The organism is Chryseobacterium sp. (genome assembly GCF_019236175.1).
Taxonomy (GTDB): Bacteria; Bacteroidota; Bacteroidia; order Flavobacteriales; family Weeksellaceae; genus Chryseobacterium.
The window spans coordinates 57,672-107,275 of record NZ_JAFAJM010000012.1 but is presented as its reverse complement, the minus strand read 5'-3'; the positions used below and the strand labels follow the sequence as shown (position 1 = coordinate 107,275).

General features: G+C 36.0%; 50 protein-coding genes and 1 pseudogene (1 of these 51 only partly in view). 20 read left to right on the top strand and 31 right to left on the bottom strand.

The window, feature by feature from the left end; all coding sequences use genetic code 11:
• Positions 1-603: 603 nt before the first annotated feature.
• Positions 604-843, bottom strand: a complete 240-nt coding sequence (locus JO178_RS10085) for a hypothetical protein (protein WP_291934969.1) — start codon at positions 841-843, stop codon at positions 604-606.
• 753 nt (positions 844-1,596) lie between these two features.
• On the opposite strand from JO178_RS10085, the gene JO178_RS10080 reads away from it, so the two are divergent.
• On the top strand, positions 1,597-2,193 hold the full coding sequence (locus tag JO178_RS10080) for a Crp/Fnr family transcriptional regulator (RefSeq protein WP_291934967.1): 597 nt from the start codon (positions 1,597-1,599) through the stop codon (positions 2,191-2,193).
• A gap of 180 nt (positions 2,194-2,373) precedes the next feature.
• Here JO178_RS10080 and JO178_RS10075 read toward each other — a convergent pair.
• A pseudogene (locus tag JO178_RS10075) lies at positions 2,374-2,643 on the bottom strand (low affinity iron permease family protein); the annotation flags it as partial.
• A gap of 463 nt (positions 2,644-3,106) precedes the next feature.
• Positions 3,107-4,093 carry an SDR family oxidoreductase gene (locus JO178_RS10070; protein WP_291934965.1) on the bottom strand — a complete coding sequence of 329 codons (987 nt, stop codon included), beginning with the start codon at positions 4,091-4,093 and terminating at the stop codon, positions 3,107-3,109.
• 308 nt (positions 4,094-4,401) lie between these two features.
• Here JO178_RS10070 and JO178_RS10065 point away from each other — a divergent pair, with 308 nt between their 5' ends.
• On the top strand, positions 4,402-4,890 hold the full coding sequence (locus JO178_RS10065; protein WP_291934963.1) for a Ku protein: 489 nt from the start codon (positions 4,402-4,404) through the stop codon (positions 4,888-4,890).
• 644 nt (positions 4,891-5,534) lie between these two features.
• Here the strand turns inward: JO178_RS10065 and JO178_RS10060 are convergent.
• The 3 genes from JO178_RS10060 to JO178_RS10050 form a co-directional block, all read right to left on the bottom strand.
• Positions 5,535-6,080 carry a peptidoglycan-binding protein LysM gene (locus tag JO178_RS10060; RefSeq protein WP_291934961.1) on the bottom strand — a complete coding sequence of 182 codons (546 nt, stop codon included), beginning with the start codon at positions 6,078-6,080 and terminating at the stop codon, positions 5,535-5,537.
• Positions 6,081-7,342: 1,262 nt separating this feature from the next.
• Entirely contained in the window at positions 7,343-7,885 is a 543-nt protein-coding gene (locus tag JO178_RS10055; protein ID WP_291934959.1) for a DUF4468 domain-containing protein, read from the bottom strand.
• A gap of 8 nt (positions 7,886-7,893) precedes the next feature.
• Positions 7,894-8,400: a hypothetical protein gene (locus JO178_RS10050; protein WP_291934957.1), complete on the bottom strand. Its 507-nt coding sequence runs from the start codon at positions 8,398-8,400 to the stop codon at positions 7,894-7,896.
• A 19-nt stretch (positions 8,401-8,419) separates the two neighbouring features.
• Between JO178_RS10050 and JO178_RS10045 the strand changes: the two genes are divergently transcribed.
• Complete coding sequence (locus JO178_RS10045) at positions 8,420-8,608, top strand: hypothetical protein (protein WP_291934954.1); 189 nt, start codon at positions 8,420-8,422, stop codon at positions 8,606-8,608.
• A gap of 55 nt (positions 8,609-8,663) precedes the next feature.
• On the opposite strand, the gene JO178_RS10040 is transcribed toward JO178_RS10045, so the two are convergent.
• Complete coding sequence (locus JO178_RS10040; RefSeq protein ID WP_291934953.1) at positions 8,664-9,275, bottom strand: DUF4142 domain-containing protein; 612 nt, start codon at positions 9,273-9,275, stop codon at positions 8,664-8,666.
• 318 nt (positions 9,276-9,593) lie between these two features.
• Here JO178_RS10040 and JO178_RS10035 point away from each other — a divergent pair, with 318 nt between their 5' ends.
• Genes JO178_RS10035 through JO178_RS10025 form a run of 3 tightly spaced genes read left to right on the top strand, consistent with a single transcriptional unit; the run spans position 9,594 to position 11,173 of the window.
• On the top strand, positions 9,594-10,652 hold the full coding sequence (locus tag JO178_RS10035) for a hypothetical protein (protein WP_291934951.1): 1,059 nt from the start codon (positions 9,594-9,596) through the stop codon (positions 10,650-10,652).
• Between the two features lie 22 nt (positions 10,653-10,674).
• Entirely contained in the window at positions 10,675-10,893 is a 219-nt protein-coding gene (locus tag JO178_RS10030) for a hypothetical protein (RefSeq protein WP_291934949.1), read from the top strand.
• 34 nt (positions 10,894-10,927) lie between these two features.
• Positions 10,928-11,173, top strand: a complete 246-nt coding sequence (locus tag JO178_RS10025; protein ID WP_291934947.1) for a hypothetical protein — start codon at positions 10,928-10,930, stop codon at positions 11,171-11,173.
• Here the strand turns inward: JO178_RS10025 and JO178_RS10020 are convergent.
• Positions 11,161-12,042: an AraC family transcriptional regulator gene (locus JO178_RS10020; RefSeq protein WP_291934944.1), complete on the bottom strand. Its 882-nt coding sequence runs from the start codon at positions 12,040-12,042 to the stop codon at positions 11,161-11,163. The two genes, JO178_RS10025 and JO178_RS10020, sit on opposite strands and share 13 nt — an antisense overlap.
• Positions 12,043-12,159: 117 nt before the next feature.
• Between JO178_RS10020 and JO178_RS10015 the strand changes: the two genes are divergently transcribed.
• Positions 12,160-12,744 carry an NAD(P)H-dependent oxidoreductase gene (locus tag JO178_RS10015; RefSeq protein ID WP_291934942.1) on the top strand — a complete coding sequence of 195 codons (585 nt, stop codon included), beginning with the start codon at positions 12,160-12,162 and terminating at the stop codon, positions 12,742-12,744.
• Positions 12,745-12,803: 59 nt separating this feature from the next.
• On the opposite strand, the gene JO178_RS10010 is transcribed toward JO178_RS10015, so the two are convergent.
• Complete coding sequence (locus JO178_RS10010) at positions 12,804-13,436, bottom strand: NAD(P)H-dependent oxidoreductase (protein ID WP_291934940.1); 633 nt, start codon at positions 13,434-13,436, stop codon at positions 12,804-12,806.
• A gap of 222 nt (positions 13,437-13,658) precedes the next feature.
• Between JO178_RS10010 and JO178_RS10005 the strand changes: the two genes are divergently transcribed.
• A complete protein-coding gene (locus JO178_RS10005; RefSeq protein ID WP_291934938.1) occupies positions 13,659-14,021 on the top strand; it encodes a helix-turn-helix domain-containing protein in 363 nt (120 codons plus the stop codon).
• A gap of 318 nt (positions 14,022-14,339) precedes the next feature.
• Here the strand turns inward: JO178_RS10005 and JO178_RS10000 are convergent, their stop codons facing one another.
• From JO178_RS10000 to JO178_RS09990, 3 genes are all read right to left on the bottom strand, one after another.
• The gene (locus tag JO178_RS10000; RefSeq protein ID WP_291934935.1) at positions 14,340-15,104 is read right to left on the bottom strand and encodes a hypothetical protein; all 765 of its coding nucleotides are present in this window, start codon (positions 15,102-15,104) and stop codon (positions 14,340-14,342) included.
• A gap of 2 nt (positions 15,105-15,106) precedes the next feature.
• Positions 15,107-15,595 (bottom strand): helix-turn-helix domain-containing protein, encoded by a 489-nt coding sequence (locus tag JO178_RS09995; RefSeq protein WP_291934933.1) that lies wholly within the window; start codon positions 15,593-15,595, stop codon positions 15,107-15,109.
• 97 nt (positions 15,596-15,692) lie between these two features.
• Positions 15,693-16,541 carry an AraC family transcriptional regulator gene (locus tag JO178_RS09990; RefSeq protein ID WP_291934931.1) on the bottom strand — a complete coding sequence of 283 codons (849 nt, stop codon included), beginning with the start codon at positions 16,539-16,541 and terminating at the stop codon, positions 15,693-15,695.
• Positions 16,542-16,612: 71 nt separating this feature from the next.
• Between JO178_RS09990 and JO178_RS09985 the strand changes: the two genes are divergently transcribed.
• Both JO178_RS09985 and JO178_RS09980 read left to right on the top strand, forming a co-directional pair.
• On the top strand, positions 16,613-17,989 hold the full coding sequence (locus JO178_RS09985; protein ID WP_291934929.1) for an MFS transporter: 1,377 nt from the start codon (positions 16,613-16,615) through the stop codon (positions 17,987-17,989).
• 27 nt (positions 17,990-18,016) lie between these two features.
• Positions 18,017-18,406: a hypothetical protein gene (locus JO178_RS09980; RefSeq protein WP_291934927.1), complete on the top strand. Its 390-nt coding sequence runs from the start codon at positions 18,017-18,019 to the stop codon at positions 18,404-18,406.
• Positions 18,407-18,527: 121 nt separating this feature from the next.
• On the opposite strand, the gene JO178_RS09975 is transcribed toward JO178_RS09980, so the two are convergent.
• On the bottom strand, positions 18,528-19,685 hold the full coding sequence (locus JO178_RS09975) for an MFS transporter (RefSeq protein WP_291934925.1): 1,158 nt from the start codon (positions 19,683-19,685) through the stop codon (positions 18,528-18,530).
• Positions 19,686-19,888: 203 nt separating this feature from the next.
• Between JO178_RS09975 and JO178_RS09970 the strand changes: the two genes are divergently transcribed.
• From JO178_RS09970 to JO178_RS09960, 3 genes are all read left to right on the top strand, one after another.
• Complete coding sequence (locus JO178_RS09970; protein WP_291934924.1) at positions 19,889-20,734, top strand: AraC family transcriptional regulator; 846 nt, start codon at positions 19,889-19,891, stop codon at positions 20,732-20,734.
• A gap of 176 nt (positions 20,735-20,910) precedes the next feature.
• On the top strand, positions 20,911-21,525 hold the full coding sequence (locus JO178_RS09965; protein WP_291934922.1) for a GNAT family protein: 615 nt from the start codon (positions 20,911-20,913) through the stop codon (positions 21,523-21,525).
• 30 nt (positions 21,526-21,555) lie between these two features.
• The gene (locus tag JO178_RS09960; RefSeq protein WP_291934920.1) at positions 21,556-22,008 is read left to right on the top strand and encodes a DUF1569 domain-containing protein; all 453 of its coding nucleotides are present in this window, start codon (positions 21,556-21,558) and stop codon (positions 22,006-22,008) included.
• A 75-nt stretch (positions 22,009-22,083) separates the two neighbouring features.
• Here the strand turns inward: JO178_RS09960 and JO178_RS09955 are convergent, their stop codons facing one another.
• Positions 22,084-22,998, bottom strand: coding sequence for a helix-turn-helix transcriptional regulator (locus tag JO178_RS09955; protein WP_291934918.1), 915 nt, complete (start codon positions 22,996-22,998; stop codon positions 22,084-22,086).
• Positions 22,999-23,070: 72 nt separating this feature from the next.
• Positions 23,071-23,868 carry an SDR family oxidoreductase gene (locus JO178_RS09950; RefSeq protein ID WP_291934917.1) on the bottom strand — a complete coding sequence of 266 codons (798 nt, stop codon included), beginning with the start codon at positions 23,866-23,868 and terminating at the stop codon, positions 23,071-23,073.
• Between the two features lie 144 nt (positions 23,869-24,012).
• Between JO178_RS09950 and JO178_RS09945 the strand changes: the two genes are divergently transcribed.
• Positions 24,013-27,345, top strand: coding sequence for an SNF2-related protein (locus tag JO178_RS09945; protein ID WP_291934915.1), 3,333 nt, complete (start codon positions 24,013-24,015; stop codon positions 27,343-27,345).
• 89 nt (positions 27,346-27,434) lie between these two features.
• Here JO178_RS09945 and JO178_RS09940 read toward each other — a convergent pair whose 3' ends face one another.
• The 4 genes from JO178_RS09940 to JO178_RS09925 form a co-directional block, all read right to left on the bottom strand.
• On the bottom strand, positions 27,435-28,730 hold the full coding sequence (locus JO178_RS09940) for a T9SS type A sorting domain-containing protein (RefSeq protein WP_291934913.1): 1,296 nt from the start codon (positions 28,728-28,730) through the stop codon (positions 27,435-27,437).
• Between the two features lie 195 nt (positions 28,731-28,925).
• Complete coding sequence (locus tag JO178_RS09935) at positions 28,926-30,101, bottom strand: acetyl-CoA C-acyltransferase (protein ID WP_291934910.1); 1,176 nt, start codon at positions 30,099-30,101, stop codon at positions 28,926-28,928.
• Between the two features lie 156 nt (positions 30,102-30,257).
• Positions 30,258-30,758 (bottom strand): endonuclease V, encoded by a 501-nt coding sequence (locus JO178_RS09930; protein WP_291934908.1) that lies wholly within the window; start codon positions 30,756-30,758, stop codon positions 30,258-30,260.
• A 52-nt stretch (positions 30,759-30,810) separates the two neighbouring features.
• A complete protein-coding gene (locus tag JO178_RS09925) occupies positions 30,811-31,845 on the bottom strand; it encodes a M28 family metallopeptidase (RefSeq protein ID WP_291934906.1) in 1,035 nt (344 codons plus the stop codon).
• Between the two features lie 203 nt (positions 31,846-32,048).
• Between JO178_RS09925 and JO178_RS09920 the strand changes: the two genes are divergently transcribed.
• A complete protein-coding gene (locus JO178_RS09920; RefSeq protein WP_291934905.1) occupies positions 32,049-33,188 on the top strand; it encodes an aminotransferase class I/II-fold pyridoxal phosphate-dependent enzyme in 1,140 nt (379 codons plus the stop codon).
• A gap of 77 nt (positions 33,189-33,265) precedes the next feature.
• On the opposite strand, the gene JO178_RS09915 is transcribed toward JO178_RS09920, so the two are convergent.
• The 11 genes from JO178_RS09915 to pdhA form a co-directional block, all read right to left on the bottom strand.
• On the bottom strand, positions 33,266-36,004 hold the full coding sequence (locus JO178_RS09915; RefSeq protein ID WP_291934903.1) for a sodium-translocating pyrophosphatase: 2,739 nt from the start codon (positions 36,002-36,004) through the stop codon (positions 33,266-33,268).
• Positions 36,005-36,239: 235 nt separating this feature from the next.
• Positions 36,240-36,851 (bottom strand): inorganic pyrophosphatase, encoded by a 612-nt coding sequence (locus tag JO178_RS09910; protein ID WP_291934901.1) that lies wholly within the window; start codon positions 36,849-36,851, stop codon positions 36,240-36,242.
• Positions 36,852-36,869: 18 nt separating this feature from the next.
• Positions 36,870-37,382, bottom strand: coding sequence for a hypothetical protein (locus JO178_RS09905; RefSeq protein ID WP_291934899.1), 513 nt, complete (start codon positions 37,380-37,382; stop codon positions 36,870-36,872).
• A gap of 36 nt (positions 37,383-37,418) precedes the next feature.
• Positions 37,419-38,315, bottom strand: coding sequence for a phytanoyl-CoA dioxygenase family protein (locus tag JO178_RS09900; RefSeq protein WP_291934897.1), 897 nt, complete (start codon positions 38,313-38,315; stop codon positions 37,419-37,421).
• A gap of 108 nt (positions 38,316-38,423) precedes the next feature.
• Entirely contained in the window at positions 38,424-39,290 is an 867-nt protein-coding gene (locus tag JO178_RS09895; RefSeq protein WP_291934895.1) for a hypothetical protein, read from the bottom strand.
• Positions 39,287-39,964, bottom strand: coding sequence for a DNA repair protein RadC (gene radC, locus JO178_RS09890; protein WP_291934893.1), 678 nt, complete (start codon positions 39,962-39,964; stop codon positions 39,287-39,289). The genes JO178_RS09895 and radC overlap by 4 nt, the downstream gene beginning before the upstream one ends.
• 15 nt (positions 39,965-39,979) lie before the next feature.
• Positions 39,980-40,558, bottom strand: a complete 579-nt coding sequence (locus JO178_RS09885; RefSeq protein WP_291934891.1) for a murein L,D-transpeptidase catalytic domain-containing protein — start codon at positions 40,556-40,558, stop codon at positions 39,980-39,982.
• A gap of 13 nt (positions 40,559-40,571) precedes the next feature.
• Entirely contained in the window at positions 40,572-41,240 is a 669-nt protein-coding gene (locus JO178_RS09880; protein WP_291934889.1) for an ABC transporter ATP-binding protein, read from the bottom strand.
• 109 nt (positions 41,241-41,349) lie between these two features.
• A complete protein-coding gene (locus tag JO178_RS09875; protein ID WP_291934887.1) occupies positions 41,350-42,171 on the bottom strand; it encodes a hypothetical protein in 822 nt (273 codons plus the stop codon).
• A 176-nt stretch (positions 42,172-42,347) separates the two neighbouring features.
• Positions 42,348-43,949: a 2-oxo acid dehydrogenase subunit E2 gene (locus tag JO178_RS09870; RefSeq protein WP_291934885.1), complete on the bottom strand. Its 1,602-nt coding sequence runs from the start codon at positions 43,947-43,949 to the stop codon at positions 42,348-42,350.
• An 83-nt stretch (positions 43,950-44,032) separates the two neighbouring features.
• On the bottom strand, positions 44,033-45,037 hold the full coding sequence (gene pdhA, locus JO178_RS09865; RefSeq protein ID WP_291934883.1) for a pyruvate dehydrogenase (acetyl-transferring) E1 component subunit alpha: 1,005 nt from the start codon (positions 45,035-45,037) through the stop codon (positions 44,033-44,035).
• A gap of 359 nt (positions 45,038-45,396) precedes the next feature.
• On the opposite strand from pdhA, the gene JO178_RS09860 reads away from it, so the two are divergent.
• Genes JO178_RS09860 through JO178_RS09850 form a run of 3 tightly spaced genes read left to right on the top strand, consistent with a single transcriptional unit; the run spans position 45,397 to position 48,293 of the window.
• Positions 45,397-45,999 carry an ABC transporter permease gene (locus tag JO178_RS09860; protein ID WP_291934881.1) on the top strand — a complete coding sequence of 201 codons (603 nt, stop codon included), beginning with the start codon at positions 45,397-45,399 and terminating at the stop codon, positions 45,997-45,999.
• An 8-nt stretch (positions 46,000-46,007) separates the two neighbouring features.
• Positions 46,008-46,493: a BlaI/MecI/CopY family transcriptional regulator gene (locus JO178_RS09855; RefSeq protein WP_291934879.1), complete on the top strand. Its 486-nt coding sequence runs from the start codon at positions 46,008-46,010 to the stop codon at positions 46,491-46,493.
• 12 nt (positions 46,494-46,505) lie between these two features.
• Positions 46,506-48,293 carry a DUF4153 domain-containing protein gene (locus tag JO178_RS09850; RefSeq protein ID WP_291934877.1) on the top strand — a complete coding sequence of 596 codons (1,788 nt, stop codon included), beginning with the start codon at positions 46,506-46,508 and terminating at the stop codon, positions 48,291-48,293.
• A 39-nt stretch (positions 48,294-48,332) separates the two neighbouring features.
• Here JO178_RS09850 and JO178_RS09845 read toward each other — a convergent pair whose 3' ends face one another.
• Positions 48,333-48,698: an RNA-binding protein gene (locus JO178_RS09845; RefSeq protein ID WP_291934875.1), complete on the bottom strand. Its 366-nt coding sequence runs from the start codon at positions 48,696-48,698 to the stop codon at positions 48,333-48,335.
• A gap of 301 nt (positions 48,699-48,999) precedes the next feature.
• Here JO178_RS09845 and JO178_RS09840 point away from each other — a divergent pair, with 301 nt between their 5' ends.
• Positions 49,000-49,203: a helix-turn-helix transcriptional regulator gene (locus JO178_RS09840; protein ID WP_291934873.1), complete on the top strand. Its 204-nt coding sequence runs from the start codon at positions 49,000-49,002 to the stop codon at positions 49,201-49,203.
• Between the two features lie 36 nt (positions 49,204-49,239).
• On the top strand, positions 49,240-49,604 hold the 5' portion of the coding sequence (locus tag JO178_RS09835) for a DUF6157 family protein (RefSeq protein ID WP_291934871.1). The gene runs 49 nt beyond the window's last position; only the first 365 of its 414 coding nucleotides appear in the window; the start codon lies at positions 49,240-49,242; the stop codon falls past the right edge of the window.

The following is a 49,604-nucleotide window of genomic DNA, read 5'->3' as shown; positions in this document are numbered from 1 at the left end:
ACCCGGCAGGAATGTAAAAGGATGCAAAAACCTATCAAAATAGGCCATAATAAATTTTTATTCATATAGTGTTATAATTTAAATAATTCTTTTACCGGTGATAAATATAAGAATATATTATAAATCTCTATTACGGGAATCCTTACAAATTAAGATATTTCAGTTGACTTACTTGTTGATAATCAAAACATTCATAATAAAAAAAGGGACTATTTAAAGTCCCTTGCTTTTTCTTTGACTGCTCAAAAATTTGTCAATTCATGTATCTGTGCATAGATTTCTGTAGTGATTGGCGTGGAATGCCCAAACTGTTTTTGAACAGCTTCAAGACTCACTCCATCTTCAATACTATCATTAGCTTTTTTGTGTTTGTTTAAATACATAAACTTTTTAATTCCTAATTTCTTTATAACTTCAAGTTTTCAAACATTCTTTGCAGTGTTTATTCCTAATATATTAGGGCTGCGCTTAAAATCATTTGGGGAAAAGCAATTGTATTTTCTTGTCCGTCCAAAAACATAATAGTCAGGATTACTTAAATCCATTTTTGCAAGATCTTTTCTTAAATCTTCTGGAATCGGGATGATTCTTTTTCGTTCTGTTTTAATTAATTCTTTCTGAAAGAACAAGCAAATCTTTATCTCCAACACCCAATATAACCATTGAGCACTTCATAAGCCTAAGTTCTTTAGGTCTCAATCCAGTATAGTACAATGTTTTTAGCCATACATTATAATTAGGGAGATAATTATTAAAATGATCGACAACCTTAGTTGGTTCTTCCGGAATTAATGGAATATACGGTCTCTTTTTATCTTTTTTAAGGGAACCCACATCTGTCATTATATTTTCCTTAACAAATTATTTCTTTTTAAGCATTCCAAACATGGAACTTAAAAATCATTCTTTTGAAATTATAGTAAGAATTTCCCCAGGATCCTTCTTTTTTAAGATTTTGTAGAACTGTTTATAAATGTACAGTCTTTAACTCAGAAATTGGCTCCATATGCCAATTAAGCCTTTTAAATTCTTCGTTAAAAATTCGAGCCGTAGTTTTGTAATTGTCTAGCGTAACAATTGTATTTGTGCTTGCAGGCTTTGAGAACTTAGATAGTTTTACTAACTTTTACTATTTATTTTATTTACTATTTTTAATAGTTTGATTTCCTAATGGTTATAAAATGCATTTACTCTTTGATATTTAATCTTGGAAAATCCATAAGTCCCATCATTAATATATTTTACATTTTACAATCAATTAACTTTATGACTAAAAAAAAGACAAAACATACCAGAGTATGATTCAAAGCATATCATTTATATATTGCTTGCATTATATTTGCTGCATATCAATTGCTAATGAATTATATTATCTCCTAACAAATTATGGAGCTTTAGCAACTTTTGTATGGAGAATCTTCTGGTAAATATTTATTAAAGGGAGTAATCCACTTTATGATTTTATGTCAATCCTAAGTTAGACTGTTGCTTTAAAAACATACTGTAACATGCAGCAAATTACGATACCCGTATTACGCTGATGATCCTACATTGGGAATTTACATCCACTTATCACTAACCACAAAAATTAAAAGTATGTTTTTTAAAGAAGAACTTCTACACTCCATCGGAGCTGTAGAACAAAATTATAAGCCGGGAGATTATATATTCCGCGAAGGCGGAAGTCCCAAATTTTATTTTCAGATTGTTAATGGTGATGTTAAACTAAATAACTATAATAGTTCAGGTAAAGAATTTATTCAAAATATACTAAGTTCAAAAGATCCCGTAGGAGATTATATGTTATATCTGGAGCAGACATATCCCGTAAATGCTGTAGCTCTTTCAAATTGTACTATTATTAAATTATGCGCAAGTACCTTCACACGTTATTTAGACCAGCATCCGAGCCATTATGTAGAGCTCTGCAAATCATTATCAAAGCACCTATACCGTAAATTTATTCTCATGCAGAAAATTTCTTCTCCGAGTGCCGTTGAAAGGATTAAGGAAGTATTGGAGCTCATGAAGCAGGAGCAAGAAAATAAAACGCCATTTACCTATGAAGTTCCCATCACAAGGCAACAATTAGCTTCTTTAACAGGATTATGCGTTGAAACGACTATCAGAGCTATAAAAAAGATGGAGCAAGAAAAAATAGTCCGAATTACAAACCGAAAAATTATGTATTAATCTTTACGTAGGCCTGATCATACAATGGGGACAATTATATTAAAGTTTAATACTATAGATAAAAGGAATGTTCTTTCGAGCATTCCTTCGTTATAATATATAATACATTATTCGTTTCTTTACAAAAAGAGAATCACTTTTGAGGTTCTTCATTTAAATTTAATCTACTTAAAATTCCAACTACTTTCTATTTTCATGATTTTTAGGGAACTTGCCAAACTTCTCATATAAATTGTGAAGCTCATCAAGTTCATCTTCTGTCAAATCTTCAATATAGACAATTCGATTGTTGGCTTTGTCATGAGCTGAAATCAATTCATTAAGCTTTATCTGTATGGCTTTAGAATCTTTATTCTGTGCTTTTTGTATTAGAAAAACCATAAGAAATGTAACGATGGTGGTTCCCGTGTTAATAACCATTTGCCATACTTCAGAAAATTTAAATATTGGCCCGGTAGCTGCTCAGATAATAATCAAAATACTTGCTCCGATAAAAGCACCTGGACTTCCTGCAAAACAGGCAGCCCAATCTGCAAATCTGTCAAAAAAATTCTTTTTCATTTTAATAAACTATAGGTAAAAATTATTACTAATATTGAAGTAATGACCGAACCTTAAGAGTTATGTAGTTAGATAAATAAAATTCTTACTGCCCAATCAAAGCTTTTTATATGAGTTGCCAATTTCGAAAAAATTGGTTCAGTTTAATATGATCAGGATCACTTCGATATCTACTTTTTATCGGAGATTTGTGTCGAATGTACAACAAAAGATGCATTTCTTCAGTGACATACAGATCAGTATGATTATAGTGTTGAAAAAGAAAATTCTCTAAAAATAATTAAAGTAATTATATATTTAGATCAATAGAAGATGCTCCTTTAAGCACCTTCCATTGAGTAAATACACTTTTTTATGGTTGCCCATTACCACCTGCTGCACCATATATATGTCCAGTTGTAAAACTGGCACTGGTATCAGCAAGCTGAACAAAGATCGAAGCAAGCTCAGCAGGCTGTCCCGGTCTGCCGAGTGGTGTATCTTCACCAAACTTTTCAATTTTTTCTTGTGTTTGCCCTCCGCTGATCTCAAGAGCAGTCCAGACAGGCCCTGGAGCGACACCATTCACACGTATTCCTTTTGATCCCAATTGCTTGGCTAATGATTTGATATAGCTTGTGGTCGCTGCCTTTGTTTGTGCGTAATCATATAGATCCTCAGAAGGATCATAAGCCTGTACTGATGAAAGACCAATGATACATGATCCTGCTTCGAGATATGGCAATGCAGCTTTTATGATCCAAAACGGTGCATAAAGATTGGTTTTCATAGTCCTGTCAAATTCTTCAGTACTTATATCCATTATAGATTCATGCGTTTTCTGATGACCAGCATTATTTACCAGAATATCAATACCGCTCAATTCCTCAACCGCCTTAGATACTAATGTTTTACAGAAACTTTCATCTCTTATATCTCCCGGAATAGCAATAGCTTTGCAACCTGCTTTTTTTATGAGAGCGATTACCTCTTGAGCATCAGCTTCTTCTTCAGGAAGATAGTTTATTGCTACATCAGCTCCTTCCCTAGCATATGCTATAGCAGCTGCTCGTCCGATACCGGAATCTCCACCAGTAATTAAAGCTTTTCTTCCTTTCAACCTTCCGGAGCCTATATAACTTTTTTCACCATGATCAGGAACTGGATCCATCTTACCTGCTAATCCTGGAAATGGCTGAAACTGGCTTTTAAAAGGTGGTTTAGGATATTTTGTTACTGGATCTGTCAATACTGAATCCCTTTGATTTTCTTTTTGTTGTAATGAAGATTCTCTTGAATTGATATGGGCCTTTGACACTTCCTCACTCATTTCATTACTTTTTGTAGTCTGCTTTTTCATTAATAAAGTATTTGGTGTGATAAATTGATAATGAAATTTTAGCAACTATAAGACCATTAAATAACGTATTATCAAAATATGGTACCTAAAAATTAGATTCTAACTGCGAACAGCGCTCACTAATTAAATTATTTAAGTGTAATTACTCCTAAATACCGCAAATCAAAGAAAATAAAAACCCATCACTTACCTTATTCAATTCCAAAACAACACCTACCTTTTAATATATTACATGCTCAATATTAAGATATTACAATCGATCTTTTTCACACAGCACAATCATTGTACGTTTTATTCAATAAAGTACAATGAAAGCAATTTGGAACGGCGTCATTGGCTTTGGTTTAGTCAATATTCCTGTAAAGATTTATTCCGCCACAGAAACCAGCAAATTGGATTTGGATATGCTTGATAAATCTGATTTTTCAAATATTAAATTTAAAAGAGTCAACGAAAAAACAGGCAAAGAAGTGAAATGGGAAAACATTGTTAAAGGTTATCTCATGGACGATAAATACATCATTCTTGATGATGAAGATTACGAGGCTTCAAGTCCTGAAAAATCTAAAATTCTTTCCATTGATCAGTTTGTAAAAGAAGTGGAAGTCAATTCCGTTTATTTTGAAAATCCGTACTTTCTCGAACCGCAAAAAAATGGTGAAAACGCATACCAATTGCCGTTAAATCCCTTTAATTCAAAGAAAACAGCTTCTAAAAGAACGAAATTTCCAACCATAAATTTTAAAGAAGAACCCATATCAACGCTGGGAATTCATAAAATTCTTCTTAATTCGTAACCAATACTTTATCTCCACTTTTAGTGACTATTTTCATTGTTTAAAAAAGTGTTGTACCAGTTTCGTTCAGCTATTCCCCACGATCTTGCGAAAATTCTATCCTCTACGATTACCATCCAGATGTCCAAAAAACGATGATCTTCCGTCCCAGCTTTTATTCTTGTTAATATCCCCGAATCAATTAATTTTTTTTACATTCTTCTTTTGTCATAAAAATTTTATTTAAATGTCCTATTCTGTCAGCTCAACAAATCTGCTTTTGTAATCCTCTAAATCTGAAAAGTTTCGAAGATTTTCGGAATGTAATGGAACTTTTCTATTTTCCATACTCCATCTTCTTTAGTCATGGTTAATATGTAGAAAGCCACATAACTTTTATCTTTCCTTATCTGATCAAAATACGTTGGTACAATTCGACCACGAATATCTCTCTGCTATCCAATCCTGTTATTTACCTATTTGAATTAAATTTTCATATCTGTTCCAAGGCGCATCCAAATCATTTCCAATAACAGGAGTACGATCACCATATTCCCAAAATCTCTGTACTATTTTGAATGTCTTTATACCGACAAAATCAAAGGCCTCCCGTAAGGAAGCCTTCGAAACACCAAATCACAAAATATTAATATGAAAAATTTAATTTATAAAACTGTGGCAGTATAAGTTACTGTTTGCGTATAAGTTCCGGCCGGTTTACCTAAAATATCAGACGAAGATGATTTCGCTGCCGGAATAGTGTAGTCCAAATTCAGTGTTAATGCGCTTCCAAGCGGAGCATTTGATACCAGCGTTTGATCGGTCGCAGATAAAACAACAGCGCTTTTCGTTCCGCCCATGGTTCCGGCAGCTGTAGCTGCTTTGAGGGTCAAAACATTAACAGGGATTACGTTGGTTCCATTCATGAAATTAGCACCTCCCGCTTTTACTTTTACATTAAAGTTCTTCGTTGAAGTAACTTTTAAAGAATTGGTCTTAGTAACGGTTTGATCTGAGTTATAATCTGCTGCAGTAGCATAATTAAAGTCAACCGTATTACCGATGGCAGTACTTCCCGCATCAATAGAGATTACATCATTCAGGGTGATATTTACAGTTGTGGTTGCTGTAGTATTTTGTGCCTGAACATTGTTAGTTCCCAGTATAAAGGCTCCGATAGTTAAGACTGATATTACGATTAGTTTTTTCATGATGATCATTTTTTATTTTTACTTAATTATTCTATTTTGTATACTGCAAATCTACAGCAGCGATAAAAGTTTCTTTGTAGTGGAAAATGGAAGTTCATGTAGTAAATTAACTACACCCGTTCGTAAATAGAAAAGCCCTCAACACTTTCTGAGTATTGAGGGCGTATATACATTGCTGTTATCTTTATTATAAAACTGTCGTAATATCAATTACCCTTTGCGTAAACCTTATCTGTAGGGTGCAGCGTTTTGCTTTTTCTGGTGAGATAGTTTCTGTTGAGCATGGTTCTTATGCCGATATTGGATGGAGCTTACTGTTCCATCCAGTGTCCAAATTGCTTTCTGATTTAATCATTCCATCAATGGTTCTCCGAATGGTATATACTCATAGCAAGTTCATCTTTTTTCTGAATTAATATAAAGAAAAAGCACAGACAAACAAAGACTTATTTTTCCAATAAAGATTGTTATTAATTTTTAAAGCGAATTTGTGGTAAATATTAGCTTAAAAAAACATTTATTAAAAATGAGTTTGTAATTCGTGTTTCGTTTGGCTCAATCGAACCAAATCATCTATAAAAGTGTTTGAAGATACGCTCGTTAAGGTCACAAGACCGCCAATTGAAGATTTCATTATTAAATATCGTTTTTTTTTTATCTCTTTACTCTACATAGTCCTCCAGATTTGGATCAAGTTTAAATGAAATGATCTATTCCTATTCTCAAAAAGGATAAGAACAGTCTTCATATTTATTTGTGCTCCGAGTAATGTGGAGGCTAAATTTTCTTGTAGCTGCTTAATTTAAAAATTTAGTTATTTTCTAATTATATTTCCAAATTATTATGCCCTTTCTGGCAACTATGAATATTTTTCAAAAAACAAAAATAAACGGAATAATTGGAGGGTATCTTTTGGGCTTGTTTATAGGTGTAAATGCCATTTTCCACCTGAGAAACTTCCCTTAATATAAAGCCAGTGCTATAGTCTTTTTGTCTTTATTTTTCACTTTTAAATTCTTGATTTTTCATAATAATTTGATTCACTTTTAACTTATTTGAGGAAGGGACATTTATATAAACTTTGAAATCAAAACGCCTTATCGCTGGAATCAAAATATTCATATATACTTTCTATTCGCAATAAATCTTCTTTAAAAAAATTCGAGAAATTATCCGTTGGGGCTACAACTTTCCTTTGTATAAAGCATTTTCAAATATATCACCTTCGCTTTTATCCCCTATTATTAGGCAAAGATCCTTTTTTACCAGTCGTTACTTGTTTCGTGCTTTTTGTTCATGGCTTCTTTTAAATCCTTTATATTAAGGAGTATATTTTCTTGAAGTACATTTTTAATATCCAGCCATGCTTTATCATTTGGTTCTCCCCATGTCGGCTTTGGAGCTTTTTCATTTGTTGTAATCAAACCATAGTCTGTTTTTCTGCAACCATAACCTCCCGATCCACTGTGTTCAAATGCATGAAATACATATTTATACTTTCCCTCTTTCACATAGATATTAAGCCTTATTTTTATGGGACCTTCCACACACCCAGATCCAAAATAGCTTTTCCTATTTCTATAATCTATTATTCCACTGGCACTAATCTCACCAATACTTTTGTCTTCAACATCTATACTGCTGGTTTTCTTATTAAAATTTTGACGAACCCATGTTCTAGCCCTGTTATACAATTCTTCCTTTGTAATTGTAGAACCTACTTCTACAACTTCTTCATATTTTAACTCTTGAGAATAAACGCTAACATTTAAGCAAATTATAATAATTGATAAAATGTTTTTCATAAGCAATATTATTTAAATTCTTTCCAGAGCAGTTCCTTGTCATTATCTGATAAATCTTCAAACTCTTTCTTAGATACGTTAAGTCTTTTTAAGTTCCTATCAATATACTCATCCATTTTTTGAACATGGAGCTCCCAGAAATTTTTTAAATTTTTCAGGTACATTAAAGTTATGGTTGCCACATAGGCTTCATCAAACATTCCTATTCTGCTTTCTACTTGTTCTCTGTTATCAAATTTTACCTTAAGTGGTTGCTCTCTATATTTTATAAAATAATCTTTTAATAATGCATTTTGTAACGGCAGACTACTATAATTTTCCAAATTTAGCATCTTCCCGTATGCCAGCTTTAAATCTTCTCTATGGCTCTGCCTTAGTTCAATATTTCTATCATAAAGCCTCAAGCTATCAAATTGAAATTTAGCCTTTTCGTATCGTAAATATAGATCATCATCCCTCTCATAATGGTCAAAGCCCATTGATAAACTATCAATTGATGGAACTTGTGCATGCATAATATTAGACAATAAAATTATGACCAGTAAAATTAATCTCACTTTTTGTTTTTCCACAAATATAGAAACATTCCAGGATGAGAATCTTACGGAATTCCGTATCTATGGGAGTTTTATGAATATTACCCAATTATTATGCAAAAACAAAAGCTCCTTCATGATCATGAAGGAGCTTGCAAAATCTGATGCAAAAATGAAAGTAGATTGACATCAAATGTATCAGATCTATTTCGTTTATTTTATGATGCGGATCATATAATATATTATTTTACACCGGATTTCGCCTTTTCTGATTCTTTTAAATGATGTTCCAGTGTGGGAAGGGTTTTAGCCGCGAAAGATTTCAGAGAGGCTTCTGTACCGTTGGCGGCCTGTTTTTTAAATTCTTCAATATCTTCTTTGTGATCACTTACCATCAGATCCGTATAAGCGCGGTCGAAGTCTGCTCCTTTTTTAGCTTTCAGCCCATCATATATTTTTTGCTGATCTGCATCCAGAGCAGCAGGTAAAGTATATCCTATGGCTGATGCCCATTTTTTAAGCTCTTCATTAGCTTTGCTGTGATCGGAAACCATCATGGCTCCTAAAGATTTTACGGTGGGATTCGCGGCATTGGTTTCAGCAAGTTTTCCCATCATTACTTCCATGAGGCCTCCTTTAGCAGCCGCATCTGCAAATTTTTTATCCTGATCACTGAGCGTAGTCTTCGTTCCCTGAGCTCCTGTTACAGCCGCAGAGTCTTTAACTGCCATACCGGAATCCACAGGTGCAGACATCGGAGGATTTCCATCAGATGAGTTTACATTCGGGGTTTCATTTTTTTTACAGCCTATCAATACTGCTGCTGCAAAAAGGGATAAGACATAATTTTTCATAATAATAAATTTAAATTGGTGATGTATAGCAAATGGCTATATTTATATTACTGAATCTTCATTTTGTTCTGCCGGAAAAAACAATAGTCTATTTTTCAAAAATGAACTTTATGATTCCTAATGTCCGAAACTGAAAAATACCGGTCATTCGAATTTATCAATTAAAAAGATAACCGCTTTATGATTCAGGTCATATGAGCAGGTGATGGTATTTTTGAAATTTACTTATTAACAATAACAAAAGGAATAGTTTTCATTCTTGTACGGAATACTCAATGCCATTACCTTTGCAGAGATGAATCAATGTCAATCCGGGTTATGAAATTTATCTTTGTACTGGCAGTAAGCCTGTTTTCACAGTCTATGCTTTCTCAGGTAGGCATACATACTGACACACCTAAAGCCATCTTCCACGTGGGCACTGCTGCTAACACCCCCTTTAAAGGCATAATAATACCCGTAATTTCTTCTGCAGAAGCATATAATATGCCTTTGACTAATGATCAGAATACTATGCTGGTTTATATTCAAGACGGGGGAAAGAATACGTATTATGATAAAATGAAATATGTATATTATCCGGGCTATTACTATTGGAGCCAGAATTACTGGATGCCACTGGCTTCACCATTGATGCAGATGAAAGGTTCCGCACAAAATGACGAATATTCTTCAGCTTTTCGTTTATTTAAAAATGCAAATAGTCCGAATTTCGGACCATTGGGTAATAATGCCGTTGATTTATCTTATGCGTACACTTCTTCCGGCAGAGGTGCTACAGGAAATAACAGCTTTGCCACCGGAATTATGAATACTTCCTCAGGGGAAAGATCCTCTGTTTTCGGAGGCTTTAACACAGCTTCCGGCAGCAACTCTATGTCATGGGGCGGTAACCTCATCAGCCAGATCGGAAATACGGCTTCCGGCAGCAATTCTACAGCATGGGGTCTGCAAACTCAGGCAATCGGAGTTCTCTCGACCGCTTTTGGAAATAAAACAAGAGCGTACAGCGGATATGAAACCGCATTAGGCGCTTATAATACATCATATCTCCCTGTTAATGAAATCTATGACAATCAGTTTACCGAAGCATACAACAACAGCAATCGCCTTCTGGTTATAGGTAACGGAACTATCGGTGCATCCAGCGATGCTCTCACTCTTTTAAAGAATGGAAAAGTAGGTATTGGCATCAATAATTTTGAAACAACAACCAGTGATTCGAAAGTACAGGTGAAAGGCTCTATAAAACTAAGTGCAGAAAATCCGACATTGGGAAACAATACCTGTAATACTGCTAATCTCGGTAAAATTATTTTTGTGGAAGATAACTTCTATGGCTGTAAATCCACAGGCTGGGTGCTTTTAAATTCATAATAAGATCCGTATCTTTACTCCCATGGAAAATAAGGAAGAAATAGAAAGACAAATATTGGAAATTGTAAGGAAACAACACGAAAAATCTGCAGGAACCAACGGCTGTTTTTTTGATGAATTTGATCATATTCTTAACCTGCCTATCAAAGAAAGAACAGCGTTTCTGGAACAAATGGCCAGGGAGAAAAAAATTTCAATCGGGCAAAGCCTGAATTCAAGGAAAATATTACTTCCCAAATAAATCTCACCTATTTTAAATATATAAACAGACAATAATGGATCATCAGTTTGAGATACCGGTAACCTATAAAGGACAGGAACTTCTTTTTCAGGGGCGGTTAGCCACATTCACTTACGGGTACAAACTTTGCGTTGATGTCGATGGCCATGAAGTCATCATTGAACGGGATGACTCTGGTGACCTGCGGGCCATTCTTCCGGATTCTTCTTCAAATCCCGTGATAGAAAAAGAGCTTATCGAATCTATTATTGAAGTTTTTAATGAACTTCAGGTTTTATAAGACTCAAAACATGATCCTTCCGGCCGTTCATGAATGTAAGAAGTCGATTCCATCCTGAAAGCTTTAAGACTTTGGCCTTTATGTCTTTTGAAGAACTTATTGATGTGGCTTTCATCAGCAAACCCAAATTCATCAGCAATTTCATGAATCCTTTTATCACTGAAACGCAACCTGTGCTCTATCAGCCTTATTTTGTAAGAAGAGATATACTGTTGAACAGATTCATTGCAATGTTTTTGAAAATAACTTCCCAGATAAGTGGGTGAGAAACCAAATTTTTCAGCCATTACGTCAGCTTTCAATAATTTAGGAAAACGGATGTGCTTCTGTATATACTCCAATATCAGCAATATCCGGTGATCTGCCTGTGCTGAAATATACTGCGGCCTTACAACAGCAATATTTCTGGCTGCAATAACAATTAATGCATTGACTAAATGTCGACTGATATCTTCATTATAAACGGATTCGGATATTGTAATTTGTCTCAGATTCTGAATGAGTGAAGCTACCATTTTTTGATCTTCCTGACCGGATAGAACTGAACCGGGCAAGTGAGAGGCATAATACAAAAGACACTCTATATGATCTATGCTTTTCCATTGGAATTCTTTAATATACTGCGCTCCAAAACGGATAACCATAAATTCACATACTCCCTGCAGATTAAATTCATGACAGTCATTAGGAGTGATCAACAATAAATCTCCCGCCGCAAAATTCTTTATATTTTCATTCACCACATGGTTCCCGATACCGGAAATCACGTAAATCATTTCAAAAAAATTAAACTGCCTGTCCCGTTGTAGACAACTGTCTATATGCTCATAAAAGACTTCCAGACTCTGGTAGATATTTTCTCTTGCCATCCTGTAAAGATACCTAAATAAGCTTAAATTATACCTGTTTTTTAAAGCATTACCGGTCTATTTTTGTCATATAAACTGAAACTAAAAATTATTCAGTAAAATTTTAAAATTAGAACAATGAAAAAAATAACAGTGATCAACGGTCATCCGGATAAAGAGAGTTTTAATACAGCTATAGCCCAATCTTATATTCAATCAGCTAAAAATGCAGGCGCCGAAATCCGGTATACTGCAATCGGAGAGCTGGATTTCAATCCCAATCTTCAGTTTGGTTATCGGAAAAGCATGGAACTTGAACCTGATCTGGTAAAAGCACTGGAAGATATTCACTGGAGTGAACATCAGGTTTGGATACATCCTATATGGTGGCTCGGAATGCCTGCTGTTATGAAAGGTTTTTTTGACAGAGCATTTCTTCCGGGTATTACATTTAAAAGAAATAATGGAATCAGCGAAGGGCTTCTTACCGGTAAATCATCAAGGATCATTACCACTTCCGGAGATCTTTCAGAAGAAGAATATGAAAATATCTACCAATCCAGTGGGCTTTTCCAGCTTAAAAACGGGATTTTGGAATATTGCGGGATATCTTCAGTACAAAATCATTTTATCGGACCTTTCTGCGATCTTAATGAAAACGATAGAAAAAACTGGCTGGATACCATAGGGCATTTGGCAATTGCCGACAGCAGGATCAACTAAAAAGAGAGGTATAATCCTCTCTTTTTTATTTCTGATTGGTCTTTTAATTCAAAAAATTCTTACTTCAATTCGATGAATAATTCTTCCTTAGATCTTCTTACCTTTTCCAGTTTTCCCCACCAGTCATGATCTTCATCCTTGTATCCAACAGCCATCATCACAGTACTCTTCAATCCCTGCTCAGAGAGCTTCAATAATTGATCTACGGCCTTATTATCAAAACCTTCCAGAGGAGTGGCATCAATTTCCAGATCGGCTGCTGCCAAAAGGCCGAAACCTAAAGCGATATAAGTCTGCAATGAAGCATTTACAAAATGCTGATCCTTTGTTTTCTTATCCAGCATATCCAATAAATTTAAACGGTAATCATCCGTTGCACCGGCAGGCAGATTACGAACCTGATTACTAAATTCAAAAAAAGAGTCTACTCTTTCTGTGGTATATTCATCCCATGCCGCAAAAACAAGAATATGGGAGGCCTGTACAATCTGCTGTTGCTGGCAGGAAATTGGTTGCAATTTTTCCCTGAGTTCTTTATTGGTAATCACAAGCACTTTAAAAGGCTGTAAACCTGAGCTGGAGGGTGCCATACGAATCGCCTCTAATATCTGATTCATTTTTTCGGTTTCTATTGTTTTACCGTTATAGCTTTTAGTTGCTGATCTCCAGTGTAATGCTTCTTTTAATGACATAACTTAATGTTTTACTTATTTTTCTTAGTACATTTTCTAAGAATATTCCGCTCTTTCCTGTTTTATTTCCGGACCGGCGGGTTATATTCTTAATTTCTGCTGCAAAGTTACCTGTTTATCAGTATCATTTTGCTACCTGTTACCTTTAAGTAACCAGTTACCTACAGGTAACCATTTTGTCTTCTATTACATTTTACCACCTGATTTTCATACCTTTGCCTTATGAAAAAAGAAAAGACGGAGCTTGATATTGAATGCAGAAACCATATCCGGGGGGTAAGGGACACGATCTATTTACTGGACGGAAAATGGAAAACTATTATTATCAGCTATCTGTATTTTGTTGGCAAAATGCGCTTTATGGATCTTAAAAGACAAATGGATGGTATTGCGTCCAAAACCCTTTCGAAAGAATTAAAGGATCTGGAGATGAATAATCTGGTTATTAGGACCCAAAATAATACAATGCCTGTTTCCGTGGATTATGAACTTACGGATTTTGGGAAAAGCCTGCATGATATTATAGATACCATGGGAAAATGGGGGATGAAATACAGAAAAGACCTGCTGCAAAAAGAAAACTAAGGAAAAATACGGTTAACTACCCTCTGTATAAAATGATAGGAAAAATATTCTTTTTGTTGCTGATAATTGGAATCTCCCCCCACAAAAGATTCCGGTTATTGCAAGATTAGATTATGATGTGACAAATGCAAAAAAATCTCTCCGGGAGGGATTCTAAAAAATCAGAATATCTGTCAGAATATGATTCTTCCTTCAGGCAATATACCCTTCACTATCATTCGGATTAGGGGTACGCCTATTACTGTTGGTATTCTCTGCTGCCTGATAATTCCTTTTGGAGAATCATGGGAAAATTTTAAATCAAAATATTCCCTGGTATTATTCAAAAACTACATAATTTATTTTATCCACTCCCGTATTTCCTGATTTTCCATGATACGCGTATAAAACCAGTTCATAATTTCCAGCTGTATTAATTAAAGTATCGCCTTCAAAAAAATTGGTTGAAACCAGAGACATATCTACATTTTTAATAAATTTTCCATTCTTTTTCAGAATCCCTTTTACTTCAATATCTTCGGAATTCCAGACTCCTCCTTTTTCGATAACACACCCGCACATCATCACGATATTGGCCTGAAACTGAAAAGGTTTATCTTTAATACTGCTTAAGGAAATATATTGATGGGTCCTCGGCTTCAGAATATCAATAATAAATCCCGGGATTTCGAGGATAATTCCTTCACCTAAAATATTTTTACCGGGAATCAGCCATATTTCTGTACTGACACTTACCTGCGCTTGTTTGTTATTGAGCGGGGAAATCACTTCTATATTTACAAATGTAGGCTCACTGATATCTACTGTTGCCATAAATCCTGCTGTTTGTTCATCTGTAATTGAATTTCCTCTCATTTTAGGAGTTTTCATAATGAGGTCGGTATTGCCTGTGCTTCCGGTTGTATTCCCTTCGGCCAGAATTTGCTGGTTCAGCTTATTTCTGACAATGATATGAGCTCCTCCCAGTGAACTTCCGATAAACTTGGCGTCCCGAGCCTTTGCTCTGATCATAATCTGAGTTTCAATAGCCGAAACTTTCAGCGCTGAAAAAAGACACAGAGCCGTTAGAATAAGTGTTTTCATCGTTATATTGAATTTAAGTATTGTCTTTTAAATCGGTCATGAAAAGAATCTGCTAATAATTTCTGATCAATATCATCAAGATAAGTAAGGATGCTGAGATCTTCTGATAAAAGCTCTAAAATTGTTTTTTCGCAGCTGTCCCAGACCTGCTCCAGCATCGGAAGCATATCAATTGCTTTGGAAGAAAGGGAAACAATCTGCTTCCGCTTGTCCATGTCATCTTTCCTAATCATCAAATACCCTTTTTCTGTCATTTTCTTAACAATCATCACAACAGACGGATGAGAATATCCTAAAGGCTCTGCAATATCCGTGATGGAAATTTCTCCTTTTCTCTGTAGCAACATAAAAACAAGATACCAGTTGGGTTCCACGTCTATCCCAAATTCTTTATAAAATTTCCTTACATCATGAGCCATACGGTCACTGATTCTCTTTAATCTGCTATCTAATGCTTTATAACCAAGTTCTTTAATAAAATCAAAATCCATCTGAAAAATATTTGATGTAAATATATAAATATAAAGTCAACTATATAGTTAACTTTATATTTTTCTACAGATTTTTTGCCCCAATCTTAACAGATGGCTATTTATTATTCTTTCTGAATTTACCTGGAGTGACTCCTTTATATTTCTTAAAAAGTTTGGAAAGATGGCTTTCATCGCTGAACTGAAGCTCATAGGCAATTTCACTCAGACGTACACTACTATATTTTAAGTAGGTTTCTACCAGTTTAAGCCTGTAGTCCAGGAGATAATCCTGATATGAAATTCCGGTCTGCTGTTTAAAATATTCTCCAAAATAATTTCCGGAAATTCCAAAATGATCAGCAATGGTTTGAATACCTGTTTTTTCTCTGTTTTTGATATTCTGCTGAATATAGGTAATAATTTTCATTATGGAAAAAGCCTTGCGGTTTTCCTGGAGCCCGGATGTTTCAGTTTTAATAATATTACGGGCAATAAGATTGAGCAGGATTGAAATACAATTCCTGATGATCAGATAATCTTCTGTCTTACTTTTAAATTCACTGGCAATTTGCCGGATAAGACTTGCTGCAAAAAGTTCATCATTTTCGTTACGGAACACACAACCTGCTCTTGCATGGTAATTATTACTGATATACTGTAATTTATAAAGATTCTCACAGCTTTCAAGGCGGTCAGCCTCAAGACGGATCCTATCAATAAAATCTATCGGGCATTGAATTATAGTCAGATGAGCATCTGTACTTTCAAAACGGTATACCTGATGTTGCGGAATAATAAAAAGTTTCCCAGCGGAAAAATCAATACAGCGTTCATCATAAGTGATCTTCCCTTCTCCTGTATTAATAAAGACAAAGGACAGAAATGTTTTTGTTTTGATGATCCACTCATCTTCTTTTAATATGATTTCCTTCACATTAATACCTTCAAGGCGCAGTCCTTTCATTGGCAGACAAATTTTTCCTCCAAAAGTACAATTTTACCAGAACATTCAACGGTTACATTTGCATTAAAAAAATGAATCTATCTCCTAAGCGATGGCAGGCATTATATTTTCTGGTAGCCGGAGCTTTTCTTTCCCCGCTGGATTATTTTATTGTCAATATGGCATTACCTTCTATAAAAAAAGCGTTCAATGCCAGTGATCATCAACTACAGATGGTAGTGGCCATTTACGGACTTTCTTATGCTGCTTTGGTTGTATGCGGGGGAAGGCTGGGAGATCTGTACGGGCGTAAAAAAATATTTGTCATCGGATTATATATTTTCCTTTTCTCTTCTATGGCCTGCGCTTTCTCTCCTTCTATTACATGGCTGATTGTTTCAAGGTTATTTCAGGGCATCGGAGCTTCATTACTGGCTCCGCAGGTGCTGGCTTCCATTAAAGTATTATTCAGGGCTGAAGAACAGCCTAAAGCCGTGAGCCTCTTCAGTTCCGTATTTGGTTTGGCTTCTGTGGCCGGACAATTAATCGGGGGGATATTGCTCAGTATGCAGTGGGGACACTTTTCGTGGGAGCTGGTATTTCTTGTGAATGTACCGGTAGCAGTAATCTGTATTACAGGAATACATTTCACAATGGATAATCATCAGGACAGAAAACAGTCCGGGATTGATTATACAGGTTCATTGTTATTAATTCTTTCTTTATTAATGATAATCTGCCCCTTAATTTTCGGACAAAAATTTCAATGGGCCTGGTGGATATTCGTAAGTATACTGAGTGGGATTATTTTATTAATTATATTTTTAAAATACGAAATTCATTTACAGCAAAAGGGGCAGCCCATACTGATCAATCCGGCCCTGTTACAATACCGGCCTTTTGCCTTAAGCCTTTGTATTATCTTTTTTTATAATTTTACTTCAGGCTTGTTCATCTGTTATCCTTATTATCTGCAGCAATTTTTGCATCAGACTTCTCTGCAGACAGGACTTGCGATTTTTCCTTACGGACTTGCTTTTTTCCTTGGCCCCTTTCTTGTTTCGAAAACTAAATTGAAAAGCTATACGATCATTGATATTGGACTGGGATTACTCATCTTTGGTTTTATTTCCAGTGCACTGGCTTTTTATTTCCAGCAGAAACCCTCATTTCTCACTTATATCACTTTGTTTTCAGCAGGATTAGGACATGGAACCATTATGCCTGTCATGATGAAAACAGCAATCAGTCTTGTTTCCAAAGATAAAGCAGGGCAAGCTTCAGGACTGGTAAGTATTGCTATTCAGATAGGAAGTGTGACCGGAGGCGCTATCATTGGTACTTTATTTTTCAACATCGTTGGAATCTTAGGGTTTCCTGCTGCTTTTGCAACAGCAATGGCCATGATTGGTAGTTTTCAGATCATCGGAACGGGAATCAATTCCAGATTAAAAAAATATATTCAATAATTTTAACAACCATATAATTTCAAACAGATGAACAACACAGGAAAAATTGAAAAGGAAATAAAAGACTTTCATGAAAATATTGAAAGATGGTTTCAGGGAAAAGCTGAAAATCAGGAAAATCTATATTCGAGATTATTATCGGGGTTCTCTCCTGACTTTAAAATGCTTAACGGAAATGGTGATATTGTAACCTTATCTATGCTGGCTGAATGGCTTCCTTCCGCCTATGGTAAATTTCCAGACCGTAAAATTAATCTGGACAATATAGAAATTCTGCATTCTGAAAATCACGGTTTAGCTACTTATACAGAAATACAGATTACAGAGGCAACCTCAACAAAAAGAAAATCCTCTGCTCTTTTTCTTCTGGATGAGGAGAAAGCATTATGGTTTCATCTGATCGAAAAGTGGATCTAAAAGTCACTATCAAACAAGAGCCTGTCTCAAAATTAAGACAGGCTCTTGCTTATTATATACAAATAGGTAAAAACTCTTGTATGAATCACTAAAGGATATTTAAAAAAATAAAAATTTACCCTCAGTTATCTTTAAACACTTTCATCTGTCTTGCCATTACCGCTAATAAGATTCCGAAACATGCAAAAAGCCCGTAAGAATATCTCAGATCAAAACTTTCTGCAATATATCCTATCAAAGGCGGCCCCATTAAAAAACCAAGGAACGAAATACTCGAGACAAATGACAGGGCGATACTGGGAGCAACCGTACTTACTTTTCCTACTGTACTGTACACAGAAGGAACACTTAGTGAGCTTCCCAGCCCGATAATCATAAAAGCAATAATGCATATCCAGAGTTCCGGAAAGAAAACACTCAGGAAAAGGCCACTGCTCATAAGTACCCCACATAACTGCAGTACCCGCCTTTTCCCATATTTTTCAATGATACGGTTTCCGACAAAACGACCTAAAGTCATCATTAAAATAAAACTCGTATACCCCATTATAACAAGATTTTCCGGAGCTTTTACAATTGTTTGAAAATACACTCCACTCCAGTCGAACATCGCTCCTTCAATAGCCATACTCAAAAATCCGATGATCCCCAATGCCACCAGCGTAGGATTCACCGATTTAAAAATAGATTGTCTCTGCGGAGAAACTTTATGAATAATATTGGTTAAATGGGCTTTACTATACAACCACAAAGATAGTACGAGAATGAAACTAATCATAAAATGATAGAATGTTCCTACTCCCATATTAATCATCAGTAAACCAAGCAATGCTCCTACTAATCCTGCAAAGCACCATGCTCCGTGACAGGAAGACAGTAAGGTTCTTTTGGTAATTCCTTCGATTTCTATCGCCTGTGTATTCATTGCGATATTGCACAAATTTCCGGAAACCCCGAAGAAAAAAAGGACCGCTGCCAATGCCCAATACGATGGTGAAATTCCTATAAGTAACAGAAAAAAAGGATACAGAAGAAAACATCTCTTAATAATCCATGAACTTCCATAGATACTGATCAGTTTTCCAGCCAGTACCATTGTAGAAATCTGGCCTATCGGCATCAGCAGCAAAAGTGTTCCAAGCTCTGCTTCACTGATGGAAAGCGCAGTCTTTATGATCGGTATCCGGCTTGCCCAGGAAGAGAAAACAAGCCCGTGAGCAAAGAAAAGTAAAAAGCAGGCTGTCGGCATTTTTGCGTTATAGGATTCTCTATCATGCATGATCACAATATTTGATTAATGTTTCCGATGGCGAAGTTAGCAACACTTCCTGAATAAAATATATTCCATTTCTGGTATTTTATATTCCATTTTAAACAAGTTTTTTAAAAAGAAAAATTAACTGCTTACATTTGTCCTCAAACTGAGATAATACTATAACAGTACCAAATATTTAACCAAATCCGGAGTCATCCACCCGCATAATGATAGCTATTAAACCAAATTTTGAAGGGTTATTTATTAAAGAATACAGAGCAGACACCATACATGAATTTCAAAAGAAAGCCAATAAACTCAATAAACTTTTGCTATGCTTTCTTTCTGACGGGGAATTAAATCTTTCTGTTAACAGACAGGCATTTCCCCTGAAGAAAAATTCGGTGATCATGCTTTTACCTGATACGGACCTGGCCAAGATCTCAGGAAGCGAAGATCTGAACTTATCTGTTTTTTTTATTTCCCTGGATTTCATTAGCACCTATAGTTTTCTGACGGTATTACTCGCCAGTGATGAAATAAAATTTAATCCGGCCATCAGGGTAGAAACCACTGCTAAAAAACTGATCTGGTCTACTGTAAAACTGATTCAAGATCATCATTCCAAAACCAGTCATGAAAGTACTCCGGAATCTGTTCAATATCTGCTTTATGCCCTTCTTGAAATTATTTCAAAACTGTATTTACCGGTGATTAAAAACAACAGTCTGCTACAAACCAGAAGTCAGGGTATTCTGGAACGATTTTTTGTCCTGTTGAACGAACACGGACATCTGCAAAGGACTGTATTATTTTATTCTGACCAATTGCATCTTTCTCCCCAGTATCTAAGTAGTTTAATAAAGAAAGATACAGGAAAACCCATTAAACAATGGATCAGTTATGCGGTCATCAAGCATGCAAAAGAACTTCTGAAAACTACTTCTCTTTCCATCAAAGAAGTCAGCAATCAGTTACAGTTTGCAGATCCTTCTCTTTTTTGCAGGTATTTTAGACGCTGTACCGGAATTACAGCCAATACTTATCGGGAAAATTATAAAATCAAAAAATAAAATATTTCCGGTATTTACATTGGTACATTAAAAAAAATGATATTGCCCTATTTTTATACACCGGTAAAAAAATCGGATATAACAATTTGACTCCACAGACAATATCAGCTGATTACATGATTTTTAGTACATTTATATTAGTTTTTAATTAAATTTGTTCTGCCAAAAATATTCTTATGAAAGAACAATGGATCTACCATCCCACTGTTTTAGAAGGAACAACTATTGATTTAATTCCCCTGGAAAAAGAACATCTGGATGAACTCTACGAAGCCGCTGCCGATAAGGAACTTTGGGAGCTGATTCCCACGGATTGCTCTGAAAAATCACTTTTTGATAAAAATTATAAATCTGCATTATCAGAAAGAACATCGGGAAATCAATACCCTTTTGTAATCCGGCATAAAGAAACCGGCAGGCTGATTGGCTCCACAAGATTTTTTGAAATCTACCCTTCGGACAAAAAACTGGAAATCGGATGGACCTGGATCACTAAAGAATTCTGGGGAACTTCTGTCAATTTAGAATGCAAACTGCTTTTGCTTACCTATTGCTTTGAAAGTTTAAAAACCAACAGAGTACAATTAAAAACCAAAGACACCAATTTCAGATCAAGAAAAGCCATTGAAAAAATTGGCGGTGTATTTGAAGGAATTTTAAGAAAAGACCGTATTCAAAACGACGGCACCACAAGAAATGCAGCATATTACAGCATTCTGGATGATGAGTGGGAAGCCGCAAAGTTTAAAATCAAAAAACAAATTGCAGAAAAGAATTCTCTAAAAAACTAAGACCGGATTTTTCATCCACAAAATAACACCATGAAAAAAAACCTTCTGACAGAAGAAGCGGCCTGTTCTATTATTACAAGAGCACAGAACCTCTCCGTTACCCATCGGCCTCAATGGGGAAAAATGACAGTCACAGAAATGCTGCTGCACTGTAATTCCTGTAACAGACAGATCCTGGAAGAAAACAGAAGTAATAAAAAAACCACCTTAAAACAATATGTATTGAGGATTCTAGCTCTTTATATTGCCTCGGATTTTAAAAAGAATATAAAAGGAGAAGCCAGACATGACCCCAAAGGAAAAGTTGACAGCTCGCATTTTGATCAGCAGAAAAATGAATTTATCCGCTTAATTGAAAAATTCCCTGCCAACAAATATCCACTCACACTTACCCATCCCGCTTTTGGTAATATTTCAACCAACGAATGGGGAATTGCCGCTTACAAACATATGGATCATCATTTAAGACAATTCGGAGTATAAAACCCCATCCTGGTTGTCTAAAGCAATAATGCCCCCGACACACGACCGGGTAAATCAACTTGTTTCAGGTTTATATTAATTAAATGATTGTCTGTAACTTAAAGGTGTCTCATTCGTTTTCTTTTTGAACAGCTTATTAAATGACTGAGGATGCTCAAATCCCAAAGCATAAGCGACTTCAGAGACTGAAAAACTTGTAAGGGTAAGATATTCTTTTGCTTTTTCTATCAGCTTCTCATGAATATGCTGTTGGGCATTCTGACCGGTAAGGTTACGAAGCATATCACTCAGATAATGAGGAGATAAATAAAGTTCGGAAGCTAGAAATTCTACTGTCGGAAGGCCTTTATTTAATGTTTCCTCTCTGTTAAAATAATTTTCAAGAATAGTATCCATTTTAGATAACAAATCATTATTCACCGCTTTTCGTGTAATAAACTGTCTTTTATAATAGCGGTTGCTATAATTCAGAAGGACTTCAATGTAGGAAACAATAACGTCCTGGCTGATCTCGTCAATTGCTGTATTGAGTTCATTGGTGATACTATCCAGAAGTCCCGTAATAATTGTTTTTTCATGATCGGATAAATGCAGCGCCTCATTGGTATCGTAGGAAAAGAAACCGAATTTTTTAATTGTTTTGGACAATGGATAATTTCGTATAAAATCGGGATGCATCAGCAAAGTATAGCCACAATATTCTGCATTTTCATCGGTAGAAAGAATTTGTCCCGGAGCAGTAAACATCATTCCTCCTTCATTAAAGTCATAATACCCCTGTCCATATCCCATTTTACCTGTGGTAGAGTATTTATAGGAAATCTTGTAAAAATTCAGCAAAAAACTTCTGGATAAAAGATTTTTGTTGACACTCATTTTTGTATTATCTACCAAACTTACCAACGGATGAAGCGGTTTGGGAAGTTTCAGCAGGTTATGTAATTCTGATATAGATGAAATCTTCAGAGGAAGGTTTTCTTTCTTTTCCATGATATAAATTTATGAATTATTTATCGTAAAAGACAGCATAAATGATACACTTATGCTGTCCGGGACAAACGGCTAGATAAATTGTTTTCCCAATTGTTCTCTAAAGGCCTCATCACCCAGTTCAAGACGCTGTGCGTAAAGAGCCTTAGCATCTTCTCCGGCAACATATCTCAGTTTATTTTTACCATCTGTAGCGGCTTCGTATACCACCTCTGCAATCTGTTCCGGAGCTGAAGCGGCTTCCATCATTCCTTCCATTGCTGAAAACAGGGAATCCGTCATTTTTTCATAAGCAGAACTTGTTGCAGAATCCAGAGAACGGCTCACAAAATCTGTTTTAATACCTCCTGGAGAAACAGTTTTAATATCTATTCCAAAAGGCTTTAGTTCAAAAGCCATACTTTCACTCCAGCCTTCCAGTGCCCACTTTGTCGCATGATAAATGGAGTTCAGAGGAAAAGTAATTAATCCTCCTATGGAAGTAGTGGAAATAAAGGTTCCCGCTCCTTTCTCTCTGAAATACGGAATAAAAGCCTGTGTCACACGGATTACACCTAATAAGTTGGTATTAATCTGTCTTACGATTTGTTCATCTGTAAGCGCTTCTAAGGGGCCAAGAAGACCATAACCCGCATTATTAAACACAACGTCTATCTCGCCCAATTCAAGTGATTTTTCAACGGCTGTCTGTATTTGCTCAGGATTGGTCACATCCAACGGAAGCACACTTACATTTTCTAATGCTAAAAGTTCCGTTGCGGTCTCTGGGTTTCTCATGGTAGCAATAACTCTCCAGCCTTTATTCTGAAATAATAGGGCTGCCGCTTTGCCTAATCCTGTTGATGCACCCGTTATAAAAATTGTTTTCATTTTCTCTTTGTTTAAAATTATAGGACAAAGTTCTGCATTAGAAAAAACGTCCGAGTTGCCAAAACGGAGAAAGATGTATCCAAAACGGAGGATGCTCTTCTTTTCATTCATATGTTTTTTGTAAGTTTGTTCCTATCAATTTTTATGGCAGAATATATTCTTGAAAATATCAATATCAGTACCCTGTCTGTATATGACCTGCTGAAGTATACTTCAGAAAGTTCTTTTATAGAAAAAAAGGATTTTCATAGTATTTATCCTGTTTCTATTGAAAATAATACCGGAACATTTACGAAAAAATCTTTAGAAGATTTTCCCATAGTTACCATAAGCCGTATCGGGAGTTCACTTCTCTGCTCCTGTACCTGTGATGATTCAGGCAGACTTTGCCGGCATCAGGCAGAAGTAATTCACTGTATTTTAGAGGAAAAAAATTATACGCTTTTTTTTGATGAAGTTCTTCGCAGAAAAGCACTGATCTCTAAAGCTAAATTGTACGGGCTTGAAAATGAGCCAAATCTTGATGCCTACTTCCGGCTGGAATACCATGAAGGTACAATGGACATCCTGCCCCGCATTAAAGAAATGCTCCCGATAGACGAGATTGCCTTAAAAAAAGATTTATTGCCAAAGTATTCTTCTGAATTAGAAGAGCTTTCATTACAGGACAATACAAAAAAGCAACTCTTGGTTCTTGGCAAGCACCGCTACTACAACCATCTGATATTTTCTCTTATGGAGGCTGAAATTACACAAGGAGGAAAAATAAAAAACCCTGTTACTTCTGTAGATGCTATGCAGCTGATATGGAAATCTGAACAGCCTTTGGAAATAAAATTTTATACTGCAATCTCTGCATTCCATAATAATTACAATGAGGATTATAATTCTGCAGAACTGGAAGCTTTAAAGCTCATTGTTCAGAACCCACTAGGTCTGGAAGTCTATTATCATGATCGTGACATTGCAGAAACCATCTCTTCAAAGTCACTCACACCGGTTACACTCAACACTTTAGATGCCGAGGTACAACTATCTGTATTTAAGAAAGATCCTTTTTACGAAATTACCGGAGAATTACAATTTCAGGACACTTCTGTTCCCTTTAAAAATATAATCATCCGAAATGAATATTTTGTATATAACAATAACATTTTCAGCTTTATATATCAACCCGACATGCTTCGTATTATCAGGTTTTTCAAAGCTAATCATGAAACTTTATTGGTTCATTCTTCAAAATATGAAGAATTCATGCAGACCATTCTATCCTCACTAGAAGATCGTATTAAAATCAATTACAAATATATACAACCCGCAACGGAAGTACAGCTTGAAGGCAAGAATTTCACCACAGGAAAGATTGTTTATCTGCGTCAACAGGAAAATTATATAGGAATTACTCCTGTCATGAGATATGGTGAACTGGAAGTTCCGGTATACTCAAGAAGACAGCTTTTTGATACCGATCAAAACGGAAATGTTTTCAAAGTGGAAAGAAATGATGCCCTTGAAGCCCGTTTTACTTCACTTATCATGCAGCAACACCCCGATTTTGAAGAACAGATGGATGGTTATCAGTATTTTTATCTTCACAGAGATAAATTTCTGGAAAACAACTGGTTCCTGAATGCCTTTGAGGTCTGGAGAAATGAACAGATTACCATTTTAGGATTTAACGACCTGAAAAACAATAAGCTCAACCCTCACAAAGCTAAAATAAACATTCAGATCACCAGTGGTCTGGATTGGTTTAATGCGAAGTTAAAAGTAGGATTTGGACAACATGAGGCTTCTTTAAAACAGCTGCACAGAACCATTCGCAATAAAAGTAAATTCGTTCAGCTCGATGATGGCTCTATCGGGATTCTTCCCGAAGAATGGATAGATAAAATTGCGGCATATTTTCAGGCCGGAGAAATTGATGAAAATCTGTTGAAAATTCCGAAAATCAGCTTTAGCGAGGTATCTGCTCTTTTTGAAAAGGATGTCCTAAACCAGGAAGTTCAGGAGGAAATAGCCACCTATTCCTCTCAGCTTTCAACATTGAAAAATATCCCGTCAGCAGCAGTTCCTGAAGGATTAAATGCTCAGCTGAGAGATTATCAGCACGAAGGTTTGAACTGGCTGAATTTCCTGGATGGATTTAATTTCGGAGGATGTCTTGCAGATGATATGGGACTCGGAAAAACCCTTCAGATCATTGCATTTATTTTATCACAGAGAGAAAAACGAGGCCATACCACCAATCTTATTGTGGTACCTACTTCTCTTTTATTTAACTGGCAGGAGGAAATCAGCAGATTTGCACCTTCCGTAAAAGTTTTACTGCACTATGGAGCAGACCGGCCAAAAACGACGACTCATATGTCCGATTATGAAGTCGTGCTTACCAGTTACGGAATGCTTCTTTCCGATATCAGATTTTTGAAAAATTTCCATTTCAATTATATTTTTCTTGACGAATCCCAGACGATTAAAAATCCAAATTCGGAAAGATATAAAGCGGCACGCCTGCTTCAGGCTAGAAACAGAGTGGTATTAACGGGTACTCCTATCGAAAACAATACCTTTGATCTCTACAGCCAGCTTTCCTTTGCCTGCCCCGGATTACTGGGAAGCAAGCAGTATTTTAAAGATATTTATGCCATTCCTATCGATAAATTTGAGTACAGCAAACGCGCACTGGAGCTCCAGCAAAAAATAAAACCGTTTATTCTCCGCAGAACAAAAAAACAGGTTGCGAAAGAACTTCCTGGAAAGACAGAAACAGTCATCTATTGTGAAATGAATACTGACCAAAGGAAAATATATGATGCTTATGAAAAAGAACTCCGTGAATTTATTGCGGCCAATGATGAAGATGATCTTCATAAAAACAGCATGCATGTTTTGACAGGCCTCACAAGACTCAGACAGATCTGTAACTCTCCTGCCCTCCTTAAAGAAGGATATTCCGGTGAAAATGCCGTAAAAATTGATATCCTGACTGAACAGATCCTGAGCAAATCAAAAGACCATAAGATTCTTGTGTTCTCTCAGTTTATCGGAATGCTGGATCTTGTGAAAGCACAGCTGGAGCATCACGGAATTTTATTTGAATATCTTACCGGACAAACTAAAGACAGAGGAGAAAAGGTAACGAATTTTCAGAAAAACAAAAATATCCGCGTATTTCTGATCAGTTTAAAGGCCGGCGGTGTGGGTCTCAATCTTACAGAAGCAGACTATATTTATCTTATTGATCCATGGTGGAATCCTGCAGCAGAAAATCAGGCTATTGATCGTAGTTACCGTATTGGACAGACTAAAAACGTTATCGCCGTCCGGATGATATGCTCAGATACCGTAGAAGAAAAAATCCTGACATTACAAAAAAAGAAAACCCAACTGGCACAGCAGCTTCTTAAAACAGACGGAACAAAATTTCAGGGTTTTTCAAAACAGGATCTGCTAGAAATACTGGAATCGGAATAAATATTTAATCCTATATCAAAAAACAAAACCGACAGAAAGAATCTGCCGGTAAAAAACAAAAATTGATATGGATATGATTATGTGTGTGGTTAGTGTTTAATAATTTTTTCTGTAATCACCTTTTTATCTCTGGTGTACATCTTTATCAGGTAAGTTCCCGGAATAAAGTTTTCTAAGCTAAGTACAGCAGTTTTTCCTTCTTCAAGCTTTTGCCCAGACAGATTATAAATTTCATATTTTTCAAGCTCTTTTAACGGTGTAATGCTTAAAGGGCCTGTTGTAGGATTCGGAGATATTTTAAATAAAGCCTCTTTTGTACTTTCTCTTGTAGAAAGATTTGCCGGCTGAATATTAATTGTGTAATCTTCTGTCTGTCCTATAAACCATCCTGAAGGACAGGGTAAATTTTCAAGAGTACCCATCCACGAATTGGATTCATAAGCCTTTACTAGCCTGAAACGTGTTTCTCCGAGCATTGCATCCGCCGGAATACTAATGCTTCCCGATGTGACACCGGATTCCGATATCACAGGATTAGAATTATCTAAATATCCTAGATTAAATTTCTCTTGAGCATCGAATACATTGTTATGGTTAAAATCAATATAAGCATAAGCTGATACCGTGGTCTGACCGTGAGTTCCTCCTGTTACCGTTATCGGATAAGTATTGCCGCGATTAACATTAAAAATGGTCGTCGTAAAATTTTCCATGAGCTCTGAAGTGCCGTCAATACTACTGTTGTTAGTAATTCCTGCAAATTCTACCCTGCTGATCTCGCTTACCGTAGAACTAGTCACATTTTCGGAACTACAGTAAGGTGCCGGAAAGACCGAATTATTTCCGGAAATAACAACAGTATAATCTTCTGCCTGTCCGGAACGTAAACCGGTGTCACAGGCCGTACTTATAGAATTGGGAGCGTTGGGATTTGAATAAGCTACAACATTACTGTTTTTAAGGATCCTCATTCTTGTTGCCCCATGAGATGCATTAACAGGAACTGCAATCGTTCCGTTTATTGTCAAAGCATTAAAAGGAGTCGCTTCACCCAGCCTTCCAATATAAAAGCTTTCCCCCGTATCATCAAAGCTTCCGTTATTATTGAAATCAATAAAAACAACAACGTCTCCGGGAAACGTTCCCGAAGGACCTTTTACAGAAATCGGATATGTATTTCCGGCCTGCAAATCCGTAGACATCGAAGTAAAATCTTCATAAACGGATGTCGTTCCGGATTGGAAAGGAGATGTATTATTGATACTTCCGAAATTAACATGAGTAATCATGTTGCTGTCTGCTCCATATTGGAAAGCCGGTGTGCAGTATTGTGCCTCCATCAATGAACAGAGAATGACAGCAGAAAGAGTAGTTATTTTTTTCATATAATTCTTATATTTTGATGGAGACAAATTTATATTTATTTAGAATCAATAAAAATAAGAATCTAATGATTTTTATCAGTTTATTAATATTTCAGCATTAATCCACGAAATAAACAATGTAAATAATTCAAAAACAATAATTTAATAAAAAAAGGATCTTTACGGTTTTTTTGAATCCGTAAAGATCCGGGGTTTTTATCCTACATTCTCAATAAGAACAGCCGAAGCGCCTCCGCCTCCGTTACAAATAGCAGCAATACCATATTTGCCTTTTTCCTGATGTAAAACATTGACCAGTGTTGTAATAATTCTGGCTCCCGAAGCTCCGATAGGATGTCCTAATGCAACTGCGCCTCCATACACATTAACCTTGTCAATCTCATATCCTAAAATCTGCTGATTAGATAAAATGACAGAAGCATAAGCTTCATTAATTTCAAAATAATCAATATCAGAAATCTTTAGTCCTGTCTGTTCCAGTATTTTATTGATAGCGATGGAGGGTGAAGTGGTAAACCATTCCGGAGACTGCGCAGCATCAGCATATGCTATAATTCTGGCTAAAGGAGTAATGTTGTACGTCTGTAATGCTTCCGAAGATGCCAGTAAAACAGCAGCGGCACCATCATTAATATTGCTAGAATTGGCAGCCGTTAATACCCCGTCTTTTTCAAAAGCCGGTTTCAGCAGCGAGATTTTCCCCGGGATCAGTTTATCAATATCTTCATCTTTATCAATAAGAATATCTGTCTTTTTCCCATGTATTATTGCGGGTATTAATTCGTTTTTAAATTTCCCGCTTAAAGTGGCCTCCTGCGCCCTTTTATAGGAAAGAAGGGCATAATCATCCAGTTCCTGTCTTGTATGTCCGTATTTTTTTACTCCCAGTTCTGCTGCACTTCCCATATGAAAGTTATGATAAACATCCCATAGACCATCTTTAACCAAACCGTCAATAAGCAGTGTATCACCCAGCTTTTTCGCCTGCCGCAGATAATTGTAGTGAGGAACATTGCTCATACTTTCCATGCCTCCTGTCATGACCATATTGTCCAATCCAAGCTGAATTTGCTGAGCACCGATCATCGCGGCTTTCATTCCGGAAGCACATACCTTATTAATGGTTGTAGCATCTTTTTCAACAGGAATACCTGCAAAAATAGCAGACTGTCTTGCTGGTGACTGCCCCACTCCCGCACTCAGTACATTCCCCATATAAACACTGTCTATATACTCAGGAGACAGTGATAAACTTTCGTAAACCTTTTGTATGGCAGTGGCTCCCAGCTGGGTTGCTGTAAATCCTGATAGGTTTCCCATAAACCCACCCACTGGTGTTCGCTTTGCAGCAACAATAAATACATCTTTCATATGATATAGTTTTTAAATATACCGAACGGTATATAAATGATTAAAAAAACAGCTCATTTAAAGAGCTATACAAATATACAAAATATACCAATCGGTATTTTAATTATATTTTTCTAAAAAATGTCTTACAACAACATATTGTAAGACATTCTATTTTTACATACGGCTCAGCTGATCCAGTTTTTTTAATAAGGTGGGAATTCTGAACGCTCCGTGCATCTGCTCTATTTCAGGCAATATCTCATCCACATCAATTCCCTTTGCTGTAAGAAAAAGTGGAATTTTACTCTCACCTCTTATAATATTTCTTCTCTGTGAATCAGGAGTTGCGAACCCGTTCTTTGCAATGCCGATAACAGGATATTTCTGCTCTAAAGCATGATAAAGATACCCTCCTAATCCTATTTTACCATTATTATCAAGACTAACATAGCCATCAACAATAATTATATCCCCTTCTTTTAAAACAATTTTGTTCAACAGACTCAGGATACACGGCAGCTCTCTTTTATAAAAAGCACCACTCTCATATTCGGAGGTAATGGTTGTTTGTTCCGTAAACACTTCAACTTCTTTTTCAGAAGCCCAGTCTTCAAATGCAATACAAACGGTATTGGCATAATCTTCGTAATAATAGGTATCAAAAGCGTAAATCATTTTAAAATATAAATAAGAATTCCTAATACAGGCATGAAATATGGTATTAAAATTATTTACGATCCACTACAATTCTTTCTGCTCTGTTGGCAATATCCCAAGCGGTAGTAAAAACAAGCTGTGTACGTTTTTCCAGCAACGGATAATCAATTTTATCCGGTTTGTCTGTCGGCTTATGGTAGTCTTCATGAATTCCGTCAAAGAAAAATGCTACCGGAATATTATGTTTAGCAAAATTATAATGATCTGAACGATAATACAGCTGCTGAGGATCATTTAAATCATCGTATTTATAGTTCAGCTCAAGATTATTTGTCCTTTTGTTAGCGGCTTCATTGATCACCTTTAATTCAGAGCTCAGCATATCAGAACCGATCACATACACATACTGTTTGCCCCTGTTTGCCGGGTCATCTCTTCCGATCATATCAATATTAAGATCCACAACTGTATTAGCTAAAGGAAAGACAGGGTTATCAGAATAGTATTCAGAACCAAATAATCCGTGTTCTTCTCCTGTTACGTGCAGGAATAAAATTGATCTTTTAGGTCCCTTTCCTGCTTTTTTGGCTTCCTGAAATGCTTTTGCAATTTCCATAACAGCAACTGTACCGCTTCCATCATCATCGGCTCCGTTGTAAACCACTCCTTTTTTTGTTCCAACATGGTCATAATGAGCAGAAATCACCACGATTTCTTCAGGTTTTTCATTTCCTTCTATAAAAGCAAGGATATTTTCAGAATCAGGAAGATTTCCACCGCCTCTTTTTTTCATAAACTCAGACGGAACCTTTTGATAATATGAATTTAAAACTTTCGGATATGAAATTCCTAAGCTTTTATAATAGTTAATAATATATTCCCCTGCTTTCTTTTGCCCCGGACTTCCCGTGTCTCTTCCTTCCATTTCATCCGATGCAATCACATATAAGTTTTTCTTCAGATCATCCGCTTTAATCGTCTTATAAGCAGCTACAAAGTTCTTATTTTGTTTTATGGTAACAGAAGTCTTTCCGTCTGAAACATTTGCCGTTTTACAACCAGTCAATACAGCAATGGCTACTAACGGAATAAACAGTTTTTTCATAAAATTATAATTTTCTTAAAAGTAACAATTTTTATTGAATATATGATTCTTCCGCTTTATCTGCTCTTATTAAAGCTTTATCTGTATTTTCTCATTAGCATTATATCGGGAATAACAACTCTCAGATAAGCATTAAATATATCCCATTGATAGCATTAATAAATTATGAATTTTTCATTATATTTGACTAAAATACAAACCTGATGAATAAAATTAACGGATTTACTCATTATTCCTTTTTTACTGAAATGTCTGAACTTGCTTTAAAGCATGGAAGTTTCGATCTTTCTTTAGGCCTTCCTGATTTTGATATTGATGAAAGACTTACAACCTTTTTAAAGGAAGCAGCAGACTCCGGCCATCATAATTATGAGCCACTGGCGGGCAATCCTCTTTTGATTGCAAATATTATTCAGTACAATGCAAAAAGAGTACATGGCATAGTGCTTCAATCCGACGAAATCACCATCGTCCCATGTGCAACCTTTGCTTTACATACGGCATTGAAAACCATTTTAAATCAAGGAGATGAAGTCATCATCATTCAACCTTCCTATTACACATATGCACCTTCTGTTGTCATGAACAATGCTATTCCGGTTTACTACAATCTTAATGATGATTTCACCATGGATTGGGAAAGATTCAGACAATGTATATCGGGAAAAACCAAAGCAATTATTATCAATTCCCCTCAAAATCCTACCGGAAAAATATGGAAGCGGAAAGACTGGGGACAGTTGTATGAACTGATAAAGTACCAGGAAATCTACCTTATTTCAGAGGAAATTTATGACACCTACTGTTATGATGAAATAGAACATTACAGTTCATTCCTGCATCCTGAGTTAAGAAAAAGAACTTTCTGTATTTTTTCATTTGGAAAAATGTTTCATACGTCGGGCTGGAAAGTAAGCTATATGATGGCCTCTAAAGAGTTAACCTCATTATTTCAGACTCATCAGCAATATATTTCTTATGGCGCCAATGCTACTGCTCAGTATGCTTTGACAAAATATCTGGAAGTTTTTGATCCGGCTGTTAGCAAAAAAGTTATGCAACGAAAAAGAGATCTTTTTAACGAGCTGATTCTGGAGACCCCATTACTGGTTGAGCAAAAGTCTGAAGGAAGTGTTTTTCAGGTTGTTAATTTCAGAAATATTTCTAAAACCATGAGTGATGTTGAATTTTCCATATGGCTCACTACTGAAAAAAAAGTAGCCTGTCTGCCACTTTCTGCATTTTATCATTCAAAACAAAATTCAGATTACATCAGGTTTAGTTTTGCCAAAACAGATGAAGTGATTATTCAGGCTTTGGAACACCTGAAAAAGAATCTTTAAACTATTATGCTATACGAATCCAAAAAAGAAGCGGCCTCATTGCTGAAACCGCCTCTCATATTTTATTTAATCGGACTTTAAAGAGCCAATACCCTTACATCTATTCTTCTGTTCTTAGCTTTACATTCTTCTGTATCATTTGTTTCACAAACGGGATGCTGAGAACCGTATCCCTCCGCTTCTACCCTGTCTGAAGCTACTCCAAGCTCTAAAAGTTTCAGCTTCGCGGTTTGAGCTCTCAGATTTGATAACTGCTGATTACTTTCTTCATTCCCTGAATTATCAGTATAGCCACCCAATTTAATTTTCAGCTCAGGATAAGTATTTAAAATCTCTGCCAGATTATTTAACTGTAATTCATAGCCCGGTTTCAGATCGCTTGATCCTGTTTCAAAATAAAGATTTTCAATCGTATACCATTTATTCGGATCAAGAACCGACTTATCTTTTTGTTTAAGGGAATTATACAACTGATACATCTGGCTTCCTTCTCCTACAGCAATTGTTTTTCCTCCTTTTAAACTGATCTTTTGAATGTTTCCGGTTTCATAGACAAAATCTCCGTTTTCGTTGAGATGTCCTTTCACATCTTTAGAAGCAGTGAGAGACAAAGAATCCGGCAATATTGTGGCTACTCCTCCCTGTCCCATTTCAGCACGAGTTAAGCTTTCCAGTTTAGCTTTTCTGTTGGCCTCAATTTTATCTTTATGCAAAACAGCTAAAGTGGGTGCAATTACCAGAGAAACAATAGACATTAATTTGATCAGGATATTCATGGAAGGCCCTGAAGTATCTTTGAACGGATCTCCGACCGTATCACCTGTCACAGAAGCTTTATGAGGTTCGGAACCTTTATAATAGGTCTGTCCATTAATTTCCACTCCTTTTTCGAATGATTTTTTAGCATTATCCCAGGCTCCGCCGGCATTGTTCTGAAACATTCCCATTAAAACACCACATACCGTAGCTCCTGCTAAAAATCCGCCCAATACTTCAGGTCCGAAGATAAAGCCGATCAATAAAGGGGAAATAATCGCAATAGCCCCGGGAAGCATCATCTTTCTGATAGAAGCATCAGTAGAAATAGCCACACATTTTTCATATTCAGGCTGTGCTTTTCCTTCCAGGATACCGGGAATTTCACGAAACTGTCTCCTTACTTCCTCCACCATCGCCATTGCAGCCTGTCCTACTGCCGTAATGGCCAGTGAAGAAAAAATAAAAGGAATCATTCCACCGACAAATAATCCGGCCAGTACATCAGCTCTGTAAATATCAATACCGTCAATTCCTGCAATTCCTACAAATGCAGCAAATAGTGCAAGTGCAGTTAATGCTGCTGAAGCAATAGCAAAACCTTTTCCTGTAGCTGCCGTTGTATTTCCCACAGCATCTAAAATATCTGTTTTTTCGCGTACTTCTTTGGGAAGCTCACTCATTTCTGCAATTCCGCCTGCATTATCGGCAATCGGTCCAAACGCATCAATAGCCAGTTGCATTGCTGTAGTAGCCATCATTCCGGCAGCGGCAATAGCGACACCGTAAAGTCCGGCACACAGATACGATCCGTAAATTCCACCGGCCAGTACAATGATAGGGAGTAAAGTAGATTCCATTCCTACAGAAAGCCCTCCGATAATATTGGTAGCATGTCCTGTAGAAGACTGTCTCACAATACTGGAAACCGGTCTTTTTCCCATGGCAGTATAGTATTCCGTAATAATGCTCATTAAAGTTCCTACAACCAAACCTACCATAATTGCTCCGAAGACTCCCATTTTCGTAAACTCATGCCCTCTGAGTATCATTTTTTCAGGAAGAATATAGGTAACCAGAAAATAAGAAGCGATCGCTGTGATCACAATACTTCCCCAGTTCCCCAGGTTCAGAGCATTCTGTACGCTGGATGTTGATGAACCTTCATTATCATTAATTTTCACAAATAAAGTTCCTATCATTGAAAAAATGATTCCTGTTCCGGCAATAAGCATAGGCAATAAAATGGGGGCAAAACCACCAAAAGAATCATCAGAAATGGTTTCTCTCCCCAACACCATTGTTGCCAGAACCGTTGCAATATAAGAGCCGAAAAGATCGGCACCCATTCCGGCAACATCTCCTACGTTATCCCCTACATTATCGGCAATGGTAGCAGGATTTCTCGGGTCATCTTCAGGAATTCCCGCTTCTACTTTTCCTACGAGATCAGCACCTACATCAGCCGCTTTTGTATAAATTCCGCCGCCTACTCTTGCAAAAAGAGCAATAGATTCTGCTCCCAGAGAAAATCCGGTAAGGATTTCAATCGTTCTTTCCATTTCGTGAGAATCTACCGTAGCATCCGGTGCAAAAATCTGCTTAATAATAAGGAATACGGCTCCCAACCCTAATACAGCAAGACCTGCAACTCCCATTCCCATAACGGAACCTCCGGTAAAAGATACTTTTAGCGCTTTTGAGAGTGATGTTCTTGCGGCTTCGGCAGTTCTTACATTGGCTTTTGTTGCAATCTTCATCCCGATAAAACCTGCAGTAGCAGAGAATATAGCTCCTACAATAAAAGCAAGTCCAATGCTCCAGTGAGAATTAGAGTTTGTAGACCCCATTACGGCAAGTAAAATGGCTACAATAACAACAAAATAGGTTAAAATCTTGTACTCGGCCTTTAGAAAAGCCATCGCACCATCAGCTATATGTCCGCTGATTATTTTCATTTTTTCGTTTCCGGCATTCTGTTTACTGACCCAGTTACTCTGAAGAAATGTATAAAGCAAAGCCACAACACCAAAAATTGGCACTAACACAAATAGATCCATAGTTTAATATTTTTTTGGTAATAGAAAATTAAATATAATAAATAATTATCACCAAAGCATTAAAAAAAATGGTTGTTTTATAGCATCGGGGCACAGAATTTACAATCTGGGATCTGCTTGCCATATAAAAAGTGTAAAAAACCGGAAACATGAGAGGTTATATTTTTTTAAAAAATAAAAAAAAGACAAACCGGAAATGATTTGTCTTTTTATTTATCATGTAAATTAGAGAATATTATCCTCCGAATTTTTCTGCATAATCTGCCTGAGATGCTAGAATTACTTTTCTTGCATGCTCAGCTCCGTATACTTCATGGATTCTGCATTTTGCAGGCTCATCCGGTAAGTTCTTATACGTTAAGAAGTAGTGCATTAATCTTTTAACTTCCGCTTCAGGTAGTTCGGAAATATCTCTGAAATGTCCGAAAGCATGATCATTGATCATTACAGCAACGATTTTATCATCAGCTTCTCCGCCGTCGATCATTTTAAATCCTCCGATTGGAATAGCTTCCATCAAAAGGCCTCCTGCGTGGATATTATGAGAGCTTAATACACAGATATCAAGCGGATCATGATCTCCCATTGTCACATCAGTAGCTCCTGCTTCTACCGCAAGTCTCATCACCTCGTTATGACAGTATGTTCTTGGAACAAATCCGTATAAAGCAGGGATAATGTTAGAAAACTTCTGAGGTCTGTCTACCTTTAAATATCCTGTTTCTTTATCTACTTCATATTTAATGGTATCTGAAGGAACAATTTCCACAAATACATTAACAACATTTGGTGCATCCTCTCCTGCAGAAATTCCGTGCCATGGATGTGCTTTAAAATTTGGAATCATTATTTTATCTCTTATTTTTTAAGTTATTATTAAAATTTCTTTTCTCAGATCTTCTATTGTTTGTGCAATATAATCGTTGTCTTCCATATAATTCATGATGAAAATGGTTTTGAACTCGTCCAGATTGGCATTTCCGTTCAGCCCCTCATATGTTTTATGGAGCAATTCGATGATTGCATTTTTAGAATCTACAGTGTTTTTCCATGAATTTTTTGACAGATAAAGTTGTTGTGAAGAATTGTATTCGAATTCATCATTGATTGTCTTTTCTGTAAGAAAGATAAACTCATGAACCGCCAGCTCCTTATCAAATTTCTGAATGAGATTTGAAGGTTTCATTCTTTCAAGAAAAAGTGTCATTCTCTCATAAGAATGGGTCTTATTTTCTGAATTGGATTTTACCGAAAGCAACTTAATCTCCTGATTTTTAAGGGTAATATAAGAATGTACAAACTGTCTTAGCAAAACCAGAAAAGGTATTGCAATAATCAATGCAAAAGCATACGGTAGATATTCTGAAAAGCTAGCCATAATTTTAGGTGGCAAAATTACTAATATTTTCTGATATTACAGCTCAAATAAGGCAGGCCTTTGTGTAACTTCATGATAACACACACTGTTTTCATCAAAAAAGTGATACACTAGGCTTTTTCTGGTTTTATTTTTATCAATATGGGGTTCTCCGCCATGAAGAATGTTCGCATGCCATATCAGTAAATCGCCTTTTTTAGCTCTGAAAATTTCTTTTTCCAGTCCCATTTCCTTTACTTTATCATCCAGAAATTCTTCATAAGCTTTATAGCTTTTCTTTCCGATTTTTAAGGCTGAACCTTCATTATCATAATCCGAATTAAGGAAATAAGGAAGTTTATGAGTTCCGGGAATATAATGAAGAGCACCGTTGGTTTCATCTACATCTTCTAAGGCAATCCAGACACCAAGAAGCCCTCCCAGCGGATAAGTTGTCATATGGATACTGTCTGAATGCGTTTTCTGCTGGCTTCCGTTAATAAAATTGATACTCTGGAATAATTTGGCCTTTCCGTCAAGCAATAGGGATAAAAACTCAAGAAAATCTTTGTCACTGCCAATATTCTTAATAATATCCGAATGATGAATTGCAAACATCAGCTTTCCACCGTACCGGAACTTCAATGTTCCGTCTTTCATCAATTTATCAATTTCGTCATTAATACGATCAGCTTTATCAGCACTTAAAAAATTGCGGATTACCATGTAACCGTTTTCATCGTATTGCAATGCACTTTCCTTACTTTCCTGTGTCAGATTTTTATAAAAAGCGGTGGCTGAAAGCTTATTGGTATCAATACTTCTTTCAGCAAGAGGAAGATGAGCAAAATCTTTACTGGAAATAGGAGAATAATAAGTCTTGTTAATACCGTATTTTTTGTACAGAGGAATATTGTGCTTCAACTTATTTTTTTGAAAGAAGTTGTAAAGCATATAAGACAATTTATAGTTGCGGATTTGCTGAAACATAACGGTTATGATAAGTATTGTATAAAGTTACGGAATAATGGTTAATTAGAACCAATCTAAACAAATAATCTGTCATGAAAATTTTTTCATCAGCTTATTTTCAATAAAAGGGTATGCATTAAGCTCACCGCCAAAACTTTTAAAAAAAACTTCTATTCCCCGGATATTACTCCCCATAAAATTAAACTTCTTTTCTCCGATATTGTTTTCCAGAATTTTATCAATAACAAAAGAAGCTCCGTCTTCTTTTTTACTGGTTTCATCATTAACAAGAGCTAACAGGGAAAGCTGGTCCGGTTCAGAGATTAAAACAGCAAGGTTTATCAGACGGTCTTCCAGATAGGCACCGCAAAGTTTAAGTTGATGATGATTGGCCAGGAAATCAAAATAGCTTTTAAATATTTTAAGATCTTTTTCTTTTGAAAGTCCTTTAAAATGATTTTCAATAAAAGAAAAACAATCTGCGTCCGGATAAACTTCACGATATATAAGGTGCTGTGACCATTTGACTGTAGATTTTCGTCCTTTAAAATATTTTTTCCTTTTTAAAATACTGTAATCGGAGACCGGAATAATGTAATTTTTCCTTACTTCCAATGGTATGGAGAATACATTATGGTGGTTAAAAGTATACAGGAAAAGTAAATATTTCTTTTTTAAAAAATGTAAAAAAAGATCGTTGATCTGCGGATCATCCTGTTTTGAAAATACTCCCAATTGCTGGCAGAACAGAGGCATATGCACAAAATTCAACCCGAATTTCTTAACGATATTAACCGGCATTACTGCTTCGTAGTCATTATAGACCAATATATGCCAGTTTCCTGACAACTGGTCTAAAGTTTCTTTTCGGGCGTACCCATTATACTGCTCAGATTGTTCCAGACATGCAGTATATTTTCTGAAATCAATTTCATTATATCTTAATCGCCTAATCATAATAACCCGGTGTCTGAAAAACTAAAATATGAATCCTGTGTAATGATAATATGGTCTAAAAGCTGAATACTTAGTGTCATCCCGGCTTCTTTTATTTTCTGTGTAATATGTACATCCTCCCTGCTTGGTTTTAAGCTTCCTGAAGGATGGTTATGAGCAATAATAATTCCGGTCGAAAAATGGTCTAAGGCAATCTTAAAAAGCACCCTTACATCTACAACAGACTGACTGATTCCTCCCTGTGTCAATTGTGAGATGTGTACAACTTTATTGCTGTTATTGAGAAAAATCGCCCAGAACTCCTCGGTTCTCAAATCTGACAATTGATTTTTAAGAATAAGATAAGCATCATTACTGTTTCCGATAACTGTCTTTTCGGGAATTTCCTGTCCCGCTCTTCTCCTGCCTATTTCTAAGGCTGCAATAATAGAGATTGCTTTTGCTTCTCCTATTCCTTTAAATTTCATAAGATCTTTGATGGATAACAGACCCAGCTGATGCCAGTTATTATTCACCGATGATAAAATTTTCCTTGCCAATTCTACCACACTTTCTTCCCTGCTTCCGCTTCCCATAATAATCGCAAGCAATTCTGAATCAGAAAGTGAATTCTTGCCTTTTTGCAAAAACTTTTCTCTGGGTCTGTCATCTTCTGCAAGAAACTTTAGAGGCATGGAGTACATTATAAGTTAATAAAAAGCATATAAAATAATGGGCAGCTCTGACTGGTCAATATATTGTGCTGTTTTCTCAAAGGCATTCATGGAAAGCATAGGACAGCCTAAACTTAAACATGCCGGTGTCTGAGATTCTTTATCCGGAATACACCCGTAAGAATGAAGAACAATAGCCCTTTGCATTGCGTTATTATTGGTAGCATCCAGACCTTTTAAGCGATAAGCTTTTCCGTATTTCCCCATATAGCTTTCACGAATCTCATACTTGCCTAATGAAGACTGATAAGAGCCATCGATATTGCTGAACTGCAATGCATCTGAATGTGGAATAACTGAGCCTGAGCCATGAGATACGATAGCTTTTTGAACTATTTTATTCTTTTTCAGATCATAAATAAAATAACGATATTTTCCCGAACTAATCTTAAAGTTAATAAAAACTGCCAAATCCTGATTATAATTTTTCCCTTTCAGATAATTTTTAATCTCAGCAATTTTAGAGGTGGGTACACCGGAAGTTTCCAACCGCTGTGACTCAGCTTTTGAACATGAGATCAGGAATATAAAAAGGAAAAGAAAGTGTCTCATCATCCAGCTGATCAAGTTATTCTATAATCATTCCGTCTTTCATGACAAGCTTACGATCTGTAATTTCAGCAAGATTAGGGTTGTGTGTTACGATCACAAATGTCTGATTATACTTATCCCTTAAATCAAAGAATAATCGGTGAAGATCATCTGCATTCTTAGAATCCAGGTTACCCGTTGGCTCATCGGCAAAAATAATTTTTGGTGAATTGATCAAAGCTCTTGCAACCGCTACCCTTTGAGCTTCCCCACCGGACAGCTGATTAGGTTTATGATGCAGCCTCTGTTCAATTTTCAAATCTTCAAATAAAGCAAAAGCCTTTTCAAGAGCTTCCTTTTCATGGGCTCCTGCAATTTTTGTAGGAAGCAATACATTTTCCAGAGCCGTAAACTCGGGAAGAAGCTGATGAAACTGAAATACAAAACCAATATTCTGGTTTCTGAATTTAGACAGCTGCTTATCATTCATGTTGATAAATGATTCTCCTGCAATAGCTATTTCCGTATCATATTTCGATGAATTGCTGGGATGATCCAGGGTTCCTAAAATCTGCAGCAATGTAGATTTTCCGGCTCCTGATTCTCCGACAATAGAAACAACCTCTCCCATTTTGATATGAATATCAACACCTTTCAGTACTTCTAAATTCCCATAAGATTTATGGATATTTCTTGCTTTAATCATGATTCAAAAATACTAATTTGATTTTAAAATCCGGCCAAAAAATAAGGCGATAATTTTTAATTCTTAAGTAAACTTCCACAAAAAACATGAAGATTTTCCGAGTTTTTATTTATTTTGAATACAACAGCTGCAATGTATCTATGAAATCACCACCATCAATAATTTTAGCAGCCCTTCCTTCAAAAGAAAAATACAGATAATCCGGATATTCTTTTTTCAGTTTTTCGAACTTTTCCTCCCCAATACTTTTCCCATCCAGATAATAATGGTTGGGTGGCGGATCCTCAACGAAGACCACAGTACCGATCTCATATCCGCCATCATTAATTTCAAATTTCCTGTTCTCCATCTTTTCCTGTTTCGAAAAAAACACAGCCTGGTTTCCATAATTATATCCACCGATATCGCCCTGTGTCTTATGCTCTTTCCTTTTGAGTTCATTGACCTCATCAAAATTAAAATACAGTACATTTTCAGCTTTAATAAGGTCATCAGGAAGGTCTATTGAAAAAAATCCATTCTCATTGGTTGAACTTTTAATATATTGTTTTTTGGTTATGAAGAAAACTTCTGCACCTGAAATCACCTTTCCGGTCTCTTTATGGATAAGCCTTCCGGACATTTTGGTAATATGCCTTATTCTCTTTTCGATATGTATTCCTGAATCATCTTTGGTTTGAGCCTGTACAAAAGCAATATTGGTCATTAAAATAACACCAGCTGCAATTTTTGGAAAAAATGGAGAACCCAATCGTCCACATACGGAGCCGTCGTTTGCTTTGTTTAGAACATCTTTGATTTCTTCGTCCGTTCGGTCCGTAAAATCAAAAATATTTTTTGAACAGATCTGGCAAAATTTTCCCTGAGAAGAGCTTTGCATATGTTCCCACTTTTCAGGGCACGGATTATTAATTTTAATATTTGTTTTCATCGGTATGAGTTTTACTGCCCGACCGGTTTTTATTACAAAAGCGATCTGGTTTTTAAATATAGATATTCCTAAGAGAAAAAGGAAAGTTTTTTTTAAAAAATCCTTATTCTGTCTGATTTCGGGGTCAAAAAAAACCTCTCATACTGAGAGGTTTTTATCTATATTATTTAGAAAAATTACACTAACAATGTTAATGGGCTCTCTAAATATGTTCTTAAAGTTTGTAAGAATTGAGCCCCTGTAGCACCGTCTACTACTCTGTGGTCACATGCCAATGAAAGTTTCATTGTGTTTCCGACTACGATCTGACCGTTTTTAACAATCGGTTTCTCAATAATTGCTCCTACAGAAAGGATAGCAGAGTTCGGCTGATTGATAATACTTGTAAATGTTTCGATTCCGAACATTCCAAGGTTAGAAATAGAGAATGTAGATCCTTCCATTTCATTTGCTTTAAGACCTTTACTCTTAGCTCTTGAAGCCATATCTTTCACTGATGCAGAAATCTGAGTATACGTCATCTGATCTGTGTTCTTCAATACAGGAACCACTAATCCGTCAGGAATAGCCACTGCTACACCAATATTGATATTTCCTCTGTGAATGATTTTATCTCCAGCCCAGCTTGAATTTACCTGAGGGTGTTTTCTTAAAGCAATCGCAGTTGCCTTAATGATCATATCATTGAAAGAGATTTTAGTATCCGGTAAAGAGTTGATTTCTTTTCTCGCTTCAATAGCTTTATCCATGTTGATTTCAACCATCAGATAATAGTGTGGAGCAGAGAATTTACTTTCAGAAAGACGTTTTGCAATTATGTTTCTTACCTGTGAGTTTGGAGTCTCTGTATCTTCTCCCTGAACGAAGCTTACCGCAACCTGAGCAGCAGCACTTGCAGCCGGAGCAGCCGGTTTTGCTTGAGAAGGCTGGTAATTTTCAATATCTTTCTTAACGATTCTTCCGTTTTCTCCAGATCCCTGAACACTGTTGATATCAACGCCTTTATCCTGAGCCATTTTTTTAGCCAATGGAGAAATTGCTACTCTGTCGGAAGATGAAGCGTCCGCAGCCGGAGCAGCTTTTTCTTCTGTTTTAGCTTCTGATTTTTGTTCAGCAGGTTTTTCGGAAACCGGAGCAGCAGCTTTTGGAGCTCCTACAGCTGAAACATCTGTTCCTGCAGGGCCAATGATAGCCAATACAGAATCAACCGGAGCAGCACCTCCTTCTTCTACTCCCTGCTTCAACAGAACTCCGTTGAATTCAGATTCGAAATCCTGTACCGCTTTATCTGTTTCGATTTCGGCAAGAAGATCTCCTTCTTTTACAGTATCCCCTACATTTTTATGCCACTTAGCTACTTTACCTTCTGTCATGGTATCAGAAAGTCTTGGCATTGTAATCATTTCCACTCCTGCCGGAATTTCTGCGCTTGCAGCTTCAGCAGCCGGAGCTTCTGTTTTAGGTTGTTCTTCAGATTTTTTTTCTTCAGAAGCTGCAGCCGGAGCAGCTGCCCCACCTGTCAATCCTGAAATATCTTCTCCTTCATTACCAATAATTGCCAAAACAGAGTCTACAGCAGCAGCAGCACCTTCTTCTACACCTACGTATAAAAGAGTTCCTTCTACTTCAGATTCGAAATCCTGAACTGCTTTGTCAGTTTCAATTTCAGCTAAAATATCTCCTTCTTTTACTTTATCTCCTACTTTTTTATGCCATTTCGCCACTTTCCCTTCCGTCATCGTGTCCGAAAGGCGGGGCATCGTAATTACTTCTGCCATAATCTATATTGATTTGAGATTCGAGATTCGAGATTTGAGATTTCGGGAACGTCAAATATCAAATATCAAATTAATTCTTTTATTTATTGATTTTCTAATTTATCTAAGAATGGATAATCTTCCTGAGCATAAACGTACTCATAGATTTTATCTGCTTCAGGGTATGGAGAATTTTCCATAAACTCGATGCATTCATCCACAAAGTCTCTTGACTTGTTATCCATAGCTTCCAATTCTTGTTCAGTAGCCCAACCGTTTTCTAAAATTCTGTGTTTAACCAGTTCGATAGGGTCATCATTTTTATGAATAGCTACTTCTTCTTTAGATCTGTATGGTTCAGCATCAGACATAGAGTGTCCTCTGTAACGGTAAGTTCTTGCTTCAATGAATGTTGGTCCGTCTCCTCTTCTTGCTCTTTCAATAGCTTCGTAAGCAGCTTCTGCCACTTTTTCAGGATCCATAGCATCTACTGCAAGACAAGGCATTTCATATCCTAATCCTAATTTATAGATATCTTCGTGATTAGCAGTTCTTTTTACAGAAGTTCCCATAGCATACTGGTTGTTTTCTACAACAAATACCACAGGCAGTTTCCAGTTCATCGCCATGTTAAAAGTTTCATGTAATGAACCTTGTCTAGCAGCTCCGTCTCCAAAGAAACAGATGTTTACAGCTTTTCTGTCGAAATATTTATCTGCAAAAGCAATACCTGCTCCCAAAGGAATCTGACCTCCTACAATACCATGTCCTCCGTAAAAACGATGTTCTTTGCTGAAAATGTGCATAGATCCACCCATACCTCCGGATGTTCCTGTTGCTTTACCACAAAGTTCCGCCATGATTCTCTTAGGATCTACTCCCATCGCCATTGGATGGATATGGCATCTGTAAGCAGTAATCATACTGTCCTTCGTTAAATCCATTGCATGTGTGAATCCGGCAGGGATTGCTTCCTGACCGTTATACAAATGTAAAAAACCCCTGATCTTTTGTTTTAGATAAAGAGAACGGCATTTGTCTTCAAACCTTCTCCACATTGTCATATCTTCATACCACTTCAGGTATACCTCTTTAGAAAATTCTTTCATGTGTTAGCTCTTGCTTTTTTATTATGAAATAGTTGAGCAAAATTATGAAAAAAACTTTGTTTTTATTGTATGCATAAGTAACTTTTCGTTTTTTCTGCAAAATCGGATGGAGATAAAACGCTTCTGTTTCTTATTCAGCCCATAGAACTTGGTGACATGCAATGAATTTATTCCTTATTAATTATTCTTAACAGATAATTTACTTTGCTATTCTTTCCTGAGGAAAATATTGCTGGTCTCAGCGCTCTACAGCTAATATCATTGATCAACTTACCTTACCCTCTATTCGGAAAGTTCATTTGTCTTTTCCTCTTGTTTTCTGGGCTTATAATGTTATATTTGACTCTTAAACTTAAATTATGGAAGAAAAAAGTTCATCTATATCCCATAAAATTTCAAAACTCGTCTCAGATTTTTTCAATCCTTTAATTTCTCTGACAATTTTCTTCATTTATATGAGTATCAGAGAATATTCCCTTACAGATTCTGTGCTTTATTTTCTTCCTATATTAGTAATGGTCATTGCTCCGGTTGTCATATGGCTGGTATGGAATGTGAAAACGGGAAGATATACTAATATGGATGTATCCAACCGTGTTCAGAGAAAGACATTATATATATTTATTGCTATCTGTCTGATTGCTTACCTTATTTTTAATTATATCAGAAACGGATATCTAGATCTGGTCATGCTATTTATTTTCATTCTTCTTTTAGCTCTTCAGATCAGTAATTTTTTCATTAAAAGCTCGATGCATACGGCTTTCAATGTGTTTGTTGCTGCATTATTTTTCTCATTAGACCCTGCCATCGGAATCCTATGGTTAGGCATTGCTGCCCTGGTTGGTATTACCAGAATTATTTTAAAAAGGCATACCGTAAAAGAAGTATTTATGGGGGCCGGAATAGCTTTTCTGATATCTTTTGTCTATCTTTATTGCAATATTCAATTTCAACATTAAAAGAATCTATGAAAATTAATCATCTTACCGCCGCGGAGGAAAACTTTATGAAGCTGTTCTGGAAACTGGATTCCTTTTATCTTAAAGACATTATGGAGCAACATCCTGAACCCAAACCACATCAGAATACAGTATCTACTTATCTGAAAATACTGGTTGAAAAAGGATATTTATCTACTCTAAAAGAAGGCAGAATTTTTAAATATACGGTGCAGGTCCCTTTTGACGAATATAAAAAGTTCTTATTAAAAGAACTTTCACATCATTTTTTTAATGACTCCGGAAAGGAAATTTTAGAATTCTTATTCAATGAAAAATTAATCTCACAAGATGATCTTAAAGGTTATTTCGACCTTAGAATTGAGATTAAACCTACCAAACCTGAGGAGCCTAAATATGAATTCGCTGAAGAAATCCTGAGCCCTAAAAAAGAGAAAAAAATCAAAAGCAAGGAAAAAGATAAAGAAAAGAAGAAAAAAAAGAAAAAAGTATAAATTGAACTGCTGATGAAAATAAAAATTTTTGAAATAACAGGAAAAGCCAAAGAAGTTATTCTACGCTCTCCTATCGTTCTCCTAATGGCTCTGTTAACTTCTACCGGAGCCATTTTTTTGCATGAAACCCAGACTTCAGAGGTTTCTTTTCTGGGTTATGCTAAATTTACCATATGTTCCGGACTGGGAATATCACTGATGTTTGCATTACAAATGCTTTCCCAACGGATCGGAAGACGTTATCTTCTTGAATGGACAGGAATTATTTTCCTCATTGGATTTTATTTAATACTGCCCGATACCCGAAAAGATTTTACAAAGGTGTATGGATACATTATCATAATAACTTTTCTTCTTTCCCATCTCTTTGTTTCTTTCGTTCCTTTCCTGCAACGGAATAAAGAGCATGGTTTTTGGCAATACAACAAAAATCTTTTTGTAAATATTGTCCTTACCTTTTTATTTACCGGGGTTCTTACCGGAGGTATAGAACTTGCAGTCTTAGCTGTTGACAAACTTTTTGATTTCAGTTTTCACGATCGAATTTACTTTGATATATTTTTTCTGATGTCTGTTACAGGGAGTTGCTTAATTTTCCTGATATTCAACGAAAACGGACTTTTCCATCTCGAAAAAGACAGTAAATATCCGGTAGTTTTAAAATTTTTCACCCAGTTTATTTTAATTCCTCTTCTCCTGATCTACGCCGTCATTCTTTATTTTTATTCATTTAAAATATTGATTAACTGGGAACTGCCAAGAGGCTGGGTATCCTATCTTGTGCTTGCATACAGTATTGTGGGAATTCTTGCTTTACTGCTTGTACATCCATTAAAGGAAGATCATGCGAAATCCTGGGTAAAAGTATTTTCAAGACTGTTCTATTATACGCTTATCCCCCTTATCATCTTACTTTTTGCGGCTGTATTTACCAGAATTTCCACATACGGATACACAGAACTCAGATATTTTGTTCTGCTCTTAGCGGTATGGCTGACAGGTTTAGTGGTCTATTTTATTTTCAGGAAAAATGCAAGCATCCGATTTATACCGGTAAGTTTATTCATACTCGGAGTCTTTGCACTTGTATTCCCTTATCTGAATGCATTCAGTGTGTCTAAAAGAAGTCAGAAAAGCGAATTGATGAAACTTTTGAATGATCATCAACTCCTTACCAACAACAGTATAGATTTTAACAAAAAAATTTCTGATCCGGTTATTGATAAAATGACATCACAGTTTGAATTTCTCATCAACAGAAAACAGGAAGCTTTTTTACTGGATCTTATAAATTCAAAAACGCGTATCCAGTTATCGGATGCTTTTAAAAATCCGTATTACTGGACGATAAATAATAGTCTTCGGAAAGCGTTCACATATGCTGATAAACATAGCGAACTACCCGAATACGAGCTTCTGACGCTTCGTTCTGAAAATGAAGTGACTGATATTAAAGGATATCAGTATTTGATTAATTTTCAAAGCTATGGGAAAATATCAAAGAAAATCAATGGAGATCAGTTTCTTATCGATAACAAAACTAAAGTAAATGAGTCGGAAGCCATTAGAGTGCTTCTTAACGGAAAGGAGGAAATAGATTTTACACCTGCTCTCATCAGACTCTTTAAAGATAGTAATAAAGATTCTGGCATTACAGAGGTAAAAGAAATTTCTGTAGAGGGCGACTTAGGAAAATATCATATTAAAATGATTTTCCCCGAAATCTCGAAAGGAAAAAATTCATACAGTACCGAGAATCTGTATTATAATGATGCGGCCCTTCTGATCAGGGAAAAATAGACATAAAAAAAGCGGCTTAAAAAAGCCGCTTCATATTTTTTACCAACGTTTTCCGCCGTTTCCACCGCGATCACCTCCGCCACGGTTGTTTCCATAGCTTCCGCCACCTCTGTTGTTTCCATAACCACCACCTCTGTTGTTATCGAAACTTCTTCTTGGCTTCTCTTCTCTTGGTTTAGCTTCAGATACGTTTAACGCTTTTCCGTTGAATTCTTTCTGATTAAGAGCTTCGATAGCTTGTTGTCCTTCTTCATCACCCATTTCAACAAAACCGAAACCTCTTGAACGGCCAGTTTCTCTGTCCATAACGATTTTAGCGGATGATACGTCTCCAAATTCTGCAAATAGATCATGCAACTCATATTCTTTAGTTGCGTAATTGATGTTTGAAACAAAAATGTTCATTTTAAATAAAATTAAAAAATTAATAAAAATTTGGTATATAAAAGAAAAACAACATAAATTAATGAACAAATATTGATTCCAAATATAAACGTATGCAAGATACAATTAAAAAAAACAAATCAAAGATTTTTTTTTAATGTTTATCACTTTTATTTTAACTCAGTCTTTAATTTAATTAAAAAAGAATAAATATTTATTGATTAACAATCAATAATTACCGATATTTACAAAAAGTTAAAGTTAGTTAACAAAATTACCAGACGATCTCTCTTTCACATTATTAATTAAAAAAAATCGAATCATGCCGATAATTGTAAACCTGGATATCATGATGGCTACAAGAAAAATGTCCCTCAATGAACTTTCTAAAAAAGTAGACCTTAGTCTTTCCAATCTTTCTATTTTAAAAACAGGAAAAGCCAAAGCGATTCGTTTCAGTACTCTTGAGGCTATTTGCGAAGCTTTAAACTGCCAACCTGGAGATATTCTGGAATATAAAGAATAGCCGTATCTTTATACCAACCAATAAAAGGCAAGGGTTATGAAAGAACATACCACCAATTTTACAAATACCCTGATTGAAGTTGCTGAAGACTGTCCTGTTTCTCACGGAGAGGTACCATCTGAGAAAAAAGAAAAAACTCTGGCTCGTCTTCAGTATGAAAAAATCATAAATCATCCTTATCAGTTTACTTCCGATGATATCATTTTTGAATGTTATGCTATTAAAAATGACATTTCAGAAAGCGAAAAACAGGAAGCAAGGATTATATTTTTTTCAAAAGGACAAGCCTGCTTCCGATCTTCCCCTCTTGCAAAAAGATACGGATTCGGTTTTCATCATAATAAACTGGGTAAAGTGGCCATTTATCCTATAGAAAGTGAAGAATATCAAAAACTCATCAA

Coding starts and splice junctions, on each gene's coding strand:
- JO178_RS10055 (WP_291934959.1), bottom strand. CDS start 7,885: ATGAAAAACATTTTATCAATTATTATAATTTGCTTAAATGTTAGCGTT.
- JO178_RS09870 (WP_291934885.1), bottom strand. CDS start 43,949: ATGGCAGAAGTAATTACGATGCCCCGCCTTTCGGACACGATGACGGAA.
- JO178_RS09955 (WP_291934918.1), bottom strand. CDS start 22,998: ATGGAAAAGAAAGAAAACCTTCCTCTGAAGATTTCATCTATATCAGAA.
- JO178_RS10005 (WP_291934938.1), top strand. CDS start 13,659: ATGAAAAAAGAAAAGACGGAGCTTGATATTGAATGCAGAAACCATATC.
- JO178_RS10025 (WP_291934947.1), top strand. CDS start 10,928: ATGGATCATCAGTTTGAGATACCGGTAACCTATAAAGGACAGGAACTT.
- JO178_RS09875 (WP_291934887.1), bottom strand. CDS start 42,171: ATGAAAACAAATATTAAAATTAATAATCCGTGCCCTGAAAAGTGGGAA.
- JO178_RS09990 (WP_291934931.1), bottom strand. CDS start 16,541: ATGAAAGGACTGCGCCTTGAAGGTATTAATGTGAAGGAAATCATATTA.
- JO178_RS10050 (WP_291934957.1), bottom strand. CDS start 8,400: ATGCATGCACAAGTTCCATCAATTGATAGTTTATCAATGGGCTTTGAC.
- JO178_RS09980 (WP_291934927.1), top strand. CDS start 18,017: ATGAACAACACAGGAAAAATTGAAAAGGAAATAAAAGACTTTCATGAA.
- JO178_RS09995 (WP_291934933.1), bottom strand. CDS start 15,595: ATGGATTTTGATTTTATTAAAGAACTTGGTTATAAAGCATTAGATAGC.
- JO178_RS10000 (WP_291934935.1), bottom strand. CDS start 15,104: ATGAAAACACTTATTCTAACGGCTCTGTGTCTTTTTTCAGCGCTGAAA.
- JO178_RS09935 (WP_291934910.1), bottom strand. CDS start 30,101: ATGAAAGATGTATTTATTGTTGCTGCAAAGCGAACACCAGTGGGTGGG.
- JO178_RS10035 (WP_291934951.1), top strand. CDS start 9,594: ATGAAATTTATCTTTGTACTGGCAGTAAGCCTGTTTTCACAGTCTATG.
- JO178_RS10060 (WP_291934961.1), bottom strand. CDS start 6,080: ATGAAAAAACTAATCGTAATATCAGTCTTAACTATCGGAGCCTTTATA.
- JO178_RS09880 (WP_291934889.1), bottom strand. CDS start 41,240: ATGATTAAAGCAAGAAATATCCATAAATCTTATGGGAATTTAGAAGTA.
- JO178_RS09960 (WP_291934920.1), top strand. CDS start 21,556: ATGAAAAAAAACCTTCTGACAGAAGAAGCGGCCTGTTCTATTATTACA.
- JO178_RS10020 (WP_291934944.1), bottom strand. CDS start 12,042: ATGGCAAGAGAAAATATCTACCAGAGTCTGGAAGTCTTTTATGAGCAT.
- radC (WP_291934893.1), bottom strand. CDS start 39,964: ATGCCTCTAAAGTTTCTTGCAGAAGATGACAGACCCAGAGAAAAGTTT.
- JO178_RS09940 (WP_291934913.1), bottom strand. CDS start 28,730: ATGAAAAAAATAACTACTCTTTCTGCTGTCATTCTCTGTTCATTGATG.
- JO178_RS09915 (WP_291934903.1), bottom strand. CDS start 36,004: ATGGATCTATTTGTGTTAGTGCCAATTTTTGGTGTTGTGGCTTTGCTT.
- JO178_RS09885 (WP_291934891.1), bottom strand. CDS start 40,558: ATGATGAGACACTTTCTTTTCCTTTTTATATTCCTGATCTCATGTTCA.
- JO178_RS10070 (WP_291934965.1), bottom strand. CDS start 4,093: ATGAAAAAGCAGACTACAAAAAGTAATGAAATGAGTGAGGAAGTGTCA.
- JO178_RS10015 (WP_291934942.1), top strand. CDS start 12,160: ATGAAAAAAATAACAGTGATCAACGGTCATCCGGATAAAGAGAGTTTT.
- JO178_RS09925 (WP_291934906.1), bottom strand. CDS start 31,845: ATGAAAAAACTGTTTATTCCGTTAGTAGCCATTGCTGTATTGACTGGT.
- JO178_RS10080 (WP_291934967.1), top strand. CDS start 1,597: ATGTTTTTTAAAGAAGAACTTCTACACTCCATCGGAGCTGTAGAACAA.
- JO178_RS09900 (WP_291934897.1), bottom strand. CDS start 38,315: ATGCTTTACAACTTCTTTCAAAAAAATAAGTTGAAGCACAATATTCCT.
- JO178_RS09850 (WP_291934877.1), top strand. CDS start 46,506: ATGAAAATAAAAATTTTTGAAATAACAGGAAAAGCCAAAGAAGTTATT.
- JO178_RS09845 (WP_291934875.1), bottom strand. CDS start 48,698: ATGAACATTTTTGTTTCAAACATCAATTACGCAACTAAAGAATATGAG.
- JO178_RS09860 (WP_291934881.1), top strand. CDS start 45,397: ATGGAAGAAAAAAGTTCATCTATATCCCATAAAATTTCAAAACTCGTC.
- JO178_RS09910 (WP_291934901.1), bottom strand. CDS start 36,851: ATGATTCCAAATTTTAAAGCACATCCATGGCACGGAATTTCTGCAGGA.
- JO178_RS10040 (WP_291934953.1), bottom strand. CDS start 9,275: ATGAAAAATTATGTCTTATCCCTTTTTGCAGCAGCAGTATTGATAGGC.
- JO178_RS10085 (WP_291934969.1), bottom strand. CDS start 843: ATGACAGATGTGGGTTCCCTTAAAAAAGATAAAAAGAGACCGTATATT.
- JO178_RS09970 (WP_291934924.1), top strand. CDS start 19,889: ATGATAGCTATTAAACCAAATTTTGAAGGGTTATTTATTAAAGAATAC.
- JO178_RS09840 (WP_291934873.1), top strand. CDS start 49,000: ATGCCGATAATTGTAAACCTGGATATCATGATGGCTACAAGAAAAATG.
- JO178_RS09905 (WP_291934899.1), bottom strand. CDS start 37,382: ATGGCTAGCTTTTCAGAATATCTACCGTATGCTTTTGCATTGATTATT.
- JO178_RS09965 (WP_291934922.1), top strand. CDS start 20,911: ATGAAAGAACAATGGATCTACCATCCCACTGTTTTAGAAGGAACAACT.
- JO178_RS10045 (WP_291934954.1), top strand. CDS start 8,420: ATGACCAGTAAAATTAATCTCACTTTTTGTTTTTCCACAAATATAGAA.
- JO178_RS10010 (WP_291934940.1), bottom strand. CDS start 13,436: ATGTCATTAAAAGAAGCATTACACTGGAGATCAGCAACTAAAAGCTAT.
- JO178_RS10065 (WP_291934963.1), top strand. CDS start 4,402: ATGAAAGCAATTTGGAACGGCGTCATTGGCTTTGGTTTAGTCAATATT.
- JO178_RS09930 (WP_291934908.1), bottom strand. CDS start 30,758: ATGATTTACGCTTTTGATACCTATTATTACGAAGATTATGCCAATACC.
- pdhA (WP_291934883.1), bottom strand. CDS start 45,037: ATGAAAGAATTTTCTAAAGAGGTATACCTGAAGTGGTATGAAGATATG.
- JO178_RS09920 (WP_291934905.1), top strand. CDS start 32,049: ATGAATAAAATTAACGGATTTACTCATTATTCCTTTTTTACTGAAATG.
- JO178_RS09855 (WP_291934879.1), top strand. CDS start 46,008: ATGAAAATTAATCATCTTACCGCCGCGGAGGAAAACTTTATGAAGCTG.
- JO178_RS09950 (WP_291934917.1), bottom strand. CDS start 23,868: ATGAAAACAATTTTTATAACGGGTGCATCAACAGGATTAGGCAAAGCG.
- JO178_RS09985 (WP_291934929.1), top strand. CDS start 16,613: ATGAATCTATCTCCTAAGCGATGGCAGGCATTATATTTTCTGGTAGCC.
- JO178_RS09895 (WP_291934895.1), bottom strand. CDS start 39,290: ATGATTAGGCGATTAAGATATAATGAAATTGATTTCAGAAAATATACT.
- JO178_RS09945 (WP_291934915.1), top strand. CDS start 24,013: ATGGCAGAATATATTCTTGAAAATATCAATATCAGTACCCTGTCTGTA.
- JO178_RS09975 (WP_291934925.1), bottom strand. CDS start 19,685: ATGCATGATAGAGAATCCTATAACGCAAAAATGCCGACAGCCTGCTTT.
- JO178_RS10030 (WP_291934949.1), top strand. CDS start 10,675: ATGGAAAATAAGGAAGAAATAGAAAGACAAATATTGGAAATTGTAAGG.